This window comes from Sphingorhabdus sp. Alg231-15 (assembly GCF_900149705.1).
Lineage (GTDB): Bacteria > Pseudomonadota > Alphaproteobacteria > Sphingomonadales > Sphingomonadaceae > Parasphingorhabdus.
This window is the reverse complement of sequence record NZ_LT703001.1, coordinates 3,063,701-3,120,560: the sequence shown is the minus strand read 5'-3', so window position 1 is coordinate 3,120,560 and position 56,860 is coordinate 3,063,701. Positions and strand designations below refer to the sequence as shown.

Annotated in this window: 60 protein-coding genes and 1 tRNA gene (2 of these 61 cut by a window edge); 43 read left to right on the top strand and 18 right to left on the bottom strand. The window is 52.4% G+C overall.

The window, feature by feature from the left end:
- Positions 1–139 carry the 5' portion of an immunity protein Imm33 domain-containing protein gene (locus DG177_RS15275; protein WP_337658915.1) on the bottom strand. The gene continues 227 nt to the left of window position 1, outside the view, so the window shows 139 of its 366 coding nt (coding positions 1–139); its start codon is at positions 137–139; its stop codon lies off the left edge, out of view.
- Between the two features lie 864 nt (positions 140–1,003).
- Between DG177_RS15275 and DG177_RS15265 the strand changes: the two genes are divergently transcribed.
- Positions 1,004–1,354: an ADP-ribosylation/crystallin J1 gene (locus DG177_RS15265; protein WP_108812270.1), complete on the top strand. Its 351-nt coding sequence runs from the start codon at positions 1,004–1,006 to the stop codon at positions 1,352–1,354.
- Between the two features lie 105 nt (positions 1,355–1,459).
- Here the strand turns inward: DG177_RS15265 and DG177_RS17765 are convergent, their stop codons facing one another.
- On the bottom strand, positions 1,460–2,014 hold the full coding sequence (locus tag DG177_RS17765) for a hypothetical protein (protein ID WP_337658914.1): 555 nt from the start codon (positions 2,012–2,014) through the stop codon (positions 1,460–1,462).
- Positions 2,015–2,265: 251 nt separating this feature from the next.
- On the opposite strand from DG177_RS17765, the gene DG177_RS15255 reads away from it, so the two are divergent.
- Together DG177_RS15255 and DG177_RS15250 are read left to right on the top strand one after the other, a co-directional pair.
- A complete protein-coding gene (locus DG177_RS15255) occupies positions 2,266–2,724 on the top strand; it encodes a hypothetical protein (RefSeq protein ID WP_108812268.1) in 459 nt (152 codons plus the stop codon).
- Positions 2,725–2,881: 157 nt separating this feature from the next.
- Entirely contained in the window at positions 2,882–3,244 is a 363-nt protein-coding gene (locus tag DG177_RS15250) for a hypothetical protein (protein ID WP_108812267.1), read from the top strand.
- A 51-nt stretch (positions 3,245–3,295) separates the two neighbouring features.
- Here the strand turns inward: DG177_RS15250 and DG177_RS15245 are convergent, their stop codons facing one another.
- Complete coding sequence (locus tag DG177_RS15245; RefSeq protein ID WP_108812266.1) at positions 3,296–3,661, bottom strand: hypothetical protein; 366 nt, start codon at positions 3,659–3,661, stop codon at positions 3,296–3,298.
- Between the two features lie 83 nt (positions 3,662–3,744).
- Positions 3,745–4,689, bottom strand: a complete 945-nt coding sequence (locus tag DG177_RS15240) for a restriction endonuclease (protein ID WP_108812265.1) — start codon at positions 4,687–4,689, stop codon at positions 3,745–3,747.
- A 202-nt stretch (positions 4,690–4,891) separates the two neighbouring features.
- Here DG177_RS15240 and DG177_RS15235 point away from each other — a divergent pair, with 202 nt between their 5' ends.
- The 3 genes from DG177_RS15235 (at position 4,892) to DG177_RS15220 (ending at position 6,460) form a co-directional block, all read left to right on the top strand.
- Positions 4,892–5,518, top strand: a complete 627-nt coding sequence (locus DG177_RS15235) for a tyrosine-type recombinase/integrase (RefSeq protein ID WP_108812264.1) — start codon at positions 4,892–4,894, stop codon at positions 5,516–5,518.
- A gap of 102 nt (positions 5,519–5,620) precedes the next feature.
- Positions 5,621–5,950, top strand: coding sequence for a tetratricopeptide repeat protein (locus DG177_RS15230; protein ID WP_108812263.1), 330 nt, complete (start codon positions 5,621–5,623; stop codon positions 5,948–5,950).
- A 60-nt stretch (positions 5,951–6,010) separates the two neighbouring features.
- Complete coding sequence (locus tag DG177_RS15220) at positions 6,011–6,460, top strand: tetratricopeptide repeat protein (protein ID WP_337659039.1); 450 nt, start codon at positions 6,011–6,013, stop codon at positions 6,458–6,460.
- Between the two features lie 201 nt (positions 6,461–6,661).
- On the opposite strand, the gene DG177_RS15215 is transcribed toward DG177_RS15220, so the two are convergent.
- Complete coding sequence (locus DG177_RS15215; protein ID WP_108812261.1) at positions 6,662–7,555, bottom strand: LysR substrate-binding domain-containing protein; 894 nt, start codon at positions 7,553–7,555, stop codon at positions 6,662–6,664.
- An 88-nt stretch (positions 7,556–7,643) separates the two neighbouring features.
- Between DG177_RS15215 and DG177_RS15210 the strand changes: the two genes are divergently transcribed.
- The 6 genes from DG177_RS15210 (at position 7,644) to DG177_RS15180 (ending at position 13,550) form a co-directional block, all read left to right on the top strand.
- A complete protein-coding gene (locus tag DG177_RS15210) occupies positions 7,644–8,318 on the top strand; it encodes a nitroreductase family protein (protein WP_108812260.1) in 675 nt (224 codons plus the stop codon).
- Between the two features lies 1 nt (position 8,319).
- Positions 8,320–10,233, top strand: a complete 1,914-nt coding sequence (locus DG177_RS15205; RefSeq protein WP_108812259.1) for an AMP-binding protein — start codon at positions 8,320–8,322, stop codon at positions 10,231–10,233.
- Complete coding sequence (locus DG177_RS15200) at positions 10,230–11,054, top strand: SDR family oxidoreductase (protein WP_108812258.1); 825 nt, start codon at positions 10,230–10,232, stop codon at positions 11,052–11,054. The genes DG177_RS15205 and DG177_RS15200 overlap by 4 nt, the downstream gene beginning before the upstream one ends.
- 91 nt (positions 11,055–11,145) lie before the next feature.
- Positions 11,146–12,033 carry a metal-dependent hydrolase gene (locus DG177_RS15195; protein WP_108812257.1) on the top strand — a complete coding sequence of 296 codons (888 nt, stop codon included), beginning with the start codon at positions 11,146–11,148 and terminating at the stop codon, positions 12,031–12,033.
- 298 nt (positions 12,034–12,331) lie between these two features.
- Positions 12,332–12,757, top strand: coding sequence for a hypothetical protein (locus DG177_RS15185; protein ID WP_108810423.1), 426 nt, complete (start codon positions 12,332–12,334; stop codon positions 12,755–12,757).
- Positions 12,758–13,028: 271 nt separating this feature from the next.
- Positions 13,029–13,550: an STM3941 family protein gene (locus tag DG177_RS15180; RefSeq protein ID WP_108812255.1), complete on the top strand. Its 522-nt coding sequence runs from the start codon at positions 13,029–13,031 to the stop codon at positions 13,548–13,550.
- A 289-nt stretch (positions 13,551–13,839) separates the two neighbouring features.
- Here the strand turns inward: DG177_RS15180 and DG177_RS15175 are convergent, their stop codons facing one another.
- Positions 13,840–14,100: a hypothetical protein gene (locus DG177_RS15175; protein WP_108812254.1), complete on the bottom strand. Its 261-nt coding sequence runs from the start codon at positions 14,098–14,100 to the stop codon at positions 13,840–13,842.
- Between the two features lie 331 nt (positions 14,101–14,431).
- Between DG177_RS15175 and DG177_RS15170 the strand changes: the two genes are divergently transcribed.
- The 19 genes from DG177_RS15170 to DG177_RS15085 all read left to right on the top strand — a co-directional run bounded on the left by DG177_RS15170 (position 14,432) and on the right by DG177_RS15085 (position 28,735).
- Positions 14,432–15,796 (top strand): efflux transporter outer membrane subunit, encoded by a 1,365-nt coding sequence (locus tag DG177_RS15170; protein WP_108812253.1) that lies wholly within the window; start codon positions 14,432–14,434, stop codon positions 15,794–15,796.
- A 188-nt stretch (positions 15,797–15,984) separates the two neighbouring features.
- Positions 15,985–16,155, top strand: coding sequence for a hypothetical protein (locus DG177_RS17760; protein ID WP_337658913.1), 171 nt, complete (start codon positions 15,985–15,987; stop codon positions 16,153–16,155).
- Between the two features lie 60 nt (positions 16,156–16,215).
- A complete protein-coding gene (locus DG177_RS15165; RefSeq protein WP_108812252.1) occupies positions 16,216–16,410 on the top strand; it encodes a bacteriocin in 195 nt (64 codons plus the stop codon).
- A gap of 35 nt (positions 16,411–16,445) precedes the next feature.
- On the top strand, positions 16,446–16,658 hold the full coding sequence (locus tag DG177_RS15160) for a hypothetical protein (RefSeq protein ID WP_108812251.1): 213 nt from the start codon (positions 16,446–16,448) through the stop codon (positions 16,656–16,658).
- A 78-nt stretch (positions 16,659–16,736) separates the two neighbouring features.
- A complete protein-coding gene (locus tag DG177_RS15155; protein ID WP_337658912.1) occupies positions 16,737–16,973 on the top strand; it encodes a hypothetical protein in 237 nt (78 codons plus the stop codon).
- Between the two features lie 16 nt (positions 16,974–16,989).
- Positions 16,990–17,208 carry a hypothetical protein gene (locus DG177_RS15150; protein ID WP_108812249.1) on the top strand — a complete coding sequence of 73 codons (219 nt, stop codon included), beginning with the start codon at positions 16,990–16,992 and terminating at the stop codon, positions 17,206–17,208.
- Between the two features lie 28 nt (positions 17,209–17,236).
- Positions 17,237–17,467: an eCIS core domain-containing protein gene (locus DG177_RS15145; protein ID WP_337658911.1), complete on the top strand. Its 231-nt coding sequence runs from the start codon at positions 17,237–17,239 to the stop codon at positions 17,465–17,467.
- Between the two features lie 21 nt (positions 17,468–17,488).
- Positions 17,489–17,698, top strand: coding sequence for a hypothetical protein (locus DG177_RS15140; RefSeq protein WP_108812247.1), 210 nt, complete (start codon positions 17,489–17,491; stop codon positions 17,696–17,698).
- Between the two features lie 18 nt (positions 17,699–17,716).
- Positions 17,717–17,920: a bacteriocin gene (locus DG177_RS15135; protein WP_108812246.1), complete on the top strand. Its 204-nt coding sequence runs from the start codon at positions 17,717–17,719 to the stop codon at positions 17,918–17,920.
- Between the two features lie 13 nt (positions 17,921–17,933).
- On the top strand, positions 17,934–18,134 hold the full coding sequence (locus DG177_RS15130) for a hypothetical protein (RefSeq protein WP_337658910.1): 201 nt from the start codon (positions 17,934–17,936) through the stop codon (positions 18,132–18,134).
- Complete coding sequence (locus DG177_RS15125; protein ID WP_108812244.1) at positions 18,134–18,316, top strand: hypothetical protein; 183 nt, start codon at positions 18,134–18,136, stop codon at positions 18,314–18,316. Before DG177_RS15130 ends, DG177_RS15125 begins: the two co-directional genes overlap by 1 nt.
- Before the next feature lie 11 nt (positions 18,317–18,327).
- Positions 18,328–19,401 carry a hypothetical protein gene (locus DG177_RS15120; protein ID WP_337658909.1) on the top strand — a complete coding sequence of 358 codons (1,074 nt, stop codon included), beginning with the start codon at positions 18,328–18,330 and terminating at the stop codon, positions 19,399–19,401.
- 67 nt (positions 19,402–19,468) lie between these two features.
- Positions 19,469–20,752, top strand: coding sequence for an NHLP bacteriocin system secretion protein (locus DG177_RS15115; protein ID WP_108812242.1), 1,284 nt, complete (start codon positions 19,469–19,471; stop codon positions 20,750–20,752).
- A 9-nt stretch (positions 20,753–20,761) separates the two neighbouring features.
- Positions 20,762–22,912: an NHLP family bacteriocin export ABC transporter peptidase/permease/ATPase subunit gene (locus tag DG177_RS15110; RefSeq protein WP_108812241.1), complete on the top strand. Its 2,151-nt coding sequence runs from the start codon at positions 20,762–20,764 to the stop codon at positions 22,910–22,912.
- A gap of 1 nt (position 22,913) precedes the next feature.
- Entirely contained in the window at positions 22,914–25,439 is a 2,526-nt protein-coding gene (locus tag DG177_RS15105) for an ATP-binding cassette domain-containing protein (protein WP_337658908.1), read from the top strand.
- Positions 25,440–25,442: 3 nt separating this feature from the next.
- Positions 25,443–25,958 carry a cyclic nucleotide-binding domain-containing protein gene (locus DG177_RS15100; RefSeq protein ID WP_108812239.1) on the top strand — a complete coding sequence of 172 codons (516 nt, stop codon included), beginning with the start codon at positions 25,443–25,445 and terminating at the stop codon, positions 25,956–25,958.
- A 470-nt stretch (positions 25,959–26,428) separates the two neighbouring features.
- Positions 26,429–26,671, top strand: coding sequence for a DUF3489 domain-containing protein (locus DG177_RS15095; protein ID WP_108812238.1), 243 nt, complete (start codon positions 26,429–26,431; stop codon positions 26,669–26,671).
- Positions 26,668–27,126: a DUF2924 domain-containing protein gene (locus DG177_RS15090; protein WP_108812237.1), complete on the top strand. Its 459-nt coding sequence runs from the start codon at positions 26,668–26,670 to the stop codon at positions 27,124–27,126. Before DG177_RS15095 ends, DG177_RS15090 begins: the two co-directional genes overlap by 4 nt.
- On the top strand, positions 27,119–28,735 hold the full coding sequence (locus DG177_RS15085; protein ID WP_108812236.1) for a recombinase family protein: 1,617 nt from the start codon (positions 27,119–27,121) through the stop codon (positions 28,733–28,735). Before DG177_RS15090 ends, DG177_RS15085 begins: the two co-directional genes overlap by 8 nt.
- Before the next feature lie 204 nt (positions 28,736–28,939).
- Here the strand turns inward: DG177_RS15085 and DG177_RS15080 are convergent.
- Positions 28,940–29,015: transfer RNA gene (locus DG177_RS15080), tRNA-Thr, on the bottom strand.
- Positions 29,016–29,232: 217 nt separating this feature from the next.
- Here DG177_RS15080 and DG177_RS15075 point away from each other — a divergent pair.
- Positions 29,233–30,585 (top strand): hypothetical protein, encoded by a 1,353-nt coding sequence (locus DG177_RS15075; protein WP_108812235.1) that lies wholly within the window; start codon positions 29,233–29,235, stop codon positions 30,583–30,585.
- A 182-nt stretch (positions 30,586–30,767) separates the two neighbouring features.
- Complete coding sequence (locus DG177_RS15070; protein WP_108812234.1) at positions 30,768–35,450, top strand: NAD-glutamate dehydrogenase domain-containing protein; 4,683 nt, start codon at positions 30,768–30,770, stop codon at positions 35,448–35,450.
- A 1-nt stretch (position 35,451) separates the two neighbouring features.
- On the opposite strand, the gene DG177_RS15065 is transcribed toward DG177_RS15070, so the two are convergent.
- The 6 genes from DG177_RS15065 to DG177_RS15040 form a co-directional block, all read right to left on the bottom strand.
- Entirely contained in the window at positions 35,452–36,657 is a 1,206-nt protein-coding gene (locus tag DG177_RS15065) for a DUF445 family protein (protein WP_108813006.1), read from the bottom strand.
- A gap of 95 nt (positions 36,658–36,752) precedes the next feature.
- Positions 36,753–39,917, bottom strand: a complete 3,165-nt coding sequence (locus DG177_RS15060; protein WP_108812233.1) for an efflux RND transporter permease subunit — start codon at positions 39,915–39,917, stop codon at positions 36,753–36,755.
- A gap of 55 nt (positions 39,918–39,972) precedes the next feature.
- On the bottom strand, positions 39,973–41,157 hold the full coding sequence (locus tag DG177_RS15055; protein WP_108812232.1) for an efflux RND transporter periplasmic adaptor subunit: 1,185 nt from the start codon (positions 41,155–41,157) through the stop codon (positions 39,973–39,975).
- Positions 41,158–41,421: 264 nt separating this feature from the next.
- A complete protein-coding gene (locus DG177_RS15050) occupies positions 41,422–41,697 on the bottom strand; it encodes a GlsB/YeaQ/YmgE family stress response membrane protein (RefSeq protein ID WP_337658907.1) in 276 nt (91 codons plus the stop codon).
- A 197-nt stretch (positions 41,698–41,894) separates the two neighbouring features.
- Entirely contained in the window at positions 41,895–42,194 is a 300-nt protein-coding gene (gene sciP, locus DG177_RS15045) for a CtrA inhibitor SciP (RefSeq protein WP_108812231.1), read from the bottom strand.
- Positions 42,195–42,302: 108 nt separating this feature from the next.
- On the bottom strand, positions 42,303–42,638 hold the full coding sequence (locus tag DG177_RS15040; RefSeq protein ID WP_337658906.1) for a hypothetical protein: 336 nt from the start codon (positions 42,636–42,638) through the stop codon (positions 42,303–42,305).
- A 199-nt stretch (positions 42,639–42,837) separates the two neighbouring features.
- Here DG177_RS15040 and mnmA point away from each other — a divergent pair, with 199 nt between their 5' ends.
- A complete protein-coding gene (gene mnmA / locus DG177_RS15035) occupies positions 42,838–43,971 on the top strand; it encodes a tRNA 2-thiouridine(34) synthase MnmA (RefSeq protein ID WP_337658905.1) in 1,134 nt (377 codons plus the stop codon).
- A gap of 6 nt (positions 43,972–43,977) precedes the next feature.
- On the opposite strand, the gene DG177_RS15030 is transcribed toward mnmA, so the two are convergent.
- Positions 43,978–44,340 carry a hypothetical protein gene (locus DG177_RS15030; RefSeq protein ID WP_108812229.1) on the bottom strand — a complete coding sequence of 121 codons (363 nt, stop codon included), beginning with the start codon at positions 44,338–44,340 and terminating at the stop codon, positions 43,978–43,980.
- Positions 44,341–44,369: 29 nt separating this feature from the next.
- On the opposite strand from DG177_RS15030, the gene DG177_RS15025 reads away from it, so the two are divergent.
- Positions 44,370–45,512 (top strand): serine hydrolase domain-containing protein, encoded by a 1,143-nt coding sequence (locus tag DG177_RS15025; RefSeq protein ID WP_337658904.1) that lies wholly within the window; start codon positions 44,370–44,372, stop codon positions 45,510–45,512.
- A 31-nt stretch (positions 45,513–45,543) separates the two neighbouring features.
- Here the strand turns inward: DG177_RS15025 and DG177_RS15020 are convergent, their stop codons facing one another.
- Positions 45,544–46,350 (bottom strand): PhzF family phenazine biosynthesis isomerase, encoded by an 807-nt coding sequence (locus DG177_RS15020; RefSeq protein ID WP_108812228.1) that lies wholly within the window; start codon positions 46,348–46,350, stop codon positions 45,544–45,546.
- The gene (gene pdxH, locus DG177_RS15015; protein ID WP_108812227.1) at positions 46,347–46,934 is read right to left on the bottom strand and encodes a pyridoxamine 5'-phosphate oxidase; all 588 of its coding nucleotides are present in this window, start codon (positions 46,932–46,934) and stop codon (positions 46,347–46,349) included. Before pdxH ends, DG177_RS15020 begins: the two co-directional genes overlap by 4 nt.
- Positions 46,935–47,173: 239 nt before the next feature.
- Between pdxH and DG177_RS15010 the strand changes: the two genes are divergently transcribed.
- The 8 genes from DG177_RS15010 (at position 47,174) to DG177_RS14975 (ending at position 55,222) form a co-directional block, all read left to right on the top strand.
- On the top strand, positions 47,174–47,635 hold the full coding sequence (locus DG177_RS15010; protein WP_108812226.1) for an abscisic acid-deficient protein Aba4 family protein: 462 nt from the start codon (positions 47,174–47,176) through the stop codon (positions 47,633–47,635).
- 70 nt (positions 47,636–47,705) lie between these two features.
- Complete coding sequence (locus DG177_RS15005) at positions 47,706–48,635, top strand: DnaJ C-terminal domain-containing protein (RefSeq protein WP_108812225.1); 930 nt, start codon at positions 47,706–47,708, stop codon at positions 48,633–48,635.
- 18 nt (positions 48,636–48,653) lie between these two features.
- Complete coding sequence (locus tag DG177_RS15000; RefSeq protein WP_108812224.1) at positions 48,654–49,598, top strand: YhjD/YihY/BrkB family envelope integrity protein; 945 nt, start codon at positions 48,654–48,656, stop codon at positions 49,596–49,598.
- A gap of 80 nt (positions 49,599–49,678) precedes the next feature.
- On the top strand, positions 49,679–50,482 hold the full coding sequence (fabI, locus tag DG177_RS14995) for an enoyl-ACP reductase FabI (protein WP_108812223.1): 804 nt from the start codon (positions 49,679–49,681) through the stop codon (positions 50,480–50,482).
- Entirely contained in the window at positions 50,482–50,982 is a 501-nt protein-coding gene (locus DG177_RS14990; protein ID WP_108812222.1) for a GNAT family N-acetyltransferase, read from the top strand. The genes fabI and DG177_RS14990 overlap by 1 nt, the downstream gene beginning before the upstream one ends.
- 33 nt (positions 50,983–51,015) lie before the next feature.
- The gene (aroC, locus tag DG177_RS14985; protein ID WP_108812221.1) at positions 51,016–52,083 is read left to right on the top strand and encodes a chorismate synthase; all 1,068 of its coding nucleotides are present in this window, start codon (positions 51,016–51,018) and stop codon (positions 52,081–52,083) included.
- 10 nt (positions 52,084–52,093) lie between these two features.
- Complete coding sequence (locus DG177_RS14980; protein WP_108812220.1) at positions 52,094–53,893, top strand: SLC13 family permease; 1,800 nt, start codon at positions 52,094–52,096, stop codon at positions 53,891–53,893.
- A 90-nt stretch (positions 53,894–53,983) separates the two neighbouring features.
- On the top strand, positions 53,984–55,222 hold the full coding sequence (locus DG177_RS14975) for a cation:dicarboxylate symporter family transporter (protein WP_108812219.1): 1,239 nt from the start codon (positions 53,984–53,986) through the stop codon (positions 55,220–55,222).
- Here the strand turns inward: DG177_RS14975 and DG177_RS14970 are convergent.
- Together DG177_RS14970 and DG177_RS14965 are read right to left on the bottom strand one after the other, a co-directional pair.
- Positions 55,219–55,761 (bottom strand): L,D-transpeptidase family protein, encoded by a 543-nt coding sequence (locus DG177_RS14970; protein ID WP_337658903.1) that lies wholly within the window; start codon positions 55,759–55,761, stop codon positions 55,219–55,221. The genes DG177_RS14975 and DG177_RS14970 overlap by 4 nt on opposite strands.
- On the bottom strand, positions 55,751–56,860 hold the 3' portion of the coding sequence (locus DG177_RS14965; RefSeq protein WP_108812218.1) for an adenylosuccinate synthase. 180 nt of this gene lie beyond the right edge of the window; only the last 1,110 of its 1,290 coding nucleotides appear in the window; the start codon falls outside the window, past its right edge; the stop codon is at positions 55,751–55,753. The genes DG177_RS14970 and DG177_RS14965 overlap by 11 nt, the downstream gene beginning before the upstream one ends.

Genomic DNA, 56,860 nt, shown 5'->3' with positions numbered 1-56,860 from the left:
TTATTGGAAATTTTGATCCATCAAAACCTTTTTCCAGACCAACAATGCAGTCAAGAGAAACTGGAACAAACTCTGCTCCCCAAGTTTGGCAAAACTCAATATTGCCGATTGATTTCTCTTTCATTTTTTGACTTTTCATTTTTTCTTCGTGAACCGAATGTCGGTTCAATTCTTGAATCTAGACCCTACTCAAAAGGGAGAATAGCTCAAATAATTTCAATGTCCGCTTTTGCGCCGAAAGCGGACATTAGCCTTATGACCGCAATATCCCGAAAGCGGACACATGTTTGGTAGCTTTTACGTTCGGCAATTGGACAGTTAACGGACCTAGAGCCTAGCCCCGTAATAGACGCGAGAGGCTTTGGCCGGCCGGTTCTTGACCTTGAACGTCTGGTCTAGAGGTATCCGGCTACCATAGTGCTCCATGAGCAATGATTTCGAAGGGAATGGAAGATAATATTTAGGCGACCCACGAACGCCAAGTTTAACGGCTTCCTCTCGCAGTTCCTCAAGTTCCTCGTAACTGCAGTTTTGATCGTAGAACCCGAGTTTCAGCCTGCAAAAAAGGGAAACATAGGCATTTTCAGAATTTAAAACCTCGGGCAACGCAGCTAAGCATTCTCTATAACGGTCTCGGGCTTCTTCATGACGGTCTTCCAGACACATCAATTTAGCATCATAAGCCAAGAGGTAGTGGGGTGGATCGTCGCACAAAGAGAATGCTGCATCCAAACAAGCTCTTGCCTTTTTGTCCCGTCTGCGACTGCTATGATAGCGCGCAAGAGCTGAGTTTAACTCGAACTTTAGTTCCTTAATAAGCGCATGAATTTGCATCTCAACATTATGAGTACTTTCGCGACTGTTGGCAACTCTGCAGGAATGTCTCCTTTTGCGCCCAAAGCAGACGTGACTGCTATATCCCGAAAGCGGACATTAGGATTGACCTAGTTGAATGGCAACAACTGGGGTGGAACGAGGGCGTAGTTTCCATTATGTCTGCGTAATGGCTACAGAAACAATCAAACTCTGGCGACCAGTCGGCCCAGAAGAACTAGAACTCATCAGAGAAACTGGGATGCGAGCATTTCCGCCTCGTTTGCCAGAGCAGCCCATATTCTATCCGGTTACGACTGAAGAGTATGCTGTCAAGATTGCACGTGACTGGAACGTCCGAGCGAGCGGATCAGGTTTTGTCACTCAGTTTGAGGTGGAGAAGGCATACCTCGATGGCTACGAGATACAGGATGCAGGTGGAAAGGCTCACCAAGAGTATTGGATACCTGCCGAGGAGATCGATGCGTTCAATGCTTCGATAGTTGGCAAGATTGAAGTGGTTCGCAGCTTCCCTGAATGACTGTCTGAATCTAGGGGCGTAAGCGGAAGGTCAGCCCACATTGCCACAATGGTCTGCTTCATCCCGAAAGCGGACATTAATTAACGAAAACTGGCCCAGACAAAATTATGGAATCAAGTTTTTCTTTGCGATCAACAATCGGATTACGTCGTCAATCAAAAGCTGTGCAGATGCGACTTGAACCGATTCACAGCTTGGATCGATCTCAAAAAGCATAAACCCCGTCTTTTTTTTCAATTCGACAAAGTGCGAATTCACTGGATGATATTGGAATGAACATCCAATCGGACTTCCAATCTGTGTATTACCAAATGTATCAAAGCCTACACGCCAGTTGAGCCCTGCCAAAGATCGTCGTATTCTCCCATGTTGGTGCTGGTCTAGTGAAACAATCAGCTCTTTTAAGGTTGTTGAATCATCGGATACACAAGGAGTCATAGGCCAATCATGATCAAATATTGGACGTGACCAAATTACGTTTCCACTACCGTTTGCCTTGAGGTCAATTTCAATTTCAATAGCGCAAGTTTCCCGATCTCCAGTATCAAAAAGCGTTCGACGAATACGGATATCCGAATCCTCGAAAGCAGATAGTTTCCGTTGGTATTCTTCTCGGTCTAAAACGTCTTGCGTGCATGACGACATTGCCAAAGATACCATTCCTAGAATGGCCACAAGAACCGACCTCATGAGCATTATTTGCCTCGCTGGATTACCTTGCAGACTAGCTACAACAATCCTTCAAAAGCATGCAAGCGACATAAACTATGCCGACTAACAGTGTCCGCTTTTGCGCCCAATGGGGACACTCGGTTAGTGACTGCTTTATCCCGAAAGCGGACATTAGCATTAGCATTGTCAAAGAATGAAAGTTTATGGAAATCGCGCAATGACTAACCTATGGTGTTCGCATGCAATTATTCGGTAAACCTAGCCTTGCAGTGCTTCTTGAAAATGAAAAGAAGACTCTAGAGGACATTTTTGGTTATGATTCTTTTAGGATAGAAGCTCACCATAAAGATGAGGCAAAGCTTCACACCGACCTGCTTGAGATAATCTTTGGTCGAGATAGCAGAGACGGCGATATTAGTGCTGTAATTGGTTTGCGCGAGTCCGTTGCCAAATTGGATTGGGAAGATGGAACTTTTCAATGGTCTAAGTTTTTAGGTGAAAAAGATCGTCCAAAAGACCGAGATCGAAATGGAAAAGTTGTTGCTGGCGCCCAAGACCAAGTTAAAGGCGAACTCAAATTGATATGTCGACTTGTTAAAGAGATATTCTCAGACACCCAACGCACACGAGATGCTGTCCACTGGTTAGATGGCTATCGTGAAGCATATACCAATTGGGCGGAGGGAGATTGGGATTAGTTTCCAAGTTGGACGGCACACGATTAGTGTCTTCGCTAACGTCCGCTTTTGCGCCCATAGCGGACATTAGCGTTATGGCGGCTTTATCCCGAAAGCGGACATTACATCGTAACTCCGTTATGTGTCTATTGAGACAGAAAACGGAGACATCGGTTCAATGCATGCATCACAGTTTATTGCGCAGCTAATCAGAGCATTTGAAGATCATGTTGATGACAAATCAACAATGTCTAAAATCTTGGAGTGTGCTGAAGATCAGGAGTTTGGCACAGAAAGGAGTCGAGAGCTTTTCAGCGAAGTCCGAGATAAGACAATTGCGGCAGAGAGGTCGGAAAATACCCAGTCCATCGAACAGCTATTTTTTGAAGAGGCTTGTGCTAAAGCACTGTTCAATTTCGGACGTCCAGCCGCCGCATATGATCCTGATGCTCAGTTTTGGATTGTCCCGCTAGCTTTGAGATTGTGCAAACATTTGGACCTACCGATTGAACATGTCACCAATCTCGCTTTCAAAGACTAGCGTCCGCTATATCCCGAAAGCGGACATTAGAAATGTTTCAACAGCTCATTTTTATTGGTCTTTGATTTTCATATCATCAGTTTTTGACAATATGGCCTCACACAATCGGTCAGGCTTACAGGATATAACACCTTCAATTTCTGCTATTATTGTTTTGTCTTCGTTCCAAGCTTGCCCATTAAGAGCCAGCATGGACTGATCGAATTCTCCATCGGGAAAAATAACATCACGGATCGGCGGATCTAATAAACAGTCGCCCAAGTTTATGATGCCCAGCCCATGAATTCCATATGATCTGAATTCTGCCAATCCATTAAATGCGTAATCGCCATTAAGCTCTAGCTTGGAGTTTGCTTCGCAATCAAATTGATTTGGTTCAATTCCGCACGAAGCCAGAAGTGAAGCAAAAATACTCAAAAAGATTGTCCTACTATACAACGATGTCTCCAGATCTGAATTCTGCTTTATCCCGAAAGCGGACGGAAGCGAAAATCGCACGTCTATTGTTTTTTGATTCCAAATACTTTCATCTGAGCCATACTTAACTCGGGAACTGTTATCCCTTGAACTTCAATAGTAGATTCCGGAATCGGAATTTCTTCACGACTTTCCAACCGAGTAAATTGATCTCGTAAATCGCTAACGTCGGATAACTCGAATATCAGGCTTCGCGAGTTCCGAGACAGATTCTTGAAAATAACACTGTTGTCCAATTGCGAAGCATATCCGAAATAGTAACGCTCCTTGTTATCGATCTTCAATTCAAATTCCGAAATCGGAATTTTTGGGTCGTCATGCTCATTGCCCCAGAAATAGGGTCTGGAAATTTCTGGAGGAATCCAATGAAAACTCGGTCCATTTCGATCACGCGAGAGCTCACCGCTCAAAAATCCTTGATGAACGCGATCTGCCAAAAAGACTCCATTCACGACTGCTCCAGGCACCTTGGCTGTAGAATTCAATGCTAAATCTGAGCCTTGGATCTGCGCGGTTTCGACAACTCCAGAAAATTGGACGGAAAGACTGAAAACCTCTCTCATGAGTATTGGAACTTCAGTTCCAATCACCTCGAGCCCGTTTTCATTTTTGGCTGTACTACTGAGCTCGCAGAGTGAAATCCCTAGTCGATCGGCCTTCGATTTCGCCATACTGGAGAAGCCGATTGGAGAAATTAGCACGGCCTTTTGAGCTCTTACATCTTGCATCTTTGAATGCAGAGCATCCACATGTCCTATGTCCAGCTTCCTACTATGGTCACGACACTCAATTATTGTGACAATATCAATGTCGCCTATTTGTGAACGTACGAGAACATCGATCTGTCTTGGGCCATCTGCTCCGTTTAGCTTAACGTCTCGCTGTACGATCGCTCCATCCTTGGCGGTGAGAATCTCAAATACCCTTGCGGTGAGTTTTTCGAACGGCTTTCCATCATTTTTGCTCATATAGTGCTCACATATCAAAATTGGGCACTTAAACAAACATTTGAGCTATTATAGGCGACCTGCCATTTGCTTGCTCTTCAGCCACCTATCAACGTCAATAGCTAGTGTCCGCTTTTGCGCCCAAAGCGGACACTAGCCAGCAGTTCCAAAAACCAATTATTAGCTTTCTACAGGCTTTGACCTTCTCGATGAGGAGATCAAAATGCATAATCAAACTACTGACACTCAAAAGCAATATCCATGGAACAAAGGAAAGCTGATCGGCCAGAAGGCTCCGCTTAAACAGCAAGAAGTTTGGGCGATCAGAGTCCGTCTGGAACTTGCGGGTCGGAAGCGGGATCTGGCTTTGTTTAATCTAGCGATTGATAGCAAGCTTCGAGGATGTGATCTTGTCGGTTTAAAAGTTAGCGACATTCGCACCGGCGATGAGTTTCAAAGCCGGGCCAAAATCATTCAGCGCAAAACCGGCAATGCAGTTCAGTTTGAAATTACCAAACAAACGCGAAGCGCACTCAAGCTTTGGTGCGGCCATTCCGATCTGTCCCCATTTGATTGGCTGTTTCCTTCTCGTATGGATAAATCGCACCATCTTTCGACGCGGCAATATTCCAGAATTGCAGCGAAGTGGTTTGCATCGATAAGTCTTCCGCGATCAGCTTACGCCACTCATTCACTGAGGCGGACCAAAGCCACCCTGATATATCGAAAGACTGGAAACCTAAGAGCCGTGCAGCTACTTCTCGGTCATTCAAAGATCGATAGCACAGTTAAATACCTCGGCGTAGAAGTTGAGGATGCCTTAGCGCTGGCGGAGAGTGTTGAGCTCTAGTGTCCGCTTTGGGCGCAAAAGCTGACGCTAGGAAAACCTCAATAATCAAATTTTATTGTCATCTTGTTGATATTGCTAGTTGGACAAATTACTCACTATTGAATGAAAACAAGTTCTGTCATTCTGCCATTTTCCATTTGGATTAATCGAATAAGAGCTGTTTTCGGGCAAGCTGAAGCTCAATCATTGTTAGGGGAAGCCTATGAATTTGGCGAAGGTGTCAAATTAGATTATCGGAAGGCTTTGTTCTGGTACAAAAAATCAGCTGATCAAGGGCATGATAGAGCACAAGCAAACATAGGGGCGATGTATCAACGCGGTGATGGCGTTGAAGCGGACTTGGATGTAGCACGCCAGTGGTCAGAACTTGCAGCAACTCAAGGCAACCTTACCGCAGTTCAAAACTTGGGAATAGCCTACTTGCTAGGCTAGGGCGTCACCAAAAATAATCTCAAAGCGGCGGAGCTTTTTCGTGAAGCCGCCGAAGGAGGGCTGAAAACCGCCCAGTTCAACCTAGGGTTGATGTACTACACTAAGCACGACGGTCTTGAACTGGACTACACACTTGCACGAGAATACTTTACCATGGCCTCGGAAAATGGCCATCCCAATGCCCAATCCAATTTGGGTAACATCTTTACTAAAGGACTCGGGGTTGATGTAAACTTTGATAGCGCGTTGGCATGTTATCAAGCTTCTGCATCCAATCGGTTTCCATTAGGTTACTATAACCTTGGCACAGCTTATTTGTTCGGGCGAGGTGTCGAAAAAGACCCTGTTCGAGCATATGTCTTGTTTAGAGTCGCAAAGATGCTCGGATATTCTGAAGCAGACCAAAACATCGGTGTGTTGGAAAAGCAGCTAACAATCAAAGACATCGAAATTGCTGAAGCCAAGATTTCAGATTATCGAGACAATGACTTCCGCAGCGGTGAATGGTGATTTCTAATGTCCGCTTTCGGGATAATGCGGTCATAAGGCTAGTGTCTGCTTAGGGCGCAAAAGCGGACATTAGGAAACCGATAGCCGACCGTCCACTCTCGACCCAATTGCGGACGCACCGATCGCTTCTCAGCTATTCGGGGTTCCGACCAAAGCCGGCTTGGCTTTAGGAAAGTTACCCATAGTTGCTATGGATCGATCTCAACTAGAGACTGCATTTCGCAAGACCTCAAGTGCCATTGCCACCCGGGGGGAGCTGCGTAAACCGTGCGGGAAAAGCGCAAACAATTCGATTGCATCGATTGGGAGGCTAACGCTGCATTCAACAAGGCGCCCCGCTTTAAGATCTTCTTCGACTAGATGATACGGAAGGAACCCAACACCAAGGCCCTTGGCTAGCATGAGCCTGATAGCATCTAGGTCATTCACAAGGATAGTAGGGCGAATTTCAGAATAAGCCTTTCGGCGCATGCGAGACAGGTTTTGTAGGTCACCTTCAAAAAGGGAGGTTAAACCGATGACTTTGTGAGCTGCTATGTCCGAATGTGAACTGAGCGCTGGCGCAGATGAGAGGTATTCTTCAGCGGCATACGTACCAATCCGGCTCTCACCGATTTTCTCAACCACAATTCCCGTTTGTTCAAGCGGATGAATGCGCACTGCCAAATCAACGGTGTTCTCTCGCAAATCCACATATTCTTCCGACAAGTCGATCTTCATTTCCAACCCTGGATAGCGAAGTGTCAGCTGCGCCAAGGGTGCCAGCAGCTTTGCGCGCCCAATCGCAGGTGGCAGCGACACTCTTAGCAGACCCTTAGGCACAAGCTCCCGGTCGTGGATCTTTGCCTCTGCTGCATCCAGTTGTCCGATAATATTGCGAACATCGCGAACGTAGCTTTCCGCTTCGGCTGTTGGGCTGATCCAGCGCGTGCCGCGGCGAAACAACGCAGTGCCACCCAATTGATCCTCCAATGCGGCGATCCTGCGGCTGACGGTAGACTGGCTAACATCAAGCTTTTTTGCAGCATCGGTGAAGCTGCCGGTTTCCAGAACCACAACCAGAGTTTCGGCGAGGATAAGGCGATCGCTATGCATGCATTTGACGGATAGATTATATCCCTTTCTAAATCAATCCATCCATTTAATAGATGCTATATGAACTCAATCTTGATGGATGAAAGCAATGAAAACTCTCAGTGACATCGTGCGCGAACGGCGTTCGACCCGGGCATTCCTCAACAAGGCGGTAGACAAATCTGTGCTGGTCTCGCTGTTGGAGGCAGCTGGCCGCAGTCCTTCCGGAAGCAATCTGCAACCCTGGCATGTGCATGCTCTCGCGGGCGAGGAACTTCAAACGTTCTTGGGGGAAGTTAAGCGGTCGCTAGCGGTCAATCCGCGCGGTGAAGGCAGTGAATATCAGCTCTACCCCGATGATATGGGCCAGACCTATAAATCGCGCCGCTTCAAATGCGGCGAGGATATGTACGCGACTATCGGTGTGGAGCGCGAAAACAAGATGGGGCGGATGATGCAATTCGCGCAGAACTTTGAGTTCTTTGGCGCGCCTGTTGGCCTGTTCTTCTCCATTGATCGCAGCTTCAATCAGCCGCAATGGGCCCATCTGGGCATGTTCATGCAAACCTTCATGCTGTTGGCGCAAGAGCACGGCCTTGCGACCTGTGCTCAGGAGGCCTGGTCCGTTATGTACAAGACGGCCGCGAGTTTCCTCGAGATGCCCGATGCACATATGCTCTATTGTGGGATGGCTCTGGGATATCCTGATCCCGATGCGCCAATAAATACGCTCGTCACTGACCGCGAGCCGGCCGAATCTTTCGCGACATTGCGGGGCTTTTGAGATGGCATTGTCGCTCACGCAAATGTCAGCGCAAGACAAGGCAGCGCTCACCACGATCAAAGATATAGAGCGCTATGAAAGCGTTCCGATTGGTGAGCGTATATCCGAGCAATCGATCTACGAATTGGTTTGCAGCGCGGCGGAGACTTGGGGCGATGCCGTTTACATATCGTTCCTCGCACACGGGCTAGCAAATGACGAGCCTGTGAAGCTGAGTTTTGTGGAAACCAAAAGGCAAGTGATCCGTACAGCCAACGCGTTTGCGAGCCTAGGTGTAACGCGGGATCATGCGGTCGGATTTCTGGTGCCGAACCTGCCTGAAACCTATGTCTGCATGCTCGCGGCAAGCACTGTTGGCCGAGCTAACCTGGTTAACCCGCTACTCTCTGCAAGCCATATCACGAATATTATGACTGCGGCCCGGGTCAAAGCGATCATTACGGTCAGCTCCAAAGCGGACCCCGATATTTACGCCAAGGCCGTCGAGGTGGCGCAGTCTCTGCCAGAGCCGGTCACCATCGTAACTCTGGATGCCGAAGAAGAAGGCGCTCAGCTGTATCGCGACTTCATCGAAGGCTGTGAGGCAGAACGTCTGGTCAATATTGAACCGCCAGTGTCCACTGACATTGCCGGTATCTTTCACACTGGCGGCACCACATCTGCGCCCAAGCTGCTTACGATGACCCACGCCAATCAGCTGGCGACAACCTGTATGGGGCTGCTGGGTAGCGGGTACCGCGCTGGTGATGTGTCGCTTGCCGGCTTGCCATCATACCATGTGATTGCAGGGATCGCGACGCCGCTGATATCGCTGGCAAGCGGGGCGACAATCCTGCTTTGCGGACCATCAGGCTTCCGCAATCCGTTCATGCTCGGCGATTTTTGGAAGATCATTGAGGCCCATCACGTGACCAGCGCTGCGGTTGTTCCAACCGTGCTGAGCGTGCTCAAAGACATTCCCATCACTAGCGATGTTTCGTCCTTGCGCCAGATCGTGAGCGGGGCTGCTCCCCTGTCGCCCGCACTGATCGAAGCAATCACCTCGATTGTCGATACAGAAATCGTTGAAACCTACGGCATGACAGAGGCCTCGACCTTTTGCGCGCGCAACCCTGCTGGCGGGGAAAAGCGCGCTGGCTCTGTTGGACCGTTCGTCCCCTATCAGGAAGGGCGCATCGTCGAAAATGAAGACGAAGGCCCGCACCGCGATGTTGCACCGGGCAGTGTCGGCAAGATCCTTCTGCGCGGCCCCAATGTCGTGGCCACGACCACCTTTGTGAACTCGGCAGGCATTGCCGAAGGCGAAGAGCGCGTTGATGCAGATGGCTGGCTCGACACCGGCGATCTGGGCTGGCGCGATGACGACGGTTATGTCTGGCTTCAGGGTCGCGCCAAAGACCTCATCATCCGCTCAGGGCACAATATTGATCCGCGCCTGATCGAAGAAGCGTTGGCCGCCCACTCGGCCGTCAACATGGTCGCCGCGGTTGGTCAGCCCGACACATACGCGGGCGAAGTCCCCATCGCCTATGTGACCCTAAACCCCGGCCAATCCGCCACCGTTGAAGAGCTAGAAGAATTTGCTCGCAATGAGGTTTCGGAGCGCCCAGCAGCACCATCTCGGATTGAGATTGTGGAGACCATGCCGCTCACCACGATTGGCAAGATTTACAAACCGACCCTTCGCTTGTTGGCAGCGGCAACGGCCGCGCGGGAGTTGCTGCGCAACAGGCTCCCGGAATATGCAGAACTCCATATCAACGCCCACGAAAGCGCGCCTGGTGCGCCGCGTTCGATTGACATAATGGTGCGCGGCCTAAGCGCTGGCGAGTTTGCCGAGTTTACCGAACAAACCGTATCAGGCCTCAGCGCTCTGAACCTTAATACACACTTGCAAAATGGGGATCCCACATGACCATCACGGACGTTTTCTCTCCGACACTCTTCAAAGGCAAAACAGTCGCAGTGACCGGCGGGGGTTCAGGCATCAATCTTGGCATTGCTAAGACATTTGCGAGCCTTGGCGCGAATATCGCAATCTGCGGCCGCACGCAGGAGAAGCTGGACGCAGCGCGCGCTGAAATCGAAGCGCTGGGCGCAAAAGTCGTAGCGAATTCAGCGGACGTCCGCGATCTTGCCGCTGTCGAGGCTTTCTTATCTGGGACGGTGGAGGCTTTGGGACCTTGCGATGTCGTGGTTGCGGGGGCGGCAGGCAACTTCCTGTGCGCAGCAGAAGCCATGTCCTCCAACGCCTTTAAGACCGTAGTCGATATTAACCTTATCGGCTCCTTTCATGCCGCTAAGGCAGCGCATGCTCAGCTTGCTGAGACCTCAGGTTCCATCATCTTCATTTCCGCAGCGCAGGCATTCATGCCGTTTGAGTTTCAGGCGCATGCGGGCGCTGCCAAGGCCGGCGTTGATCAGCTCATGCGGCAACTCGCGCTTGAGTGGGGCCGGGCAAACATCAGGGCAAACTGCATCGTTCCGGGCCCGGTCGAGGGAACCAAGGGGGTGGCCAGCCTCCTCGCTAATCCCAGCCTCAAAACGCAATTGCTCGACACAATCCCCGCTGGGCGTTTCGGCACTTTTGAAGATATTGGTGCCGCGGCGGCCTACCTTGCTTCGCCACTCGCCAGCTATGTGACGGGCACCACGTTGATCGCAGATGGCGGTCAATATCTTAATGGCACAGGCGTCCTCAACACTGCGACCCGGGCATTGCTGGCCCCAGCTTAGATTGGAGCAAGCCAAGGCGAGTTGCGGTCTAACCGCCAGCCTCAATTCTGTGATCAAAGTTTGATTGAAACATTCGAATGGAAACCAATCGATGAATACTCCCACGATAGCTGAACGAAACGCCGTAGCCCGCAGCAGGAACACACCACGAGACCTCGACATCAAGATCCGTGACGAGCGGTTCAATAGGGCAAAGACCCCCAAACGGTGGTGGGCAGGCGATCCTTATGGAACGGCATGGTACAACGTGCTTTCAGCCACTTTTCCGCGCGGCGAGGCATTCTTCATTGAAGCTGTAAAGGCTCACCGCGAGGGCGCTCCCCCTAAGCTTGAGGCGGAGATCCGTGCGTTTGTTCGGCAGGAAATCAACCATACTCGCGAGCATATCGCATTCAACAAGCTCGCCGAAGACGCTGGCTATGACATTGAGACGATTGATGAACGGGTGCGCAAGATGCTGGGTTTGATCAAGGATCATCCCCCTATCGTCAATCTGGCCGCGACTATGGCGCTAGAACACTACACTGCGATCATGGCAAATGAGTTTCTTGCCAACCCCAAACATTTCGAAAAGGCTGACCCAGAGGTGCGAGCCATGTGGCGTTGGCACGCGGTTGAGGAGGTCGAGCACAAGGGCGTGGCCTTTGACACTTGGAACCATGCAACGCGCCATTGGTCAAAATGGCGACGCTGGAAACTGCGCAGTCTTATTATGCTCACAGTAACTGTGCGGTTCTTCCGCAATCGCTGGCGCGATGCGCTGGATCTACTTGCTCAGGATGGCGTGACCGGTTGGAAGGCACGTTGGGGCCTGTTTAAGTACCTGACCCTTAGCCCTGGAATGATGCGCCGGGCTTTCCCGGCTTGGCTTTCCTTTTTTAAGCCTGGTTTTCACCCTTGGGACCACGATGATCGTGCTCTGATTGAACTGTATGAAGGCGACTTCAAAGACGCGCTCATGCCAGCCAAGAAGACCTAAGAATGAGCGAGTGGATTCCTCTTACATGAAGGAACCACTCTTTCGAGGCTCTAAGATCATAGCCGATCAGCAACCCCAACAGAGCATTATCCGCGCCGGTTGAGATGAGGTGGACTGGCTTTATTAGCATGCCCGCTTTCACCTCCAGAATCAGTCGTTCCATCGAGTGGGCACTAATGTCCGCTTTCGGGATGTTGCAGAAATAGAGTTGGCATGTGCTAGTGTCTGAAAACGCAAAAGAGATCAGCCATCCATGTTAACAGCAAACTTGTTTAATAGATAAAGTGAGTGATCAAGTTTGAGCGGATATAAAAAAGGCAAAAAATGGACCCAAGCCGACATCGGTGAACTTGGATGGAGTCAGTGCCGCACCTACGGTTTGGCCTTCCCAAACAAACATGGATCAATGAAGTTTGACATAGACTATATCTTGGAGTCGCCGTTGGCACATGGCACGAAGGGGTATCTTATTGCTGAAGCCGAACTGGTATTCGAAAATGTAAATGCTCTCAATATCGGCTTGGACTTCCAAAACTTTCAAGGCATCGATTTGGTCAGTGTAGAGATTGAGAATGAAAGCCTTACTCCAAATAAAAAAATGAAGTTGTATCACTTTAAAATTGAACTGATTGTTGGAATTATAACGTTCACGGCAACCGGATTTCAGCAACTTTTGAAATCCGACCCGATGCATTCGGTCACATCGGATTTCGAACGATATTGAAAATATTGAAAGCCCTATTGGTACATCTGCCAAGATTCTAATGTCCGCTTTCGGGATAAAGCTGCCGCAACGCTAGTGTCCGCTATGGGCGCAAAAGCGGACACTAGAAAAACAGATTTTGTCGATCGGATATCACCTATCCCATGAACTGGGGATGGCGGAGCCAGCGCTCGCAATCCATATTCGCAAAGATCGTCAATAGACGACTATTGGCGTGACTATTTTCCTGATTTTGGAAAAACACCCATTTAGAAGAAGATAGAGATGGCCAATGGATGATTTTGTAGCACACGCTTCTCGCTCACGAACCATTTTACTGAGTATGGCTTCGGTTGCTTTCGTTGTTACTGGTATGTGGATGATTGGCGCTTTCGGCGCTATTCCAGGGTCGACCCGTTATTCACCTGTTTTGATAAACGGAATAGGCTGGTTCTGCATAGTATTTTTCGGTTTTTCCACAGTGACCTGGATAAAGAATCTGTTCGATGAAAGCGAGCAGTTGCGGATCAGTCCCACAGGTGTCCGTTGGAAAAAGTGGTCCGACCAAATGATCCCATGGGCGGAAATTAGCGATATAACTGAGTGGAGCTATCAGAGGCAACGGTTTATCATTCTTCACCTCCAGAACCCCGAGATGTTTCCAAGTCAAGGTTTGTTAGCTTGGTTAGCCAAAGCCAATCAAAGACTGGCTGGTGGAGATATCGCGCTGTCTTTAACCGCGACAGATAGAACCTTGGAAGAAGCGATGGCAGCAATAGATCGATTTCGATCAGTTTCGCCGAGCTCTAGCTAATGTCCGCTTTCGGGATATTGCGGCCACAACGCTAGTGTCCGCTTAGGGCGCAAAAGCGGACGTTAGGAATGCAGAAGATATCGGTCCGATAAGCGCCCTAATATCGGACATTCCAATGGAGACCGCTTTATCCCGATCGCGGACGCTCAATAAACGCAAAAATTAGTACTATAAGTCTTTTCTGAATGAACTTTTTTGAGTGTGACCCAACATATTTTTTCTATCTGATCGATCTACTCCAAAACGTCTTAGTGCGGGGCAATATTGAGCCTCAGTGAGTGATTACATGCTAATAGCGGGTGGTCGGATTGTTCGCTACCGTCACTGTACCAGATGAAGTGGAGGAACCTCCCGACGATTTTGACCCACCTTTTGCTACACCAGATCCACTACTCGGACCGTCGCCTTCAACTGTAGTTTTTGATTTCCCAGAGACCTTGACATCTCCACCACTGTCACTGGTGTTAGGATAAGGTACTTTGTCACCTGCGCCGATTACTTGATCAAGCTCATGATCTTCCAACTCTTGTGGTCCCTTTTTGTCAACCATTGTCGTTCTCCTGGATATTGTGATCGCCTACGGTCGCTTCATTGCAGTATATTGGCGAATCCGTAGGTGAGGCATATCACAACTGCGTATTTCGCTTTGTCGACCGAAAGCACTATGAAGATAGCAATACCGAAAATATAGGAACGAAACGACTCTATCCCGCAGATTTTTGATTTCAATGCCCGATTTCGTGTTTAAAGTGGTCATGACTGCCTAATCCCTATAGCTGACGCCACGGTTAACCCGCATTTAAAGATTGAACTGGCACATCTGGTGTGGATGATTATGAACTAATATAGAGGTCGCGGTGCTTGGTGGGAGATGCGCCGTTATGCGCGCTAAATTTCGGGTAATACCCAGTGCGATTGCAATGGTTTTGGTTTCGGCCTGTGCGGCTGCTCCCAAACCTGTCTCCGATGTGGCTCGCGATATTCCCTCACAATTCGTGGGATCCAACCAGTCCGGGGCGATTGACACGCGCTGGTGGAAAAGTTTCGGTGATCTCCGTTTAACGACCCTGGTGGAAGAAGGGGTCTTGCAAAATCCTTCTATCGGTCAATCCATGGCGCGGCTGGAGCAAGCGCGGGCGCAGGCGCGGATTTCACGGGCGGATTTGCTTCCACAGGTCAGTGCGGGACTAGGCGCCGTTGGTCGTGGCGGTGCGGGCAACACAGGGATACTCCATACGCTGGACCTGTCAGTCAACGTCGGTTGGGAGACGGATCTTTGGGAGCGCTTATCTTCTCTCAATGCGGCCGACCGTGCGGACTTTCTGGCCACTGCTGCAAATCTGCGTGCCGTGCAGCAAGCGGTGGCGGCACAAACCGTGCGAACCTATTTCGCGGTGATTGAGGCAGAACAGCAGATTGCGCTCTCGAGCCGGGTGCTCGAAACCTATGGCGAGCTGACTCGTCAGCTCAATCTGCGTGTTGAAGCCGGGATATCGCCGCTCAGTTCAAAAACCCTGGTCATCACCGACCAGCAGACCGCGCGCGGTGGGCTGGAGGCGCGGCAGGAGGACTATAAGCGCTTGGTCCGGCAGCTGGAGATTATCCTGCGCGATTATCCCGATGGCCAGATTGAGCTAGCTGATGCCTTACCCGCACTGCCACCGGTCCCGGTAACCGGCCTGCCGTCTGAACTACTCTCGCGGCGACCAGATGTTGTGGCGGCGGATTTGCAGCTTGCGGCGGCCGGTTACCGGTTGGATGCGGCGAAGCGGTCATTCCTGCCCAGTCTTTCTCTTAGTGGCTCAGCGGGAACATCGGCGGGTAGCTTTGCCAATCTGTTTGATGGCGGCTTTTTCATATGGTCGATTGCCGGACAATTGTTGCAACCGATTTTCCAAGGCGGGCGTTTACGCGCGCAAGTGGATCAGCGTGAGGGTGAACAAGATGAAGCCTTGGAACGCTATGCAGAGGTTGCGCTACAGGCTTTGTTTGAAGTGGAAACCGCACTGGCGATAGATAGCAATCTGGCGGCGCGGGAGGCGGCATTCCTGGTGGCGGCGGATGCGGCGGAGCAATCGCTTGATATTTCTACCAAAAGATATCGCGCTGGGATTGAACCGTTTTTTAATGTGCTGGAAACACAGCAACGCGCTCTCAACGCCCGTAGTGCGTATCTGTCTACACGCCGCGACCGATTGTTCAACCGAGTCGATTTGCACCTCGCACTAGGCGGCGGCTTTGAATGATGGACGCGCTGCGTCCATCCAAATTTTTGCTGATTGGCGATTTTATCCTATAACAATTTCAATATGTTAGGAAAAATACGACATCGATGATCAGAAATTAATCGCGGCTGTGAGACGCAACACAGGCGTTTGTGGTAACTTGATCAATAAAGGGTCTGCAAACACAACAAGCGACAAGGATTTTCGCGATGACAGACCGTACAAAAAAAGAAGAACTGAACGAACAAGAACTGGATGAAGTAGCCGGAGGCGTCGGTGGCGTCATGGGAGACGAACCAGCAATGATCAAAAAATCGGGAAATGGTAAAATCATACGTCCCACCCCCAAAGGCATGGAACGGGTATTCGACGACGAATGACGCGACCGCCTGTTTGATCACGCTAACGTGATCGACACTAACGAAATCAGGAGATTGAAAATGACCGATGTAACAAAAACAGAAGAATTGAATGAGGCTGAATTGGATCAGGTAACTGGCGGTGTTGCGTTGTTGCTGCCCGCGGTTCAGTCCGTTCGCGAGGCGGGCCCGCCAAGAAAAAAGGACACAACAAGTGCGGCTGACACGGTTCCAACCGAAAACTTCTCGCTCAACTACGAGAAAATAAAATTCTAGCACTGAGCCCAATATCGCCGGACAGGAGAATGGATATGACCGATAAAAAACAAACCGAAGAGCTGAATGAAGCAGAGCTGGATGAGGTTGCCGGAGCGGGTAAGCACGAATATCGAGAACATGTTTCGCTTACTTATGGGTCGGCCCGGACAAGTGATGGAGGCAAGGCACAGGGTAACTTGGCATCGAACAGCGGCGTTAAGCGTCCTACGCCCAAAGGCATGGAACGGGTGTTCGAAGACGAATAATCAGGCAGCGACTTTCCTGATATTCCCAGGCTCACCGAAAACTGGGTGGAAGCGATTTAGATTTCACGGAGAATGATAATGACTGACAAGAAAACCGAAATACTGAACGAAGACGAACTGGATCATGTGACCGGTGGCCACGCCAATCTGGAGGTGAGCCATATCAAGCCTAGCCTGACCGGTGCGAAAGGTATTCGTGTGGCCGACAAAGTTGGTGGCCGGGTAGCCAAAGGTGCTGGCATCCGCGTTGGCAGCAAAGTTGGCATTCGTGTGACCAAGGGCGTGGTTGCCGGCGGTGGTGGAAACAGTATCTAATCGGCGGAGCAATAATATGACTGACCGGAAGAACTCCGACGCGCTGAATGAGCAAGAACTGGATCAGGTCACTGGCGGCGTCCAGCATGAGCTATCGCACACGGTTCAGCAAGGCAGCGACAAGTTAACGACCACTTCAGGGGCAACATCCAAAGGAGCAAACGCGGCTCAATATAATCCTGAGACTATTACGCGTAGTTTTGCTCCGAGCGGAAGTACCGATCCCAAGCGCTGAACACTTGGTTATGATGTGGAGAGATAAGATGAATGACAAGAAAGACCCCAACAAGTTGAACGAGCAGGAACTTGACCAAGTGACCGGCGGCGCTGCAGGTAAGCAACTGCTTGGCCATGAGCTGACTCATGTTGGGCAACAGGGCAGCCGCAAATATATTGGCGAAACCGAAAAGAATTTGACCTCCGGCACAGATCGCAAGCGGTTCGGCAAGCAACCAGCACAAATCGTTGCGCAATCTGGCAATGGCGAAATCTGAATTCGGAAAAAGGACGTTGGAATGACAGGCAAGGTACCCGAAGAGCTCGATGAGCAGGAACTGGATAAAGTGACCGGCGGAGGAACGACTGATTCCCATGATGCTTATGCCAATCTGGAAGTCAGTCATCTAAAGTCCGGGTCGACCAAGGGAACATCTGTTCGCGCAACAAGGGGATTGTCCAAATCCAAAAAGCAAATCGTCGCGCAAGCTGGCGATGGCGAAATCTGAACTACGCAGTGGAGAAACATGGTGACGGATAGAAAAAACGAAGAGCTTAATGAGGATGAACTGGATCAGGTGACTGGCGGCATGGCTGGCAGTGCGGCAATGAATAGTGGCGTTGTGAAAACCGCCAAACCTGGCTCAAAGATCCATGGCGGCGCAGAACCCAACGTTGGTATTCGCAAAAGTAAAGGAGTCGTCGCATCAGGCGGTGGCAACGGCATTTGAGAAGATCGAAGCTATGACAGGGAAAAAATTATCAAATGAGCTGAACGTGGAGGAGTTGGATCAAGTTTCCGGTGGAGTCCATGGTAGTGCGGCAATGAATAGTGGCATAGTGAAAACCGCTAAGCCCGGCTCCAAGATACACGGCACTGCACAACCCAATAGCGGCGTTCGCGCCAAACGGGTTGTCGCAGAAGGCGGCGGGAGTGGTATCTGATGGCCGACAAGAAAACTGAGGAACTGAGCGCGAAGCAGCTTGACCGAGTCTCCGGTGGTGCCGCGACCGAGGAGCTGTTTGGTGCCTACAGCGTTGTTGGAAACAGCAAGGGTGTCACAACGGGCGGAGCGAAAGCATCGCGTGATGTTGTGATCAAAGGCAAAAAGATTTTGCAGAACTGACGGTTTTTGTCTTGCACCTTTTGAACAGCATCGACGGCGCAATAGAGCATGTTCTGCTATTCGTGCCGGAACATGAAGCCCAAATTTTTTCGGCTGTTTATAGCGCGCTGATCAATAGCTTGCCGTCCAAAACGTCTGTGTCACTGTTGGTGCAAACGGGAGCAGAGGTAGGAATCGACTACTGGGACATTCCAGATAACCAGCGGGAACGGATGATCATATTGGACGCCGGGGATGCAGCCATGACAAGCTGGGCCTGTGACCTGTTTCTGGCAGGAGCAAAATCCGACGAACAGAAAATGCTGCTGGCAACACCCTCGATTGAACGCCGAGAGGATAACCGATTGCCGGCGCTCTTGGCGGAACATGGTTCGACGCCTATTGAATATGCCGCAGAACCGTTTGAAGCTGGTAATTTCCTGATCAGCGAAAATCATATCTTTGTCGGCGCTGATAGCGCAGTGATAGCGGAGCTGGAGCAAGACGGTCGCGAAATAGTCACTATTGACGCGCCCGATTGTCCGGCTGAAGAGCGCCGTTCGGTCCATCACGGTGACGAAAAATGGCAGGAAGTTTTTCACTATCATAACAAGCCGGAAACCCGGCAGCCGATCTTTCACATTGATATGTTCATGACCCCGGCCGGACCGGGTTCAGATGGCCGGGAACGAATATTGGTTGGTGATCCGGCTATGGCCGCGCAGATTTTGCATGATCCGCTGCATCCGCTAGCGCTGGCGGAAAGGTTTGATACTATCGCTGCGGACTTAAAGGCACGCGGTTTTGATGCCATCCGCAATCCGCTGCCCATGATCTACATGGACAATGTCGACGAACAAATGCGGATATGGTTCTATGCCAGTTCGAACAATCTTTTGGTGCAGTGTTCGGATGTCGAGGGAAATATCGTGTGGATGCCCGAATATGGCCATGATAACTGGCCTGAATTGACAAAAACTGATGAAGCCAATCGGGAGATTTGGACAAATTTGGGGTATGAAGTACGGATGATTCCGGACGGGCAAAGGCTTGCGGAAAATTTGGGAGGACTGCATTGTTTGACAAATGTGCTGAAACGTGGATGAATTCAGCAAGGAATTGAGGGGTTTATCACGGTAGGGTCGCACCAACCGGGGAGGCAGCGCCAGGCGCATGGCCAGACAGATTTTCAGGCAGGAAGCAATCGACCGGATGGCGAGTCCAGACCGGCTGGATCAACCATTGCGTCTCGTAAAGCCCACCAATTGGCTATTTCTGATCGTAACCGCTGTGATCATATTATTTGCGGTGATCTGGGGTTTTGTCGCCAGTGTACCGATAAAGGTCAATGCGCAAGGGATCATGATCGATTCCGCCGGACTGAGCGAAGTTGCGGTACAATATCAGGGACGCGTTGACGCGATACTCGTTGAACCCGGTGAAAAGGTACAGAAGGGTGATGTGATTGCGCGGCTAACCCGCGATAATCGTGAACGCGATATCCGGATTGCCGAAGCTGCCCTGCGCGATGCGCGGATGAAAGCCGGTGTTGCTGAATCGGTTTTTCGCCGGGGAGAAGGTCGACTGGGCGGGGCCGAAGCGCGTCAACTGGCATCGGTCAACGCCCGCATGGCCGAGTTGCGTCGTCAATTGGTGACGCGCGAAGAGACCGCCAATAACCTGCGTGGGCTAGTTGAACAAAATGCCGCAACCCGCGAAGAATTGATGAATGTGATTGCACTCAATGATTCCATCCGCGCCGATATGCGCAAGCTGGAACAGGAACGATTGCAGGTTGGTGTCGCAGCAGCACAGCGGCGTAATGGACGCGACCAGTCTCGGTTGGCGGACAACCAGCTGATCCAGGAACGACGCCGCGAGCTGGAAAAGCTGCGCGCCCAGACCGATGATGAGATATTAATTCGCGCACCACAATCAGGCCGCTTACTGGAACTGAAAGTCAATCCGGGCGATGTGCTCGCGCCGGGAGAGGCAATCGCGACAATCGATGCGCGTACCAACAGGGCTGCCGAAAAGGGCGGCTTTGACGCGGTGCTGTTCGTCCCTCCCGATGGAGGAAAACGCATCGATCCCGGTATGGTGGTAGAATTGGTTCCGACAACCACCGCCAAAGAAGTGTACGGCCATATCAAAGGTGAAGTAATCACGGCTGGTGCTCTTCCGGCGAGCCGGGAAGCCATGCGGAGATATCTGCAAAATGATCAACTGGTTGAGCAACTATCCGCCACCGCCCCGCCGATTGAGGTCAAGGTTCGGCTGGAACGCACCAATAATCCCAGTGGTTTTCGCTGGTCATCTTCTAGCGGGCCCGAGCGCCCGGTGACCAAGGGGACGATGTTGGCCGGTAAGATCGTGGTCGAACAAAAAGCCATGATCGATGTGGTTCTGCCCGGAGTGCGCAATCGGATTAGTCATAGCTTGTCAGGGGCTGAGTAAGTCGGCCCGATGAACTTTTTCAGAAAGAAACCCCCACGAACGCCTACCATCCTGCAGATGGAAGCAGCAGAATGTGGTGCGGCATCTTTGGCTATGATTTTAGGGACTTATGATCGTTACGTTCCGTTGGAAGAACTGCGCGGGGAATGCGGTATTTCGCGTGATGGGGCAAAGGCCTCCAACATTCTAAAAGCTGCGCGTAAATATAATCTGGAAAGCAAGGGACTGAAAGTTGAACCAGAAAATCTGGAGGATCTAAATTTCCCGATCATTGCTTTTGTCAATTTCAACCACTTCCTGGTCGTCGAAGGCATTGTAGATGGTGAAGTTTACATCAACGACCCCGCATCGGGTCATCGCACCGAGCCGATGGAGGAATTTGCGCTCGGCTATACCGGGGTAGTGCTGACCTTCGCGCCAACGGAAGATTTTGTCAGAGGCGATGACCGACCTTCCATGTTTGTCTCACTAATCAACCGTGTCGAAGACTATCGCGGCGGATTGCTGTTCATTTTTCTGGTCAGCCTGGCTCTGGTGGTGCCGGGGATTGTCATTCCCTTCTTCACGCAAATCTTTGTCGATTATGTTCTTGTCCGGTCGCTTGATGACTGGCTGTGGCCGCTATTGATAGGAATGACGATAACCGCCGTGCTTCGATTTGGTTTGATCGCATTGCAAGAAATTTCTCTGGTCCGGCTGGGCGCCGAGATGAAAGGCAGGACAGGCTTCCAATTACTCCAGCATATGATCCGGCTGCCAATAAATTTTTTCGAACAACGCTTTACTGGTGAGATTGCCGACCGCGTCCGGCTCAACGAAGGATTGGTGAGCCTCTTATCTGAACAGATGATTCAGGCGGCGATCAACCTGCTCCTTGCGATCTTCTACTTGATCGTTTTGCTCTATTTTAGCGTGCCGTTGACACTGATCATCGTTGGCCTTGCCAGTCTCAATATCGCCATTTTGCTCTACACAACCGCAACCATTGCCGAGAAATACCGCAAGGTTTCAATCGATCAAGGCAAGCTGATGGGTGCCCGGATTGCAGGGCTCAAGGATATTGAAACCTACAAAGCATCCGGCGGCGAGAATATGCTATTTACCCGCTGGACTGGGCTGCAGGCGAAGACGATCAATGGCGTGCAAGAGGCGACCGCCGTACAGGTATGGACCGGGCCGGTACCAGCCCTGCTCTCGACCTTCATCATGCTGACGACCCTGATTGGCGGCGGTTATATGGTGATGCAGGGCAATTTCACTCTAGGTGAGCTGGTCGCCTATCAGGCACTGGCGATGAGCTTTTCAGGACCGATCACCGCACTGGCCTCCTTTGGCTCGGAATTGCAGCAATTGCGCACATTTCTGGGGCGCCTTGATGATACACTGGACCAGCAGGTTGATCCGGCGTTTGAAGGGGAGGAAATCGTTGATATTGATAGGTTACCCAAAGGATCAGTGCGGCTGGTGGAGGCCAGCTTTGGCTACAATCCCCTTGATCCACCACTGATCGATAGTCTTTCTATAGACATCGCGCCAGGTCAGCGGATCGCACTCGTTGGGGCCTCCGGATCTGGTAAATCAACGGTAGGCAAAATGATCGGCGGGTTGGTCGATCTACAAGCCGGACAGATAGAGATTGACGGACGGGCGAGGCGACAATGGCCGCGCCATGTGCTGGCTTCCCGGCTTGCCTTCGTTCGGCAGGATGTCATGCTGTTCAACGGCACAGTGCGCGACAATCTATCGCTTTGGGACAAGAGCATCGGCGATGTGGATATGATTCAGGCCGCGACAGACGCTGCGATTCACGACCGGATCATGGCCTGGCCAGGCGGTTATGAAGCGCCGATTGCATCCGGTGCGACCAATATCTCAGGGGGTGAAAAACAGCGCCTCGAGATTGCCCGGGCGCTGGCCACTAATCCGTCAGTCATCATCCTGGATGAAGCGACCAGTGCGCTTGACCCGGTTTCCGAATTTGAGGTGATGGAGGCAATCCGACGGCGCGGGTTGACCTGCATCGTGATTGCGCATCGGCTTTCGACCATTCGTGATTGCGATGAAATCATCGTCCTAGACCGCGGTCAGATTATCGAACGCGGAACGCATAGCGGCCTGCTCCAGGAAGAGGGTGCCTATGCCCGTCTGCTGGAGGCGTGAGATGAGTGATGCAATGATTCACTTTGGTGACGGGCACAAACAGAAGCCGTGTTTTGATGTTGGACCGCCGCTGATTTGTGATCGCGATGGCTTACCGTTTCAAATTGCTAAAGGAGAGGCGGAACTTTATCTGCGATCTTCCACCGGGCAGTATTTTCTATCACAAGTCAAAGATGGTGAGGCCATTTTTCCGGCTGCCTCGCCAAACGCCCATTTTGTTCTGATTGTCCGGAAACCGCTCACACTGGAACAGGTGGAGGATCGCGATGGCGAAGACGCCGTAGCACAATGGAAATCACTAGTGACTTCGTCCCTTGGCGAAACGATTGATCCGGAAATGTCGCTGTCCATTGCTGATTTCAATCAAGCGTTGGAGCAAGCGCTTACGACAGGGGCGATGCAGCGCGATGCGGAAGAATTGGAGCGCCTACGCAGAACCAGGGCGGTGGTTGATACTGTTCATGAAAGCGATATCGCCGCCACGCAGCCCTTGTCAGAGGCGATCCACAACTGCGCAAAAGCACTTGATGTTCATTCCGATTCACCGCCATCATTTAGAAATGGACACGAGTTTGACGATGCGCCGGCTGTGGCACGTCAATTTGGGCTGTCTTCCCGGTCCGTTACCCTGACCGGGGACTGGTATGAACATGATCAGGGACCATTATTGCTGCAATTTGCAGAGACCGGAGCGGTTGCCAATGCGATTTGGATTAAGGGGTGTTACCAGACCGCAGGCGGCTGGCCAATCGACACCGATAACAAAACCGATTTCAACCAGCATGCTTACATTCTGTCAGCCCCGTTGCCAGAGGACGTTACCGGCTTCTGGGCGCTGGCCAAATTTGTTATTCGCGGAAATCTCGACGAGTTTCGTAGCATCGCATTGGCGGCAACCCTGGTTGGCTTTCTTGGCATTATAACCCCGCTTGCTACCGGATGGATATTAAGCGATCTGGCACCCGCTGGAGAGATGGCCTTGCTGATAGGCGTCGGAGCCGGATTGGTACTCGCAGCATTGGTGACATTTGCACTATCAGCAATCCGCGCCATCGCGGTTAGCCGAATTCAGGGGAAAACCGGTTCCCGACTGGCCACTGCCCTGTTTGATCGTTTGCTGAGATTGCCCACTTCGTTCTTCCGCGAATATACTGCGGGGGATCTCAACCAGCGGCTCTCAGGGATTGACGGTATGCGGTCTCTGATTCTTTCCATCGCCTTGTCCGCTGGTCTGTCGGTAGTATTTTCTATCTTCTATTTCTTCGTCTTGGCTTTCTACGATCTCCGTCTCGCTTTCATTTCGGTTCTGTTGATCACCGTCTACATCCTGATCGTAGTCGTGACCCGTGCGCTCCAAATGCCTCTGGTTCGCGAAGCATTGGCGCTGGATGGTAATCTGGCCGAAGTCAGCTTCGAAATGATTAGTGCCGTTGCGAAACTCCGCACTGCCGCTGCTGAAGACCGGGCCTTGTCGCGCTGGGCAGACCTTTATGGGCAAGAGCGGGATCTGGAACGCCGTGCCGGGATCATCACCGGCTATTCTGCGGCTACCTCTGACAGTTGGCAAACTTTGACCCAGGTGATCCTGTTTGGCTCAGTAGCAATTCTAGCAAAGGATGCACTGGAACCAGGCATGTTCATCGCGTTCCTTGTCGCTTTCGGATCGTTCCAGGGGGCCTTTGTCAGCCTCTCTTCACAGCTGATTGAACTCTATGCAGCCCAGCCGCAGATCGACCGCGCTCTACCCATATTGCAAGCTCCGGTGGAACTGTCAGTAAACAAGGCTGATCCGGGCATATTGCAGGGCGGCATCAGCGTGAAAGATGTCACTTTTGCCTATGGTGAAGGACTGGCACCGGTGCTGTCCGGTATATCGCTGGATATTGACGTCGGTGCGCATGTTGCCATCGTCGGTGGCTCGGGTTCGGGGAAATCCACTTTGCTCAGGCTTTTGCTCGGCTTTGAAACACCGGGCAAAGGTTCGATTTTTTACGATGACCAAAACCTAGTCGAACTGGATACCGCACGCGTACGCTCGCAAATCGGTGTGGTCATGCAATCCAGCTCGCTTTTCGCTGGCTCGATCATCGACAATATTCGCGGGGCCCATGACGCGGGTCTGGAACAATGTATGGCCGCCGCAGCCAGTGCCGGACTGGCGTCCGATCTCGACTATTTCCCGATGGGCATTCACACCCCGATTACGGAGGGCGCAGCGGTGCTATCGGGCGGTCAACGGCAACGCATCCTGATCGCGCGTTCACTTGTGTCACAGCCCAATCTGCTGTTTTTCGACGAGGCCACCAGCGCGTTGGATAATGCCAGTCAAGCACAGATCGCCGCTACGCTGGACGCCCTTGCCGTCACCCGGATAACCATTGCCCACCGACTTTCAACAATCGAAAATGCCAACAAGGTTTTCGTGCTCGAGAAGGGCAAGATTGCCGAACAGGGAAGCTATGAAGAGTTAATGGCGATGGATGGCAGCTTTGCCTCGCTCGCGAAACGTCAGTTGATGGAGGAATAGGATATGCGAAAATCCTTGTATATTTTGGGCGATCTGACCGAGGAAGATGTGCTCGCGCTTTCAAAATTGGGTAAGATTGTCGAAGCCAGTCCCGGAGACAATCTCATCCGGGCAGGTGTAAAAGTCAACGCGCTCTATTTTGTAACGCAGGGCGCAATGGAAGTCCGCCTGAGCAACGGCACAACAGTTGCCTCACTTGGCATCGGTGATGTCGCCGGCGAAATGTCTTTTGTCGAGAGTCGCCCGCCGGAGACCGATGTGGTGGCGGCGGAGTCATGCCGCCTGCTGGCCGTGCCGCGAGAAGCCCTGACCCGCGAACTGGAACAGAATACGTCCTTTGCTGCGCGCTTTTACAAGGCGCTGGCAACTTTCTTGTCTGACCGTCTGCGCACGACAACCACACTGGCCGCAGGGGGCGGCATTGCGGATGACGAACTGGACGAGCGATTGCTCGATATGGTGCATGTCGCCGGCGACCGAATGCTTCGATTGATCGAATTGATGGATAAGGGCGCGTAGATTTCTTTTTTGGTTCAGATACCTGGAGAGTAATGTCAGATCAGCGTCGAATTTGTGACATGAGACACAACGGCAAAATAGTATATCGCCTAGAGATGAACCTGCCAGCGATCAGAGATGAAGATTGTCGTGACCTAAGATCAGTGAAAGATTTCTAGGCAGAGGATGACCGGTGTCCGCTTTTGCGCCCAAAGCAGCCAGAACCAGACCGTCTGCCACCGGCCCAGTTGCTGTCGTTAAAAACGACCTTAGCTAATGTCCGCTTTCGGGATAAAGCGAACTCCATTGGAATGTCCGAAATTGGGCCGCAAAGCAGCCATAATATGACTATTCGACTGGACTTCGATGCTTAACTGAGCATTGCTGTTCGTGTCGCGACAATCGTGACGAAACGCCGCCCGCTATACAGCGATCCGCGGCCTGGGTCAGTGGAAGCGCTGGATCCTCCAGTGCCAAACTGGAGAACCCCAATGAGCAAAGTCAAAACGAAGCCACAATCAAAGTCCGACCGCGTCAAACAGCTATTGGCGCGTGCTAAAGGCGCTTCAATTGAGGAAATCAGCGAGGCTACCCAATGGCAAGCGCATAGCGTTCGATCCTTCCTTACCGGCCTGCGCAAGAGGGGTTTTATTTTGGTTCGTGAGCAACGCGGCGATGAAGGATCAGCTTATCGCATCACGTCTGGCCCATCCGCCAAGGAAGCATCCCGATGAGCGATTTGGACACTCGGCTGGAAGAACTGGCCACTATGCCTCCAGCCCAGCTCCGCTCGATGTGGCGAGATGTGTTCCGTAAACCCGTTCCGGAAATCCCACCCGATCTCCTGCGGCGATCCATAGCTTGGCGATTGCAGGAGAGGGTTCACGGTGGACTGACGCCAGCTGTCAAAAAACAAATCGCCCGGCTACAAAAACAACTCGCAAAATCAAACGGCGCGGGAACGCTGCCGGACATCGCACTCAAGCCAGGAACGATGCTTGTCCGTACTTGGAAGGGCAAAAGCTATCATGTGCTCGTTGGTGAGGACGGCTTTGAATATGATGGCAGGCAGTTTCGAAGCCTTAGCCAGATTGCGGAAGAGATCACTGGTGCCCATTGGTCTGGTCCGCGTTTCTTCGGGCTGAAGAAGCGCAGCGGCTTCAAACCAAAGGCGTTGATCAATGTCTGAAGCAAAGAAGAAAACCCGCTGCGCGATCTATACCCGCAAATCGACAGAGGATGGACTGGAGCAGGATTTCAATAGTCTGGATGCTCAGCGTGAGGCCTGTGCTGCATATATCTTGAGCCAAACCCATGAGGGCTGGGAAGGTAGTTCAGAGCTTTACAATGATGGCGGCTTTAGCGGCGGCTCTATGGAAAGGCCCGGGCTTAAACAGCTTCTGCAAGATGTGAAGGCTGGCAGAGTTGATGTCATTGTTGCTTACAAAGTGGACCGGTTGACCCGGAGCCTCGCAGACTTCGCAAAGATTGTGGAAATCCTTGATGAGCATGAAGCAAGCTTCGTGAGCGTTACCCAGTCATTCAATACGACGACCAGCATGGGGAGGCTGACATTGAATGTCCTGCTTTCCTTCGCCCAGTTTGAACGCGAGGTTACTGGTGAACGCATCCGCGACAAGATTGAGGCCTCGAAGAAGAAGGGGATGTGGATGGGAGGTCCGGTTCCGCTTGGATATGACCTTGAGGACCGCAAGTTGATTGTGAACGCCCAAGAAGCAGAAACCGTCCGCCACCTGTGCCAGCGATATACCGAACTTCGTTCTTTGACCCAGTTGGTCGATGAACTCGCCGCCCAAGGATATCGAACCAAAAAGCGCAAGTACAAGGATGGCAGGATTGTTGGTGGCATTGCGTTCCGCACGGGGTCACTTGCCCAGCTACTCAAAAACCCGATTTACGCTGGCAAGGTCCGTCACAACGAGAACATCTATGATGGTGAACATGACGCTATCATTGACCAGCCATTGTTCGATGAGGTGCAAGCCATCTTTGCAACCAATCGAAGAGACAATGCTATGGGCAAGAAAGCAAAGAACCCCAGCCTACTCGCTGGCCTGATAACCGACCCAAGCGGCCGGCCCATGACCCCAACTCATGCTTGCAAGGGAGCGAAGCGATTCCGCTATTATGTATCGCGCCTTGCACCGGAAGATCACAAGAACAGCGTCTGGAGATTGCCGGCTGGAGAAGTTGAGCGGCTTGTCACAGACACACTCGCTAATGCGATCTCGAGAGCTCAATCAACATCCCATGAGGCTCAAGTCATCCAAAACCACATCGCCGTGAATCTGGAAATCGCTGATCGACTAAGTAACGGGACTGTTCCCCAAAAGCGCAAGATTTTGATGGATCTTAAAGGTAAAGTGCAAATCCGAGAGGAACAGATCATCGTCAGCTTCCAGATGTCGGATGACGCAGACGGAAGCGAAATTCGCGTCGATGCAAAACTGGCAAAACAGGGCAAGGATTTGAAACTTACCGTTCCGGCCACCGGAACAAACATTAAGCCTGCAACTGATCCGACATTGCAAAAACTGGTCGCGCAAGCGTTCGCAGCACAGGACCTGCTGCTCCACGGCAAAGAAAATCCAGCACTTGCCAACTACAGTCGCAGGTATTTGGGGCAGCTGGTTCGTATCTCTTGGCTGGCACCGGATATCATTGCTTCCATCATGGATGGCACTCAGCCCGTTGATCTTACCGGCCGCAAACTGACCCGCGCCAACGCGATTCCGCTGGATTGGCCAAGTCAGCGAAAAATGTTCGGGTTCGCCTGACTTTCTGTTTAAAACCACCATGTGCATCTGACAGCCACGAAATGGCCCTCTGAGACGATAGGCTATGTTGGCGCTGTTCAGCGACTGACAAACGGTCTCTGGCAGCTGCCCCCGCCCATGGGGCCCGTGTAAGCTACTAATAAATAGCGTAAATTTGTGCTTTCAAAGGCACAAAACCGCAACAGCTAAAAATCGGGAAATGCGTGGTGCCGCTTAGAGGACTCGAACCTCTGACCCCATCATTACGAATGATGTGCTCTACCATCTGAGCTAAAGCGGCTATCAACAAAAAGGACCGCGCTTTGCCGGGCCGAGATGTTAACGGTCGCGCCTTTAACAGCCGGTTGGGCTTGTGACAAGCCTGACCGCGTCTTTTGACGAATCACGTGCACCATTTTCCCCTCAGCCGGCAGGAGAAATGTTCAGAATATTTACCAGATATTTACCATGGCTGCTGCAAAACGGGTTTGAAACACGTAGCACTAGTAGGATTAGGCATGGAAAATCTTCGCAATTCTGATGAAAATAGCGGTTTGGGCGGCAGTCTGGACCCTGATTACATCGCATATGAAGATCAGGATGTGACGCACGAAGCGCCGCCAGCAATTGGCCAGGATGAGCGCCGCATGCATGTGCGAGCGTATAATTTCTGGGCTGGACTGCTTGGTGATCGTCAATTTCCCAGCGTGGAAGACCTCGATCCCGAATCAGACGTTGATTTCGGCCCCAATAGTGTTTTGCTTGATTTTACCAACGGCGTAGAAAACCCATCGATCCAGTTTCTTGGCACATCATTGCGCAAGGAATGTGAGCTTGACGACAGCATAACCACGATCGACCAGGTCCCGGCACGCTCTCTTCTGTCACGGATCACCGACCATTATCTTCAGATTATCGCCAATCAGGCGCCAATCGGATTTGAGGCCGAGTTTGTAAATCAACGCGGTACAACGATTATGTATCGCGGCATATTGCTGCCTTTTTCCACCGATGATGACACGATTGATTTCATCTACGGCGTGATCAACTGGAAAGAAGTTGCCGCAGATGAATTTGCCAAGGAACTGGAAGACCAGGTTGCAGAAGCGATGCGCTCGGCTCCGGCAAAAACCGAAACCGGACCAATCTGGGCCGACGGACCGACTTCAACCCAATTGGAATTAACTGCTGAAGATGCAGCAGCTGCTACTGCGGCTCTGGTTGGCGGTGATCATATCGACCTGGAAGATATCAGCGACCAACCCGGCGAAGATGCGAGCCTTGCTGACTGGCTGGTTGCAGCGCGCAGCAGCGCAGATAACGCGGCGCATAGCGAACAACGCAGTCGTGCAGCACTCTACACGGCCATTGGCCAGGCCTATGATTTCTATCTGATGACCGAAGCGCATCCCGATGACTATGCAATGCTATTGGCAGACTCGGGTCTCAAGGCACAGGAACGTGCGCCCATGACGCCGATCGTCAAATTGGTATTTGGTGCCCATTATGACAAAACGCGGTTGACCGAATATGCCGCTGCTCTGCGATTTGCCAAGCAAGCGAATATCGAAAAAGGGACGTTCGCTGACTATCTTGAAAATCATGAAGGCGGCCTCAAGGCAATTGTCTATGCAGAGCGGGACGCACGCAAGCCCAAGCAGAAACTGTCTGACGCCGTTGATCGGCAAGACGATGTCCTGGAACGGCTGCGTAATGCCCCAAGCCGGCAATTGACCGATATTGAAACCGGTGATGCCGAGTTTGTGGTTCTCGTCGCACGGCGCGATGATAGTGGACAACTGGCCATCGTTGGACCAGTTCTGGGCGACCAGAAACTGACCGACAAGGTTTTGCAAAACACCAGCGTTTAAAGCCACTTCCCAGAAGTTTATTCGCCTTTCGGATATCTAGTTGCAGATGTAACTATTATATCACGCCCGCATCGTAATTCGTCTTTCCCAATCGGAATAGGCGTCGAACGCTCTTGAGCCTTGCCCATATTGCGCGCATAACCCTGAAGAGTCTTATCCGGACTGATACTTTTGGGGGAACCATGACTGGTAGCCGCGACACCAAGGCAGCAAAGACGACCACCTCAACGGCCGATAAAAAACTGGAGAAAAGGCTGGTCACAGCTTTTCTGGAAAGCGCACTGCCGGGCGAGAATATTGGTTTTGACGACAAAGCCTGTAAAGAGGCGGTTAAATTTGCCCTGAATACCGGTCTGCATCGGAACAGCGCAGAGACAGCGCTCCATCTTGAAAGTGTTATCAGTGCAAATGGCAGAAGGCATCTGCGTCTTGCTATCATCAATGATGACATGCCTTTCCTGGTCGACTCTGTTTGCGCAACTATTGCAGGCTTCGGCTTGAATATCGAGCGGCTGATCCATCCCATTGTCGGTGTAAAACGTGATGCCAAGGGGAAGCTCAAGGCGATTTACGATGATCCGGAGAGCGGCGAAAAACGAGAGTCGATCATCTACATCGAACTGGAGCGCGCAGATGCCAGGTTGCGACGTGCATTGGAAAAATCACTGCATGAGAACTTGCGCGATGTTGCCGCTGCGGTCAGCGACTGGCTGAAACTGCAGGTCGCCCTTCGCGAAGATGCGGACAGCATGCCGGAAGGAGAAGGCACGGCCTTATTACACTGGTTCCTGGACCGCAATTTCACCTTGTTGGGCCATGAAACGATCAACAAGAAAGGCGAGCGCACAAAAAAACTGGGCATATCCAGAATGCGCGACAAACCAACGCTTTCCAGAGAAAGCCAGAAGCGGGCCTTTGCCTGGTTCAAAAAAGGTGGCAAAGCGCCGCTAATCATTAAGTCTAACCAGGTCTCCACTGTTCATCGGCACGTCCTGATGGATTTGATTATCGTTCCGGTTCGCAAGGACAATGCGTTAACTGGCCTCTCTCTGACGTCCGGTTTATGGACAAGTGCGGCTCTCGCGGCACCGCCCGAGAAGGTACCATTTCTGCGCACACAAATGACCCGGTTGTTTGACAAATTCGAATTTTCACCTTCCGGGCATGCGGGCAAGTCACTCACCCACGCGCTGACCGCCCTACCCCACGATCTTCTCATCACATTTCAGCAAGAATATCTCGAAAAACTAGCGTTAATCTCGATGTCCCTGATTGACCGACCCCGGCCCAAATTGCACAGTGTGATGTCGCCGCTAAACCGCCACCTGCTCGCTTTTATCTGGCTGCCGCGCGAACAATTGTCGACTGCTCGGCGAGAGAATATTCAAGCTTTGCTGACCGAGGCCACTGGCGCCAAGATATTGAGTTGGTCCAACACCTTGGGTGAAGGTGGAATTTCTTCGCTGCGCTACATTCTCGATATGGGGGCGAACAGTAAGATACCCGATCCGGATGCGCTTGATCATCAGCTCGAGAATATGATCCGTGGCTGGCGACCCGAGGTCGAGAGCCATCTCAGCGAGTTTGTTCCCGACAATCGAGCAGCAGTTTTGGCGCAGCGTTATGCAGACTGTTTCCCCGGCACCTACCAATCAACTTATGGTGCGCAAGAAGCGGCCCGCGACATCATGCGTCTCTTCCAACTGGAACGCGGTGGTCAGAAATCAACCCGGCTGTACCAACTGGACAGCGATGACGACAATATGCTGCGGCTGAAAATATATCATCTTGGCGGCGTATTGCCTCTCTCCGATGCGGTTCCCACGTTAGAGAATTTCGGTTTTTCTGTTCTCGAAGAAATGCCAACACCGCTCGACGATGGCGGGCTTGGCTATATTCATGACTTTCAGCTGGTTCTGCGCAATCCCGAAGCCCGCGATGATCTGGTGGCGCGCGCGGCCGAGATACAGGATGCGATAACCGAAGTGCTCGAGGGCGCAGCGGAAAATGACAGCTTTAACCAGTTGATCACGGCGGCCGGAATCAGCGCCCAAGCGACGGTTTGGATCAGAGCATGGTTCCGCTATCTGCGGCAAACGGGCCTGAGCTATGGGCTGATCACCGTGGTTGAAGCGTTGGCCGAGGCCACCGATGTTACGCGCGCTATGATCCGACTGTTCGAAGCATTGCACGATCCGGATTTCAGTGGTGACCGTAAAAATGCTATTGCGAACGCGACAAAAGCAATTGGATCCGGTCTCGCTAAAGTCGATGGAATTGACGATGATCGGATTTTACGCCTCGTCCAATCGGTCATCAATTCTATTTTGCGCACCAATGCCTTTACCGCAAAGACCGGCGGAGCCCTGGCGTTCAAAATAGAAAGCGCAAAAATACCCGACCTTCCCGCTCCCGTGCCGTGGCGCGAGATATTTGTATATAGTCCGCGCGTCGAAGGCATTCACTTGCGCGCGGGACCTGTCGCACGCGGCGGCCTGCGCTGGTCCGACCGGCGCGATGATTTCCGGACCGAAATATTGGGCCTCATGAAAGCGCAGCGTGTAAAAAACGCGGTCATTGTTCCAACCGGAGCCAAAGGTGGCTTCTACGCCAAACATCTACCAACGGGTGATGATCGTGATGCGTTTATCGCAGAGGGCGTTGCATCCTATAAGATATTCATTCGGGCCCTATTGTCGATCACCGACAATATCAAAGATGGTGCAGTCGTGCCGCCGGAGAATGTTGTGCGGCTTGACGAAGATGATCCCTATTTCGTCGTCGCAGCGGACAAAGGAACCGCCAGTTTTTCCGATATTGCAAACGCGATCGCGACCGAGAATGGATTCTGGCTGGGGGATGCATTCGCCAGCGGCGGCAGCAATGGATATGACCATAAAGCAATGGGAATAACCGCACGCGGTGCCTGGGTCTCGGTCCAGCGACACTTTGCCGAAATGGGTATCGACGTTCAAAAAGAACCGGTTTCTGTAATTGGTGTTGGAGACATGTCGGGTGATGTCTTTGGCAACGGTATGCTTTTGTCCAAGACGCTGCGCGTCGTTGCAGCCTTCGATCACCGTCATATTTTTATCGACCCAGACCCCGATCCGGCCAAAAGCTGGAAAGAACGCAAGCGCCTCTTCGACTTGCCGCGTTCAAGTTGGGATGACTATGACAAAAGCCTGATATCAAAAGGCGGTGCGGTTTTTTCCCGCCATTCCAAGAAGCTCAATATCAACAAGACCATTGCTACTCTTGTCGGTTTGGATGGTGAAAAAGAAGTCACACCGTCAAGACTGATCTCGGCAATTCTGGCCAGTAATACCGATCTGCTATGGTTTGGCGGCATCGGCACTTACATCAAGGCATCAAGTGAGAACCATATCGAAGTGGGTGACCCGTCCAATGACAGCATTCGCATTGACGCCAATCAGTTACGGGTCAAGGTCATTGGCGAAGGTGCCAATCTGGGCATTACCCAGGCCGGACGTATTGCATTTGCCGAACGCGGTGGGCGGATCAATACCGACTTCATTGACAATAGTGCGGGCGTGGACTGTTCGGACAACGAAGTGAACATCAAAATTGCCCTCAATGCGTCTATGGCGAACGGAAAGATAAAATCAGCCGCACGCAATACGCTTCTTGAAAAGATGACCGATTCCGTCGGCGAGTTGGTCCTGGAGGATAACCGGCTGCAAGCGCTTGGTCTCTCCATCGCTGAAATGGGCGGTAAAAAGACGCTGCCATCCTGTATTCGCCTGATCGAGAATTTCGAGGGTAAGGGCCAATTGGACCGCGCGGTTGAAGGCCTGGCTTCCAACGAGGACCTGATGCGCCGAGCGCAGGATAATCGCGGACTGTTCCGCCCCGAACTAGCGGTCTTGATATCGACGGCAAAGCTCGCACTGCAGGACGCCATCGAGAACAGCAATTTGAGCGCCGATTCTGGCATGGATAGCGAGCTGGTCGACGCCTTTCCTGGCGGGATGCAAAACAAGCATAAAACGGCAATTCTGAACCACCAGTTGCGCAAGGAAATTATTGCGACAAAAGTTGCCAACCGGATGATCAACCGGCTTGGCCTAATCGACCCGTTTGAACTTGCTGAAGAGGAAGGTTGTTCTCTGGGTGAAGTTGCGGCGGCCTTTGTCATGGTCGAGCGCCTGTTCCAAGCTGACAAGCTATGGGTCTCGCTCGAAGAGGCGAAAATCGGTGAAGACATCCGCCTGCTGTTATTTGATAGGTTCGCCTATGTGCTTAGGTCCCATATGGCAGATCTGATGCGTATCGGCCTTGCCAATGGAGCGGTTGACGATGCAGTGGAAATGCTGGCTCCTGGTATCAGAGCGCTGGACGAAAAAGTTGATAGCCTGATCACTGCTGAGGGGCAGGCTGAGGCCGCCAAGCAGACCGGACTGTTGATCGAAGCCGGAGCTACGAGCGAAATCGCTCAAAAGATGGCCAATATCTATAAGAATGACGGTGCAGCCGGGATCGCATTTCTTGCGAAAATTCGCGAAATTGATGCGGTCGAGGTTGCTGCTGCCTTTACCAAGCTTGGCAGCCTCCTCGGGTTGGATTGGGCACAGATGACAGCGACGCGGATCAATCCTTCCGATCCGTGGGACCGTTTGCTGGTCGCCGGTCTGGCACGCGATTTCCAACAGATGCGGCTCGACTTCCTCAGACGGGCGCGCAGCAAGGATATGGATCAATTTCTCGAAAGTTGGGTTGATAAAAATGCCGAACGAGTTGCGCAATTCCGGGATATTGTTGACCGCGCCCAACTGTCGTCACGGCCATCGATTGCGATGCTCGCCCAGATCGCAGGTCAGGCCAGAATATTGCTAACGCGCTAGGCTAGATCCAGTAGCCCAATGTGTGGAGCGATACACCGACCAAACCGCCCACCAAAGTACCATTGACCCGGATATATTGGAGGTCCCGCCCAACCGCATTTTCCACGCGATCAGTAATAGTCTGTGCGTCCCATCCGCGAATGGTTTCGGATACGAGCTTTACGATATTGTCGCCATAGCTTGCGACGACGCCGGCCACCGCACGACGGGCGAAGCGGTTAAGCTGCCGATTGAGCAACGGGTCTTTTTGCAGGCTGCTGCCCAATTGCATCAGGGCATCTCCGAAATGACCCGCCATAGCGGCCTCCGGATCTCGGGAAGCCTTGAGCAGCGCTTCACGGCCGGATTCCCAAATACCGTCAATCCAGCTCGCTATGGCCGGATTCTCGATCATCTCCAATTTCCATTCGTTCACCCGCTGCCGCAATTCGGGATCACTTTTCAGCTCTTGGGCCAGCTGCGCGATACTTTCCGCAGTTTTGGCACGTACCGGATGATCGGGATCCGACGCCATATCAGCGAGCAGCTTGTACAGCCCGTCCATGACTTCATTGGCCAACCGGTCATCCAGTCCGGTCCAACGCATGACCGTGTTGGCGCGATCATGGACAATGGCGCGAATGACATATTCATTGGCGTCCAGCGTCCGGTACGCCCACTTGATCGTTGAATCGATTAGCGGCCCATGGCGGTTCTCAGCCATGACGGCCTCTAGAATCTGACCCATTGGGGTGGCTAAATCGAGCTCTCTGGCCTGTGTCTTCACGGCCCCTTTGAACATGCTGCCAAGCCGGTCCTGATCAAGAGAACCGATAATATCTCCGATCAGTCGCGACGCGCCCATGCGCAACCGCCCTTCTCCTCCGCTCGGAGATTTCAGAAACTTTCCGACACCGCCAGCAAGATCGATACCATGCATCCGTTGCGCAACGATTCGCGAAAGCAGGAAGTTATTCTTGAGGAAATTGGCCAGCGTATCGCCAATCCGGTCCTTATTCCTGGGGATAATCGCAGTATGCGGAATTGGTAATCCCATCGGATGACGAAACAGCGCTGTGACCGCAAACCAGTCGGCCAATCCACCCACCATTGCCGCTTCGGCAAAGGCGCGAACAAAACCAAGAACCGGGTGGACCTCTTCGTAGGATTTGGCCGTAAAATAGATCACCGCCATCACGACCAGCATTCCGGTCGCGATAATCTTCATATCACGGCCCGCATTGTTCAAATCCCGACTGATAGCGGCTGAACCTTTGCTAGGGGCACTGTTGGACGTCGGCGCCAATGTAGAAGAAAGCGGCTTCACTCGGCTGGCTGAACCTCTGCCTCAGAGGATTTCTCAGGTCCCTCACCATCGTCCACCAGCAGATGTCGACGGAATAGTCGACCAAGCCGTTTTTCGATGCCGCTCGCTAAGCTAAAGCCCGCTGGTACGATCAGCAATGTCAGGACGGTCGATAAGATCAACCCGCCAATCACGACTGTTCCCATTGGTGCGCGCCATGAGGAATCACCAGACAATGAGATTGCTGTCGGAATCATACCCGCAGTCATTGCCACGGTGGTCATGACAATAGGCTGGGCCCGTTTTCGGCCCGCTTCAATAATGGCTTCGCGTTTTCGCATGCCGAGCTCCATCTGCTCGAGCGCAAAGTCGATAAGAAGGATCGAGTTTTTGGCGACAATGCCAAATAGCAACAAAATGCCAATGAATACGGGGAGAGACAGTGCCTGCCCAACCATAACCAACGCAATCAGACCACCCAATGGCGCCAAGAGCAATGATCCCATATTGACCAGCGGCGACATGACACGGCCATAGAGCAACACGAGGACAGCAAAGACCAGCAACGTCCCGGCCATCAAGGCAATACCGAAATTGGTTTGCATTTCCTGTTGCCACTCATCAGCACCAAAGGGCGCATTCGATACACCGGTAGGCAAGTCCTGCATGACAGGCAGTTTGTCAATTTGGGCTTGCGCCGTGCCCTTCACAACGCCCGGTGCAAGATCAGCACCGACAAAAATACGGCGTTTCTGCTTATAGCGCTGAATAGTCGTTGGCCCGGAACCAAAGCTGATGTCGGCAACCCGGCTTAGCGGAACTGATCCGCCACCGGCGATTGGCACTGGCAAGTTTTCAATGGTTGAAAAATCTCTGCGTGATTTGCGCGGCAGCACAACGCGGATTGGAACTTGCCTATCCGAGAGAGAGAATTTTGCACTATTCTGATCGATCTCGCCCAAAGTCGCAATACGAATGGTCTGGCTGAGAGCCGATGTTGAAACACCCAGTTGTGAAGCCAAGTCAGAACGCGGCGTGATCAGAATTTCCGGTCTCTGCAGGTCGGCGTTAACCCGCGGTCCTACTACTGATTTCAGGCCTTTCATCTGTTCTACCAAAATCGCGGCAGTCCGTTCCAACAATGCCGGATCAGAGCCTGATAACATGATCGAAAAGTCCCGACCTGTTCCACCGCCGCCAGGGCCATTATTGTTGAGGAAGGACACCCGCGCATCAGGAATGGCCTGAAGCTGCGGTGTTAGCTGCTCTTCATATTCAGAACTCTTGCGCTCTCGTTCAGCCTTCAGCGTAATGAATATCCGCCCGTTGCCTTCTCGGATACTTTCAAGCGCTGTTTGGGTTTCTGGCTGTGCGTCGATAATTTCTGCCACTTTAGCAGACACGCTGGCGGTTTGCTCGAGTGTTGTACCCGGCACCATTTCGATATTGACCCGACTGAAATCCTCATTTCCGGTGGGAAAGAATTCTTTGGGGATGACAATAAACATCACGATGGTCACCACGAAAGTCAGCACACCTAACCCCATGATAATTATGCGGTGATCGAAGAACTTTGCATATATCCGATTAAATATGCCGCCACGTGCTTTGATTTCTTCTGACCGCCCTCGGCCCAATGTCCAGGTCAATATGTCCACATATTGCCCAATCCACGGTCCGCTGGCGTGATCCGCCTCGCCCTTCGCTTTCAGGAAATAGGCTGCGATCATTGGCGTGATCATTCGTGCGACGGCCAAACTCATCAGAACCGCAATCACGACGGTGAAACCGAAAACCTTGAAATATTGACCTGCTATGCCGGGCATCAGCGCGACGGGCAGGAAGACCGCAACAATCGAAAAGGTCGTCGCCACAACGGCCAAGCCAATCTCGTCGGCTGCGTCAATAGATGCCTGATAGGCGGATTTGCCCATTCGCATATGGCGGACAATATTCTCAATCTCCACAATCGCGTCATCAACCAGAACACCCGCCACCAGGCCCAATGCCATCAAGCTCATCTGGTTCAGACTAAATCCGATCATATCCAGGAACCAGAATGTCGGGATAGCAGAAAGCGGAATGGCAATTGCCGAAATGAAGGTTGCGCGCCAGTCACGCAGGAATAGAAATACGACAATGATGGCGAGCACCGCGCCCTCAATCATCGCTGCCATGGAGCTTCTATATTGCGCCTTGGTAAATCCTACACTGGTAAACAACTGGGTGAAACTGACGCCAGGATTTTCCTCAGCAATCTGTTCCATTTTTTTGACCGCATCGTCATAGACGGTGACGTCAGAAGCGCCCTTTGCACGTGACAAACTGAATGTGACAACCTGTTTGCCTTTTACGCGCGCAATGCGGCTCAGCTCACTAAAACTGTCGGAAACATTGGCGATGTCAGAGAGTTTGACGGATCGACCATCACCAGTGGCTATCTGGGTTTGAGACAAATCAAATGCTGTTTTCGCATTACCCAGAACACGGACCGATTGGCGCGATCCGGCTATTTCAGTCTGACCGCCTGCTGCGTTCAGATTCAACTGGCGCAATGCGCTGTTGATCTGCGAAGCTGTTACACCAAGTGCTTGTATTCTTTCCGGGATCAGGACAACGCGAATTTCACGATCAACACCGCCGCCGCGTTCGACCGTTCCGATGCCGTTAATCGTCAAAAGGGTTTTGGCAACGGTGTCGTCAACAAACCAGCTCAGCTGCTCCATCGTCATATCTTCAGCGCCCACCGCAAAATATGCGATAGGATTACCAGAAGTCGACTCTTTGGTTATCAGCGGTTCAAGAATGCCATCCGGCAAATTGCTCCGTTCCTGATCAACCGCGTTTTTGACGTCATTGACCGCTTGATCAATGCTCTCGCCAATATCAAATTGGATAACGGTCTGACTGCGTCCTTCGCGAGTAGTCGAACTGATACTGTCAACACCGTCCAACCCCTGCACGGCCGCCTCAACCCGCTGGGTTATCTGGGTTTCAATTTCTGTCGGCGCTGCACCAGGCTGCGAGATTGATACAATCACGACCGGGAACTCGATATCTGGGTCATTCTGGACATCGATCAACTGAAAGCTGACCAGACCGGCGAGCATCATGCCCACGAAAATGACGATAGGAATTACAGGATTGCGGATCGACCAGGCAGAGATATTGCGAAAATTCATAATATTATAATCCGTGGTTCCGGTTCATGCTTAGCGGAGATCTCAACAGCATGGATCAAGCACCTTTGTCCTCGTTCACGGCCCGTACGGTTTCACCAGGGTTCAAGAAACCACCCGCACGCATGACCACTCGCTCATTCCCAGCAAGCCCGGAAGCGATCGTAACTCCAGCCGAGCTTACTCCAGCGGTCTCAATGCCCCGCCGAACGATCTTGTTGTCCTTATCGACTATATAGACATAATTGCCTTTATCGTCGTCATGAACAGCAGATTCCGGAAGCACCGCAGCTTGTGATGAACCACTTTGTATCTTGGCACTCGCAAAACCACCAGGGCGCAATGCGTCATCAAATTTCAGCGCAATCTTGGCAACACCCTGTCTCGACTGAGCATCAATCACCGGAGAGATTTGCCAGATTTGACCGGTCAGAACTTTACTCGTCCCTACCGGTACGACCTCAGTACTAACCCCAACAGAAACGCTGGCCAAGTCACTCTCACTCAATCGCGCCTGCAACTCCATCTCACCATTTTGAGCGAGCCGAAACAATATGCCGCTACCCGGACTAACTGTCTGGCCTACTTCAACATCGCGTTCCAGCACCAGGCCGCCTTTTGGCGCAACAATGTTCAAAAACCGATTGCGAGCCCGCGTTTCTGCCAGCTGTGCCTGCGAGACGCGCAATTGGGCGGCACTGGAATCACGCGTTGCGGTCAGCCGATCAATGTCCGCTTTTGAAATAAAACCGCGGTCAACCAACCGAGCCGCACGATCAAGATTGGCCTGAGCCAGATTCAGTTCGGCACGAGATGAAGCAACCGATGCTTCCAAACGGGCGGCCTGCTGATTTTGAACGGACCGGTCAATACTGGCCATTATCTGACCGGGCCGCACCCAGTCGCCAGCATCCACATAAACATTGGTCACACGACCACCTTCGCCAACGACTCCCACCGGAATCTCCCGGCGCGCAGCCAATGTACCTGTTGCATTTATGGTGCGAATGACATCCTGCTTGCCTGGTACAATTACCGTAACAACCGGTGCTTGACCGTCTTCGGCGCCATCTACAGCAGTACCGCCACCAGACATAAGCTGATATGTCACCACAGCTATAATCAACGCTATGATGGCTATCGTGATGATCATCAGACGCCGGTTCTTGCGACCCTTTTCAACGCTGTCATCTAACATTGAGACATCAAGGTCTTCACCGGAAAGTTTCGATTCATAGTTCATAGTTAACACTCTTTAACCCGGCCTTATCGTATTTCCGCTCCGCATTATACAAAAGAATCAGCGAGATCAGCAGAAATCAGGACTTCTTATGATTGGTGTATTATATCAATAAATCAGTTACGACAAGCCTGAACAATCATCAATTGTGCAAGCTCGCTTCAGACGGTGTGGAATAATGGAGTCGGCACGGTTTTTTACATGCAAAGGCTGACCCTGTTCAGGCCAGCCTTTCACATATTGATTTGCTGGGTTGCTTTGGTCTGTTTAACGGACGCGACCGCGTTTTATTAAATTGACGATCCCTAGCAGAACCACTGCACCGCCAAATGCGACAAGCAATGTCATCGGGCTAAACGGGGCTTCCCGTAAATTTTGTGTACCGCCGGTGAAAAAGCTGAATAACCAGCCTCCCAGCATCGATCCGACACAACCTACGACGACATTCCAGAATATTCCCATCGAAGCATCGCGGCCCATAACCATGCTTGCCAGCCAGCCAATGACACCACCCATGACAAGTGCGATTATAAAGTTAATCATATTCCCTCCTGACCGATTTACAGCCCCTGTTTTTTGGGACGATCAGGCGATATTATACGAATGCGCGAACGAAACCAGAAAATAGTCAGAAAAATGCAAAAACAAAGGCCCCGGATGAGAACATCCGAGGCCTTTATGCCGTTAACAGTGATGATTAATCCAACGGCGACAGCCGTCAGATCGCGGCACTGGGCCGATCAATATTTCTGCTGACGCTCATAAAGATCCCGATAATGCTGAATCCGCGTAACCCGCAGGCCTGGCATTCCGGACCGGTCTACCGCCCGCTGCCACGACGCGAATTCTTCCAATGACAGACTGTACCGATCACAAACTTCATCGACAGTCAGCAAACCGCCATTTACCGCGGCTACAACCTCTGCTTTGCGTCGAACAACCCAGCGTGTCGTGCCTGGAGCTGGCAAATCAGCGATAGTCAAAGGTTCGCCCAATGGGCCGACGACTTGCGCTGGTTTAATTGTTTGGTTCTCGATCATACTACCCTCAATATACGCCTTGCGGCATTTCACTCTAAATCCAAATCTTGTTACATCTTTAGACATAGAGTTTTTCAAACTACTAAATCACCAAGGTAAAGAACGCGTTCATATTTTCTTTTGCGCTGCCTTACCTGATGCTTCGTCACGCAATAGATCGGGCCGGAAATGGCCTTTCTCAAAAATGCGTGCGCTTTTTGCAAAGGGGCTCTTTTGTGGACGCTCCCCTGCAAAAAACTTGATCCGATCTTCCATCAATCCCTTACTGTTGTGCATCGGCTGGACAGCCAATCCACTGCGCCGTGCAATATATGCGCGGGCCGAGGGGGACAGAGTCTGGCGTGCGATCGCATGCGCAATCAGCGCATCATGCGCGCTGCCTGCTGGTGCATCCGTTTCGGCACTGGTCTGAGCCAGATTCTTATGAGGGAAGTTCATTTCCATAAACAGGCTTCTAGCAACGAAGATATAAACATCCGTAAAGGCGGCGTTCACGCGGTCTTAGGACTGGTTAAGCAAACCTTCCTTCCAATCCGCATTTTCGTCCCAATATGAACCAAAGCAGGACGGAACGCCGGGTTTCCGCTCAGTATTTCTGCAAAACTGGCGCTTTACCCGGTTCATCGTTAAGGGACGTGACATTATGACTGACCGAATCAATAGTGAATTTCAGCTCGGCGACGATCTGACCGGCAAACGCATCGTCGTGGCCATGTCTGGTGGTGTCGATTCCAGCGTCGTCGCGGCTTTGGCCTCGCGCACCGGTGCAGAGACCATTGGCATTACCTTGCAGCTCTATGATCATGGCGAAGCCGTCGGCCGCGCTGGCAGCTGCTGTGCGGGCCAGGACATCCGTGATGCTCGGGCGGTCGCCGAAAAGCTTGGCATTGCTCACTATGTCTTTGATCATGCCAGCCGCTTTCAGGAATCGGTTATGGATGTTTTTGCCGATGAGTATATGGCCGGCCGGACACCGATTCCCTGTGTTCAGTGTAATATGGGCGTTAAATTCACTGATCTGCTCAACCTGTCCCGCGAGCTGGGCGCCGACTGTCTGGCCACAGGACATTATGTTAGGCGCGTCATGGGTGACAATGGCTCTGAACTACACCGCGCCATGGATCCAGCACGCGACCAGAGCTATTTCCTGTTTGCGACGACCCAGGATCAACTCGACTATCTGCGCTTCCCGCTCGGCGATATGCCAAAGGACCAGGTGCGTGAGATTGCGAAAGAAATGGGACTTACGGTTGCCTTCAAACCGGATAGCCAGGATATCTGCTTCGTGCCCGATGGAGATTATGCGAAAGTCGTCCGCAAACTGCGGCCCGAAGCCGATGATGATGGCGAGATTGTGCATATCGACGGAACCGTAATGGGTCGGCACAAGGGACTGATCCACTATACCGTCGGCCAGCGCAAGGGATTGGAGATCGGCGGACAGGCCGAGCCCCTTTACGTAATCCGCTTGGAACCAGAGACAAAACGTGTCTTTGTCGGACCGAGGCAGGCACTGGCCGTGGCTTCAGCGACGCTGCGGGACATTAACTGGATTGGCGGTGATTTCGAAGGACCGATGCAAGTGAAAGTCCGCTCTATGGCCAAACCGACGCATGCCCGTCTTGAAGGCGACAAGCTACAATTCCACAATCCGGAATATGGCGTATCCCCTGGTCAGGCAGCCGTCTTCTACCACAAGGATCGTGTTCTCGGTGGCGGCTGGATCGAAAAAACCGGAGCAGTGTCGCAGCAGTGGCTGGCGGCAGCTACGGCCTGATTTGGCTTAGTTGGCCTGGCCCTCAGTCAGGATCACACAACCCCAACCTTCACGAAATTCTGCGGTCGCGGATGCCAATAGCGGAACCGATGCTGTTACACGGCGCTTCTTGTCGTCCTGTGACAGGCCGATTACTTCCATTCCGGGCTCGAAATCCTTTTCACAGTCTGCCAAATCCCGACCGCCGACATAGTGGCAGGAACAGGCAACGCGCGCGCCATAAGCGGTACCAATGCCCAACTGCCCTTTGATAAAGGTGTAGTTATAAGCGAAGACCGCGGCCAATATCAGGACAAATAGGACCAAGATGTATAGAGCTATACGGCCTTTGCGACTTTGGGTCTGGGAAACATTCTTTTCGGTTGCCATAATGGCCTCTATTGGTGCAACCGATGTTGATGCACAAGATTAAAATCGCCACCCTGTCCGCGTTCGCCTTTTCACTCTCCAGTTGCGGAGCCAGTGATGAACCTGCCGCGCCTCTCAAAAAAACGGCCGAAGAACTGGCTTATATAGCGGACTCTAGTCCAATCGAAAAAGCACGATTGGACACTGCCATTTCTCCGTTGTTCGAAGATCCCGCAATGTCCGAAACCCGAGCGGTTTTGATCATGCACCGCGGTGAGATCATCGCCGAGCGCTATGGTGAAGGTTATGACGAGGACACCCGCTTTATCAGCTGGTCAATGGCGAAGTCCTTTACCGGCGCGCTGGTTGGCTTTCTTGTTGCCGATGGTCGGCTGGTGCTCGATGACCCCGCCCCTGTCCCGGCCTGGCAACGGCCTGGCGACCCGCGGGGCGACATAACGCTGCGCCAGCTGATCCACATGTCATCCGGTCTCGACCATACCGAGGTCCCTGAAGAAAATGGCAAGACCGTCTACGAAGCCGACACCAATCGCATGCTTTTCCTCGACGGATCCGGCGATACGGCGGCCTATGCCGAAGCGCGTCCGATGGAGGCTGAGCCCGGTGAGAAATTTGAATATAGCACGGCGACCAGCATCATTTTAGCGGATATCATCACCCGTACATTGACCAAAAGCGAAGATCCCAAGGTGCGACGGGATACGGCCATGCGGTTCATACGCGGTCGTTTACTCGAACCGCTGGGCATGGACGGCACCTATTTTGAGTTCGATGCCAATGGTACTTTTCTGGGCGGTAGCATCATTCAGGCGACTGCACGCGATTATGCGAAGTTTGGAGAATTCCTGCGCAACAATGGCGCCCGCAAAGGTGCCCAGCATCTGCCGGTCAGCTGGGTCCAGTTCATGCGGACATCGTCAGCCAATGATCCGGCCTATGGCGGACATATATGGCTGAACAAGAAGCGCCCGGAAGGTCGCAATCAAGTGTTATTCCCGGACATGGCATCCGATACGGTCTTTGGCGCGCTGGGCCATCTCGGTCAGCAGATTGTGGTTTCGCCAGACCAGAAGCTGACAATTGTCCGGCTGGGCAAAACGCAAGACGACGTGCTGCGCCCGATGAGCGACCAGATCGGACGGATTGTATCACTGTTCCCGACCAGTAAATAAACCTGTTTACGAGCCCGATACTCGCAGCGATTTATAACCGAAACTGACCCTCAACAACGGTCACGCAATTGCCGCCAAGCCAGGCCTTTTCGCCATCCAGACGGCATTGCACATAGCCGCCACGGCCACTGGCCTGATAGGCGGTAAAGCTGTCTCTGCCCAATATTTTCGCCCAGTACGGCGTCAGAACAGCATGAGCTGAACCAGTGACACTATCTTCATCCACGCCGCCGCCGGGTACGAAGACTCGGCTCAAGGCATCTGTATCTTTACCGGGGGCTGTGCAGATAAACTGCTCGTTGCCAAACGCTGCCAGAGCCTTCAAATCCGGTTTCAACGCCAGAACCTCATCGGCGGTTTGATAGCGGATGACATTATAGCGCCCTTCATGAAACTGCATATCTATCGGTGTTCCACCAACCAGTTCGACCACATCCAATCGCTCCTTGGGTGATGGCGGATAGGCCGGCAACTCAAGCATATAGCCGTCGCCGTTGCGGATCATGGTCAGCACTCCGGCCGTGCGCGTACGAAAAGTCACACGGTCCCTCTCTGGATCTTGTGTCAATATGATATGACCGCTTGCCAGGGTCGCGTGGCCGCATAGACCGATTTCTATCGTCGGCGTGAACCAGCGCAGCTCGTAATCCGCCTGTCCCGTTGCATCGGGCAGATAAAAGGCGGTTTCGGCAAAATTATTCTCTTCCCCGATGGCCTGCAGCACATCATCATCAAGCCAGCGTTCCAGCGGCATCACTGCAGCCTGATTGCCGGTAAAGGGTCGATCCGCAAAGGCGTCGACATGATAATAAGGCAATATCCCGTTTTCTTGTGTCATGGGTAGAGCATTCCTTCCGTCCACATTTCGCTAGCATCATCATCGGCACGAACAAATATCCGCCGTTCGTGCAGCCGATGTTCTCGATCTTGCCAGAACTCAAACCGCGATGGTGTCAGGCGATAGCCAGACCAATGCGGCGGGCGTGTGACATCCTGATCTTCAAACCGCGCCTTAATCTCCTCAAATCGCGCTTCGAAAGTCTCACGCGCATCGAGCGGTTGCGATTGATCGGATGCCCAGGCACCCAATTGTGAGTCGCGGCTCCGCGTTGCAAAATAGGCATCGGCAATTGTATCCGAAACGGTCGACAAATTGCCTTCGATCCGGATCTGTCGGCGCACGCTTTTCCAGTGGAACAATATAGCCGCCCTTGGGTTAGCCTTGATATCGGCGGCCTTCCGGCTTTGCTGGTTGGTATAAAAAATAAAACCGTCGCGATCATATCCCTTGAGCAAAACCATTCGCGCTGCGGGTTGACCGCTGGCATCAGCCGTCGCGATCGTCATGGCATTGGAATCGTTCAGTTCAGTTTCGCGGGCCTCGGCAAACCAACTGGCAAATATATCAAACGGGTCTTTCATGATTGATGCTGTATCAGCCAGATTGCTGGCGGGGAAGAGAGCTTTTCCTTCTCACCGCGATGGTTTTTCTACCGATGACCGATCTCCCACGTCCCCTCAGCCTAGCGAGATCATGGGTTGGCGAAAACGCGACGGCTTCCTCGCTGTTAAGCGACTTGATCCGATCTATTCTGAGCGCATAGCCGCTGACTGGTTTTCATGCTAGCTTGACCGCGATCGAACGAAGGGGGACAGACTTTATGAATTGGGAACTGATTTTCACCATCACAAACAATTGGGCTTTGCTGATGTGGCTGATTCTGGCCCTGGCCCCGCGTCGAGATTTCGTCATGACCAGCGTCTTCTATGGCGGGGTGTCGTTGTTGGCGCTTGCCTATGCCGTCATCATCATACCTCTATTAACTGGCATGATCGATGGCGGTAGTGGTGGTGGGACACCGGATTTTGGCAGCCTTGCTGGGGTTAAGGCGCTACTCGCCACGGATGGCGGTGCCGTGGTCGGCTGGATTCACTATCTGTCATTTGACCTGTTTGTCGGCATGTGGGTCGCACGCAACGCGGATAAATACGGATTTGCTCGCTGGATTCAGGTCCCCATATTGTTTTTTGTGTTGATGCTGGGGCCTTTGGGCCTGATCCTCTATTTGCTACTGCGCTTTACGCGTCACAATAGAGTTGCGGATGCCGTAGTACCTCAATAAGACACTAAAGTTGAATTGGCAGCACAAGGTTCCAATCTTAAGAGAGATAAGGAATTGAAAAGGTAGAGTAATGGTAGATCCGTATCAGGCATTGGGCGTGGCCAAGGGCGCCAGCGAGAAGGAGATTAAAAGCGCCTATCGCAAGCTGGCGAAGGAACTGCATCCTGATCGCAACAAGGACAATCCCAAGGCGACGGAACGTTTTTCGGACGTCACCAAGGCTTATGATCTGCTGCTCGACAAGGACAAACGTGCACAGTTTGATCGCGGCGAAATTGATGCTGAAGGCAATCCAGCGGGATTTGGGTTTGGCGGCGGGCCGGGCGGAGCCTATTCACGCGGCGGTGGTGGCCAGCAATTTGATTTTGGCAATAGCGGCACCGATTTCGGCGATATTTTTGAGGGGCTATTCGGTGGCGGTGGCGGTGGCGGCCGCAGTTCGGGGCCATTTGGTTCGCGCCAGCGCAGCGCCCCTCCCCCAAAAGGCGCCAATGTCTCCTATCGCTTGAAGGTTGAATTCATCGCTGCCGCGACGTTGGAAAAACAGCGGATCACCTTGGAAGATGGCAAAACTATTGACCTGAGCTTGCCCAAGGGCGTCGAAGAAGGCACGCAAATGCGGCTTGGTGGCAAAGGGCGGCAAGGGCCCGGAGGCAACGGCGATGCGCTTGTCACCATCCACATCAATGACCACCCCTTTTACGAGCGAGATGGTGATAATGTGACCTTGGAGCTGCCCATAAGTCTGAAAGAAGCCGTCGAAGGCGCCAAGATCAAGGTTCCCACCGTGGATGGCCCGGTCATGCTTTCGATCCCTGCCGGGTCCGATTCCGGCAAAACACTACGCCTCAAGAACAAAGGTTTTCACAAGAAATCTGGCGGACGTGGCGATCATTTGGTGACCTTGATGATCACACTGCCCAAGGATAATAATAAGCTCGCCGAGTTTGTCGAAAACTGGGATAATGGCGAAAACCCCCGTGCTGATATGGGCGTTTGATCTTGATTAACATCATTCATGTCTGATTCCTCACCTCTTTCCCCCGAAGCCCGCCGCGAAGAACCGTTGCGGCCGGGGCGGAAGAGCGAACGAGCGGCCAGGACATTGGCCGAAGGCCATTTGCCGCGACGGATTATTTCCGTCGTCGAGCGCACCGCTGTGGGCGTCTATACAGACGGCTTCACTTTTGCCGGAAATTTTGCCTATCTCGCACTATTGGCGGTCTTTTCCTTTTTCATTGTTGCCGCCGCCATTGCTGGGAGCATCGGACAAACAGCCATCGGCGTGGACTTTGTTGAAGCATTTCTGCGAACCGTTCCACCTACTGTTGCCAGCGCGTTGCATGATCCGATCCAGGATGCGATGGGCGCGCGAACCGGGCCGCTATTGTGGTTCAGCGCCGCGGTTGGTTTGTGGACCACGGCCAGCCTGATCGAAACCATCCGCGAAATATTGCACCGCGCTTACGGTGTGACAGCGCAGCGGGCCTTTTGGGAATATCGCCTGACTTCAATCAGCCTGATCATCCTGTCCGTATTTTTCGCGATGCTGGCACTCAGTGCACAATTTGTCGTGGCCGGGATCAGCGAGTTTCTTGGCGGATATTTCCCAGATCTGGCGGACAGCACAACGTGGTTCTCTTTATCCAGCGCACTGCCCTTCTTGATCCTTTTCATCACACTTTATCTGCTGTTCCGGCTGCTGACACCCCGCCAATATCGGTCGCGCGCCTTTCCCAAATGGCCGGGGGCCGTGTTCATTAGCGGCTGGTGGCTTCTCATAACTGGTTTCCTGCCGCTTTTTCTGAAATATGCCGCTAATTACCAACTCACTTATGGCAGCCTTGCTGGTGTCATGATCACCTTGATTTTTTTCTATCTCATCGGGCTTGGTATGGTGATTGGATCCGAACTCAATGCTGCGCTGGCCGACCGGCCGCAGAACGAAGAACCGGAATCATGAACGGCAAAGCATGATTTTCTGGAATATCAGCGGCATGCAGGCTATTGAAAACCGAATTTTACATGTGAAAAGGACTGGCAATGAATGAACTGATGAAGGGCAAACGCGGCCTGATCATGGGTCTGGCGAACAACAAGTCGCTGGCATGGGGCATTGCAAAACAGCTTTCGGAGGCAGGCGCCGAGCTGGCGATTAGCTATCAAGGCGAAGTCATGGCCAAGCGTGTCAAACCACTGGCCGAAGAACTGGGCTGTGATTTCCTATTGGATTGTGACGTCTCTGACATGGATCAACTGGATAAGACATTTGCCGAGCTTGCCGAAAAATGGCCGACGATTGACTTTGTCGTTCACGCAATCGGGTTCACCAACAAGGAAGCCCTGCGCGGTAAATATTTTGATGTGACGCTCGATGATTTCCTCATGACAATGAACATCAGCGTCTATAGCTTTACTGCGGTGGCCAAACGGGCCGCAGCAATGATGAATCCCGGTGGATCGATGTTGACTTTATCCTATTACGGGGCGGAAAAGGTCATTCCGCATTATAACGTGATGGGCGTTGCCAAGGCTGCACTGGAGACGTCGGTTAAATATCTGGCGAATGACGTAGGACCGGATGGCATCAGAGTGAATGCCATTTCTGCCGGGCCAATCAAAACCCTGGCGGCCTCTGGCATTGGGGATTTCCGTTATATCCTGAAATGGAATGAACTGAACGCGCCTATGCGCCGCAATGTCACCATTGATGATGTCGGGTCGTCTGCGCTCTATTTCCTATCGGATCTATCATCCGGAGTGACCGGTGAGACGCATCATGTTGACGCGGGCTATCACACGATCGGCATGAAGCAGGAAGATGCGCCCGATATCGCGCTGGATTAATGCTTTTACGACCCGAGCAGTCTGGTGATGAAAAACCCATCTTTGCTGTAAACGCGGCGGCATTTGCAACAGATGCCGAAGCGCGGCTCGTTGATATGCTACGCGGTGATGGCGATTTGCTCTTTTCCCATGTTGCCGAGGAAAATGAGAAGATTATCGGCCATATCGCGCTAAGTCCGATGGATGTCACAGCCGACGATCGACCTGTCAAGGCATTGGGCCTTGGGCCGGTTGCTGTAACACCAAAGCGCCAGCATGACGGCATCGGATCACAACTTGTTCGCGCTGCCATCAATTGGGCAAAAGCGCAGGACTGGCAATTGATCATATTGCTTGGTAACCCGCACTATTATTCGCGATTTGGCTTTTCCGTCGAGGATGCAGAGCCATTTACCTCCCCCTTTGCCGGGCCGTATTTTCAAGCACTCTGGCTTGACGAGACGGCCCAAAAGCCGCAGTCAGGACGCGCAGAATATGCGCCCGCCTTTGGTCGCCTGTAAAAACAAAAAAAGTGGGCCAATAGATGAGGGTATATGAGTTTTAACAGTTTCGGCCGCGTTTTTCGATTTTCCACTTGGGGAGAAAGTCACGGACCTGCGCTCGGCGCGGTGGTCGATGGCTGTCCTCCCGGTCTGGAGTTAAGCGAAGCAAATATTCAACCCTTTCTGGATGCCCGGCGCCCTGGCCAATCAAAATTTACGACGCAGCGGCAGGAACCCGATCAGGTCAAGATCCTCTCGGGTATATTTGAAGGCAAAACCACTGGCACGCCCATTTCACTGATGATCGAAAATGTGGATCAACGATCCAAGGATTATAGCGAAGTTGCCAAGGCCTATCGCCCCGGCCATGCCGACTATGCCTATGACGCCAAATATGGTTTTCGTGATTATCGCGGTGGCGGCCGATCCAGTGCTCGGGAAACTGCAGCCCGTGTCGCAGCAGGTGCGGTCGCCCGTCTTGCCATTCCCGAAGTTTCGCTTCGTGCCTGGGTTGCTGAAATTGGCGGTGATGCGATTGATATGGCAAATTTTGACGCCAACGAAATTGGCAATAATCCGTTTTTCTGTCCGGATGCGATTGCTGCGAAACGCTGGGAAGCCCTTGTCGATGGCGCGCGCAAGGATGGCAGCAGCCTAGGCGCGATCATCGCCTGTGAAGCAACCGGCGTTCCTGCTGGATGGGGTGCACCCGTCTACGCCAAACTCGACAGCGAAATCGCTGCGGCGATGATGACCATCAATGCCACTAAAGGTGTGGAGATTGGCGACGGCTTCGCCGCTGCCCGTCTTCGCGGTGAAGATAATGCTGATGCGATGCGCCCTGGAAATGAAGGCCCTCGCTTTGAATCCAACCATGCTGGCGGAACTGCAGGCGGGATATCAACAGGACAGCCTATTTTCTGCCGTGTCGCCTTCAAGCCCACCAGCTCGATCCTGACGCCGGTCGACACCATAACCCGCGACGGAGAAGCGACAGAAATTACCACAAAGGGCCGCCATGACCCATGCGTCGGGATACGCGGTGTCCCCGTCGTGGAAGCGATGATGGCACTGGTGCTCGCAGACCAAAAATTGCTGCACAGAGCGCAGTGTGGATGAGTATCAATAAATGATCGACCTCGTCCTTCATGTCGTTGATGACTATATTCAGGCGCATAAGGCGGTTATTGGTCTTGTTATTCTCGGCTTTCTTTTCGCCGGGTTCATTATGGAGCGCTTTCCTGCAGCGGTTGTTGCCGTATTGGGTGCCTGCACCTTTCTCTTTTTGGGTATCATCGATTCAGACGGCCTGTTCTCGGTCTTTTCCAATACCGCGCCGATCACCATTGCTGCGATGTTCATATTGTCTGGAGCCTTGCTGAGAACCGGGACAATTGACGCGATTGCCGGATTCATTATCGAACGCGCCAAAAAACGCCCCAGACTGGCGGTGGTGGAGATGTTTCTGGGAGCCTTTGTTGCTTCAGCATTCATGAACAATACGCCGGTTGTGCTGGTCCTTATACCGATCATTATCCGCCTGTCTCGCGCCACTGGGATATCCTCCAAGAAACTTCTCATCCCCCTCAGCTTCATCTGTATTTTGGGTGGAACCACCACTCTGATCGGCACGTCCACCAACCTGATTGTTGATGCCGTAGCCCGAGACACCGGCATGGAGGGCTTCGGGATATTCGAAATAACACCCTATGGTCTGGTTGCTGCAGTAGCAGGCACTATCATGATGGTTTTGTTCAGCAGCTGGCTACTTCCAAAAGGAGAAGCAAGCGGGGAATTTGCAAGTAGCGACGAAAGTGACTTCCTAACCGAACTCACTGTTCGCAACCGGTCTACCGCCATCGGGAAAATGCTTTCCGAAGTACCGATCATCCGCCGGACCAGTGTAAATGTTTCTGCAGTCAAACGGCTCAGCAGCTATATCCGCCATGATCTGGAACATCATGAATTGCGCGCCGGTGACCGGATAGTCGTCCGGCTTGATCTCGCCGAACTTATTTCACTGCGGTCGTCAGAAGATTTTAAAATCGGCATTGTACGATCCGGTGACGTTGGACCTTTGGGTGAAGAACTGGTTGAGGCTACAGTTGCTCCCGGTCACCCCAGCATCGGCAACCGCCTGTTCGATATTCCATTTCTCGGACAGCTGAACGTTCGGATATTGGGCATGACCCGGTATCGCAATTTACCGCGATCTGATCTCACCAACGCACGCATTCATGCTGCTGACCGGCTACTGGTCACGGGATCGACCAAAGATATTCAGCGGATGTATGAAAATCCCAATCTATTTGGTGTCGGCCAGACCAAAATCCGCGCTTTTCGAAGAGATCGCGCGCCAATTGCTATTGGCGCTCTTGTCGCTGTGGTTGCCCTCGCTGCGCTGAATATCATTCCCTTGGCAGTCGCAGCCATATTGGCGGTCGGCGCGATATTGCTCGCGCGCTGCATTGATGCCGAGGAAGCTTGGGGATCGATGGACGGCAATGTGCTTGTGCTGATTTTCGGGATGCTCGCCGTTGGCCTTGGCTTACAACAGGCGGGCAGCGTCGACTTGATCGTCAATCAGCTTACACCCTGGCTCCAGGCTTTGCCGCCTTGGGCTTTGGTCTTTGCTGTATATGTGCTGTCCGTATTCATGACCGAAATTGTTACCAATAATGCCGTGGCCATCATCATTACGCCGATCGTTATCGCCCTGGGCCAGGATCTCGGCGTCGATCCAAGGCCGTTGGTGATTGCCGTCATGTTTGCCGCCTCGGCCAGTTTCGCGACACCCATCGGTTATCAAACCAACACATTGGTCTATGCTGCGGGCAACTATCGGTTCACTGATTTTTTCAAGGCAGGTATTCCACTTACTTTTGGGGTAGGTCTCGCTACCTGTCTGGCAATAAGCTTTTGGATATAATATCGTTACCGCAAAATCCGTTGCGGTAAAGGCGCTTGCTCCCGCGAAAGGTGCAGGATAGGCTCCATAAAAATATTTTCGGGAGGATGCATGCTTTCTTTTTGGTTTAAGATTCCACTATGGCAGCGTGTCATCGCAGCTTTGGTTCTTGGTGTGATCACCGGTCTGATCTGGGGACCGGAATCCGAAACGATAAAATGGATCGGTGATTTCTTTATCAAAGCGATCAGGATGCTGGTCGTTCCGTTGATCTTCTTCTCGCTGGTTGCGGGTGTTGCCGCCCTTGGAGATTTGCGAAAGCTCGGCAGTGTAGGCGGGCGGGCAATGATATTATTCATCATAACCGGCCAGATTGCAGCCTGGCTCGGCCTAGCCCTGGGTACGTTTTTTGCACCCGGTAAAGGCGTTGACACCAGCGCAATCCAGAAAGGCGAAACGCCTGCTCCTAGTGAAACCACTGCCGTTGACATGATTCTTTCCATTGTTCCGGACAGTCCGGTGCAGGTGATGGCCGACGTACGGGTTTTGCCGTTGATCGTATTTGCGTTGCTGATTGGCATCGGCATCTTGATGGCAAAGGAAGAAGGCAAGCCGCTTGCCAAGATTTTCGATAGCGGTGCCATTGTGATGCAAAAGGTTACGATGATCGTCATGGAACTGACGCCTTTTGGCGTCTTCGCGCTAATGGCATGGGTTGCTGGTACACTCGGCCCCGATGCACTCGTCTCCCTCGCACAGCTGGTTGGGCTGAACTATCTCGGCTGTTTGCTGATTATCGGGGTTATGTACTCATCGATGATCAAATTCATTGCCAAGCTGCCCGTGATTGATTTCTTCCGGGGCATTATTGACGCCATTGCAGTGAGCTATTCGACCGCTTCATCCAACGCGACCCTGCCCGTGACTTTGCGCTGCGTGGAGCGCAATCTGGGCGTCAGCAACTCGGTCGCCAGCTTTGTTGTCTCACTGGGTGCGACGATCAATATGAATGGCACGGCCATGTATCTGGGCCTCGCAACCTTGTTCGGAGCGCAGATTTTCGGAGTCGATCTCAGTTTTGGTGACTATATTCTGATCGCGATTACCTCAACCCTCGGTGCAATTGGCGCAGCGGGCATTCCGGGCGCGGGCCTGATCATGATGGCGCTCGTTTTCGGCAGTGTCGGTGTTCCTCTGGAGACCATTGCCTTTGTTGCTGGTGTTGACCGGATCATGGACATGATGCGTACGACAACTAATGTTTCCGGTGATGCCGCTATCGCAACCACGGTGGCGGTGATGACCGGCGAGATTGATGTCGAGGAAATGATATCGGCGGACGACGTTTAGGGAAGGATATATATTTCCGCCCCGTCAGGCACGGTTTCCCATATCTGTTCAATCTCTGCATCGCTCAACGCGATACAGCCATCGGTCCAATCCGATGCTATTGGCGCGCCGTCGCGGCCATTAGGTTGGCCGTGAATGAAGATATCACCCCCGGGTGACTTGTCTCGCGCTTCAGCATAGGCGCGGTCGGCCGCATTGGGATAGGATATGCGCAAACTGAGATGGTAGCTGCTGCCGGGGTTCCGGCCATTTATCGTGTAACGCCCTTCCGGAGTGCGTTCGTCCCCTTCAAAACGCTTATGTCCCTCGGGCGTGTCGCCAAAGCGGATATTGCCATAGCGCGCGATTTCTTTGTCGCCCTTATATAGGATGAGGGTCCGATCGCTTTTGTCGACCAGGATACTGTCGGCTTTGGTCCCGGCCGGAATGACCGGAAGCACAATCGCACTCTCGTCATTATCGGCCTGCTGCAAAGGCTCGGCCGCGCTGCAGCCACCGACGATTGTCAGCGTCAGAAGCAAGAAAGGTCTAATCAGCAAAGGGGTCCGTCACCAATATCGTATCTTCCCGCTCGGGAGATGTGGAAACAAGCGCTACCGGGCACTGGATCAGCTCTTCGACACGTTTGATATATTTGATCGCCTGTGCCGGTAAGTCTGCCCAGCTTCGTGCGCCAGCCGTCGATTCACTCCAACCGGCCATGCTTTCATAAATCGGCGTCACCGCTTCCTGATCCTGATGATGCGGCGGAAGATAGTCATAGGTTACGCCGTTAAGGTCATAGCCAACACAGATTTTCAGCTCTTCAAAGCCGTCGAGCACATCGAGCTTGGTCAGCGCAATTCCGCTAACGCCGGATACCGCCAGGGCCTGCCGGACCAACACCGCATCGAACCAGCCGCAACGCCGCTGCCGCCCGGTGTTGGTGCCAAATTCATGCCCGCGCTCGCCGAGGCGTTGACCGATGTCATCAGCCAGCTCCGTCGGGAACGGTCCCGAACCGACTCGGGTTGTATAGGCCTTCACGATTCCCAGAACATAACCGGTTGCCGAGGGGCCAATGCCTGAACCGCCAGCAGCCGTACCGGAGATGGTGTTGGAGCTGGTCACGAACGGATAGGTCCCGTGATCCACATCCAGCAACACGCCCTGTGCACCTTCGAACAATATCCGGTCGCCGCGTTTGCGCGCTTCGTTCAGCCGTTTCCAGACCGGTTGCGCATATTGCAGTACAGAGTCGGCAATTTCTCTCAGATCGGCCAGCAAACGCTCCCGATCCACGGGCTGCTCGCCAAAGCCGGCGCGCAGGGCATCATGATGGGCGCAAAGCCGGTCCAGTTGTGGCCCCAGATCATCAAGATAAGCGAGATCGCATACCCGGATCGAACGACGCCCAACCTTGTCTTCATAGGCCGGTCCAATACCGCGCTGGGTCGTGCCAATCTTGCCCTTCCCGCTCGCATTTTCGCGCAGCGCATCAAGATCACGATGAATCGGTAGGATCAGCGGGCAGTTTTCAGCGATACCGAAATTATCCGCATTAATCGCCACACCCTGCTTGCCCAGCTTTTCAATCTCGTCACGCAAATGCCAGGGATCGAGAACAACACCATTGCCGATTATCGACAGCGCCCCGCG

Bases quoted from the DNA above. Each gene is read 5' to 3' on its own strand.
- DG177_RS15265 (WP_108812270.1), top strand. From the start codon at position 1,004: ATGGCTACAGAAACAATCAAACTCTGGCGACCAGTCGGCCCAGAAGAA.
- DG177_RS17765 (WP_337658914.1), bottom strand. From the start codon at position 2,014: ATGGTATCTTTGGCAATGTCGTCATGCACGCAAGACGTTTTAGACCGA.
- DG177_RS15255 (WP_108812268.1), top strand. From the start codon at position 2,266: ATGCAATTATTCGGTAAACCTAGCCTTGCAGTGCTTCTTGAAAATGAA.
- DG177_RS15250 (WP_108812267.1), top strand. From the start codon at position 2,882: ATGCATGCATCACAGTTTATTGCGCAGCTAATCAGAGCATTTGAAGAT.
- DG177_RS15240 (WP_108812265.1), bottom strand. From the start codon at position 4,689: ATGAGCAAAAATGATGGAAAGCCGTTCGAAAAACTCACCGCAAGGGTA.
- DG177_RS15235 (WP_108812264.1), top strand. From the start codon at position 4,892: ATGCATAATCAAACTACTGACACTCAAAAGCAATATCCATGGAACAAA.
- DG177_RS15230 (WP_108812263.1), top strand. From the start codon at position 5,621: ATGAAAACAAGTTCTGTCATTCTGCCATTTTCCATTTGGATTAATCGA.
- DG177_RS15215 (WP_108812261.1), bottom strand. From the start codon at position 7,555: ATGCATAGCGATCGCCTTATCCTCGCCGAAACTCTGGTTGTGGTTCTG.
- DG177_RS15210 (WP_108812260.1), top strand. From the start codon at position 7,644: ATGAAAACTCTCAGTGACATCGTGCGCGAACGGCGTTCGACCCGGGCA.
- DG177_RS15205 (WP_108812259.1), top strand. From the start codon at position 8,320: ATGGCATTGTCGCTCACGCAAATGTCAGCGCAAGACAAGGCAGCGCTC.
- DG177_RS15200 (WP_108812258.1), top strand. From the start codon at position 10,230: ATGACCATCACGGACGTTTTCTCTCCGACACTCTTCAAAGGCAAAACA.
- DG177_RS15195 (WP_108812257.1), top strand. From the start codon at position 11,146: ATGAATACTCCCACGATAGCTGAACGAAACGCCGTAGCCCGCAGCAGG.
- DG177_RS15180 (WP_108812255.1), top strand. From the start codon at position 13,029: ATGGATGATTTTGTAGCACACGCTTCTCGCTCACGAACCATTTTACTG.
- DG177_RS15175 (WP_108812254.1), bottom strand. From the start codon at position 14,100: ATGGTTGACAAAAAGGGACCACAAGAGTTGGAAGATCATGAGCTTGAT.
- DG177_RS15170 (WP_108812253.1), top strand. From the start codon at position 14,432: ATGCGCGCTAAATTTCGGGTAATACCCAGTGCGATTGCAATGGTTTTG.
- DG177_RS17760 (WP_337658913.1), top strand. From the start codon at position 15,985: ATGACAGACCGTACAAAAAAAGAAGAACTGAACGAACAAGAACTGGAT.
- DG177_RS15165 (WP_108812252.1), top strand. From the start codon at position 16,216: ATGACCGATGTAACAAAAACAGAAGAATTGAATGAGGCTGAATTGGAT.
- DG177_RS15160 (WP_108812251.1), top strand. From the start codon at position 16,446: ATGACCGATAAAAAACAAACCGAAGAGCTGAATGAAGCAGAGCTGGAT.
- DG177_RS15155 (WP_337658912.1), top strand. From the start codon at position 16,737: ATGACTGACAAGAAAACCGAAATACTGAACGAAGACGAACTGGATCAT.
- DG177_RS15150 (WP_108812249.1), top strand. From the start codon at position 16,990: ATGACTGACCGGAAGAACTCCGACGCGCTGAATGAGCAAGAACTGGAT.
- DG177_RS15145 (WP_337658911.1), top strand. From the start codon at position 17,237: ATGAATGACAAGAAAGACCCCAACAAGTTGAACGAGCAGGAACTTGAC.
- DG177_RS15140 (WP_108812247.1), top strand. From the start codon at position 17,489: ATGACAGGCAAGGTACCCGAAGAGCTCGATGAGCAGGAACTGGATAAA.
- DG177_RS15135 (WP_108812246.1), top strand. From the start codon at position 17,717: ATGGTGACGGATAGAAAAAACGAAGAGCTTAATGAGGATGAACTGGAT.
- DG177_RS15130 (WP_337658910.1), top strand. From the start codon at position 17,934: ATGACAGGGAAAAAATTATCAAATGAGCTGAACGTGGAGGAGTTGGAT.
- DG177_RS15125 (WP_108812244.1), top strand. From the start codon at position 18,134: ATGGCCGACAAGAAAACTGAGGAACTGAGCGCGAAGCAGCTTGACCGA.
- DG177_RS15115 (WP_108812242.1), top strand. From the start codon at position 19,469: ATGGCCAGACAGATTTTCAGGCAGGAAGCAATCGACCGGATGGCGAGT.
- DG177_RS15110 (WP_108812241.1), top strand. From the start codon at position 20,762: ATGAACTTTTTCAGAAAGAAACCCCCACGAACGCCTACCATCCTGCAG.
- DG177_RS15105 (WP_337658908.1), top strand. From the start codon at position 22,914: ATGAGTGATGCAATGATTCACTTTGGTGACGGGCACAAACAGAAGCCG.
- DG177_RS15100 (WP_108812239.1), top strand. From the start codon at position 25,443: ATGCGAAAATCCTTGTATATTTTGGGCGATCTGACCGAGGAAGATGTG.
- DG177_RS15095 (WP_108812238.1), top strand. From the start codon at position 26,429: ATGAGCAAAGTCAAAACGAAGCCACAATCAAAGTCCGACCGCGTCAAA.
- DG177_RS15090 (WP_108812237.1), top strand. From the start codon at position 26,668: ATGAGCGATTTGGACACTCGGCTGGAAGAACTGGCCACTATGCCTCCA.
- DG177_RS15085 (WP_108812236.1), top strand. From the start codon at position 27,119: ATGTCTGAAGCAAAGAAGAAAACCCGCTGCGCGATCTATACCCGCAAA.
- DG177_RS15075 (WP_108812235.1), top strand. From the start codon at position 29,233: ATGGAAAATCTTCGCAATTCTGATGAAAATAGCGGTTTGGGCGGCAGT.
- DG177_RS15070 (WP_108812234.1), top strand. From the start codon at position 30,768: ATGACTGGTAGCCGCGACACCAAGGCAGCAAAGACGACCACCTCAACG.
- DG177_RS15065 (WP_108813006.1), bottom strand. From the start codon at position 36,657: ATGAAGATTATCGCGACCGGAATGCTGGTCGTGATGGCGGTGATCTAT.
- DG177_RS15060 (WP_108812233.1), bottom strand. From the start codon at position 39,917: ATGAATTTTCGCAATATCTCTGCCTGGTCGATCCGCAATCCTGTAATT.
- DG177_RS15055 (WP_108812232.1), bottom strand. From the start codon at position 41,157: ATGAACTATGAATCGAAACTTTCCGGTGAAGACCTTGATGTCTCAATG.
- DG177_RS15050 (WP_337658907.1), bottom strand. From the start codon at position 41,697: ATGATTAACTTTATAATCGCACTTGTCATGGGTGGTGTCATTGGCTGG.
- sciP (WP_108812231.1), bottom strand. From the start codon at position 42,194: ATGATCGAGAACCAAACAATTAAACCAGCGCAAGTCGTCGGCCCATTG.
- DG177_RS15040 (WP_337658906.1), bottom strand. From the start codon at position 42,638: ATGGAAATGAACTTCCCTCATAAGAATCTGGCTCAGACCAGTGCCGAA.
- mnmA (WP_337658905.1), top strand. From the start codon at position 42,838: ATGACTGACCGAATCAATAGTGAATTTCAGCTCGGCGACGATCTGACC.
- DG177_RS15030 (WP_108812229.1), bottom strand. From the start codon at position 44,340: ATGGCAACCGAAAAGAATGTTTCCCAGACCCAAAGTCGCAAAGGCCGT.
- DG177_RS15025 (WP_337658904.1), top strand. From the start codon at position 44,370: ATGCACAAGATTAAAATCGCCACCCTGTCCGCGTTCGCCTTTTCACTC.
- DG177_RS15020 (WP_108812228.1), bottom strand. From the start codon at position 46,350: ATGACACAAGAAAACGGGATATTGCCTTATTATCATGTCGACGCCTTT.
- pdxH (WP_108812227.1), bottom strand. From the start codon at position 46,934: ATGAAAGACCCGTTTGATATATTTGCCAGTTGGTTTGCCGAGGCCCGC.
- DG177_RS15010 (WP_108812226.1), top strand. From the start codon at position 47,174: ATGAATTGGGAACTGATTTTCACCATCACAAACAATTGGGCTTTGCTG.
- DG177_RS15005 (WP_108812225.1), top strand. From the start codon at position 47,706: ATGGTAGATCCGTATCAGGCATTGGGCGTGGCCAAGGGCGCCAGCGAG.
- DG177_RS15000 (WP_108812224.1), top strand. From the start codon at position 48,654: ATGTCTGATTCCTCACCTCTTTCCCCCGAAGCCCGCCGCGAAGAACCG.
- fabI (WP_108812223.1), top strand. From the start codon at position 49,679: ATGAATGAACTGATGAAGGGCAAACGCGGCCTGATCATGGGTCTGGCG.
- DG177_RS14990 (WP_108812222.1), top strand. From the start codon at position 50,482: ATGCTTTTACGACCCGAGCAGTCTGGTGATGAAAAACCCATCTTTGCT.
- aroC (WP_108812221.1), top strand. From the start codon at position 51,016: ATGAGTTTTAACAGTTTCGGCCGCGTTTTTCGATTTTCCACTTGGGGA.
- DG177_RS14980 (WP_108812220.1), top strand. From the start codon at position 52,094: ATGATCGACCTCGTCCTTCATGTCGTTGATGACTATATTCAGGCGCAT.
- DG177_RS14975 (WP_108812219.1), top strand. From the start codon at position 53,984: ATGCTTTCTTTTTGGTTTAAGATTCCACTATGGCAGCGTGTCATCGCA.